Genomic DNA, 54,579 nt, shown 5'->3' with positions numbered 1-54,579 from the left:
ATTCATCACCAAATATTTCAAACCTATTGTATTTTTCATTAATCAAAATCTTATTTTCGAATAGGAATTCACTTCCACGGATATCAAATCGTGCTAAATTGGGATTACATTCATAGCTAATCGATGTCATATTTAAGAGCTTTTCGATTAACTCCCAATTTAGTTTAACTTTACATAACTTTAATTCTTCGTTAAGTTTTCCTGCATTTAATATAATGCTGCCATACGCTTCCGCCATGTGTCGATTCCAAATTTAAAAGTAGCCTATTAATATTAGATTAATCAATTTGTTCTCGCATTTCTTTGGCACGATCTTTTGCAGCCTTAGGAAAACTATCTCCTTCAATTATTTCTTTAAGTCTTAGGCATACACCGAGCTTTTGCTCACTAAGGCTTTTCGGATCTTTGACTAATGAGTACACCAAGTAAGCAATAGCATCAAAATATTCATTTGATGTATAGGCACTCGTGACAAGCTCTCTCCAATCATCAATCATCAACACAAATGGGCTATAGGGATTATCATCCTCTAAATACAAATATAGTCCCATCGACACCCAGCTAAACTTTGCTCTTAACTCTTCGTAATATTTACTTTTCTTTTTAAAATTTTCTTTGTCAACTTTTATTCCTTGAGGAAAAAGAGCTAGATAAAGCAATTGATCAAGACCATTGAAACAGGTAGCACCGCTATGCTCTTTGTCAGTAGAAGGAATATTGCCTAAAAATACATTTTGAGAAGCAGCAAGTTTAATACTTTCATCTTTTAGCTCGTAATTCTTTGTAATATTTTGAAAGCTATCCACATCAGGAAATTCCGAAAGCCACATCTCTAAAAGAGGGCCTACATTCCAACTTTGAATATATTCGCGAGACATATCGGAGTTATCATCAAAAAATGCCCTTAATTTATCAAAGTCCATATCATCGAGATTATCAATCCTTTTAATATTATCTAAAAACTCACTCCACTCTCTTTTCTGAGAATACTCTACCTTTATTCCATTCTTATTTAGACTCATTGTCATCAGCCCTAGTGATTTATAAGTTCATCTATAACATCATCTTCTAGTCCATCTAAAAGATAATCTTTTGCTTCATCAAGTAACCATGTTTTTATATTACGAAGTTTAAATTTACTTTTTGCCACTGAAAACATAAAGCTGGCAGCATTTTGCCTTGCAGAACTGTAGTCTAAACTCACATAGTCCATATTGTTAGATTGAGCCGTCGGCAATATTCTAATTTTTCTAATAATCTTATCAACATCCGCCTGTTCATAACTCTTATTAGTATTAGATTTTCTATAAAATTGCAACCACCACTCAAAGTCGTCCGACTTAATGCTGGAATTAAAGTTGGATGATGCACTTCCAACTCGATCAAGGTAAAACTGTCTGTGGTAACTATAGACACTTTTACTCATTGTCCACTTGTTCCAATCATTAAGATTAGGCTTCTTTTTTAACGATTTCACTTCAACCCAAACATGCCCGCTGCCAGTAATATCATCACCCGCGCTCCCTTTTAACAATATATCAACTCTTCTTTTTAATGAGGTATATTCTCTAGCCGGCAGCGGAGCTTTTTTCATAACTAAACTGATTTTCTTACTTACCTCAATACCCACAGGTTTTTTCTTCTCGTCTTGAGTTACTTCATACGCTAGCTGCTTTTGTGCCAACATGGCTAAATGAAATAGACCTCCTATATTTCTCCCGGAAACATAATTATCATCTTCCAAAGGATTAGCAAAAGCTTCAGCCATTTGAGTATTCAATTTGTTTCTTATCGCCTCAGGAAATGGCTTACATTCTGCATAAACCTCTGCACAATTATCATACATATGCGTTTCGAGGTAAGCGGTAACCGCAATAATTGATAGCGGAGACATCCTGAAGTTTCTTGAAAATTGCATGAACTTCTGAAACGCCTTTCTTTTTACACCATTTGCAGCCACTAGGATATACGGGCTATGCGTCAATTTTCTTAAACTAGGGAGATCTGTATTTTTCATTGCCTTACTGACACTTTTTACGTTTTGAGTCAGCTTTTTGGCAGCAGCGCTATTTACAATATTCATACGCTTTACTGCTTGATTAATAGTATTAGTTAAAATGGACGCATCAACTCTGCGTCCCAAACGAGATCTACTTGTTGCTATGGCATGAGGAGCAACCAGGTTAGAAATATAGCTATTGTCGATACTAGCAGTATCCAATTCAACCTGTGGTACTGTATCGCCATCCCAACCATCAGTCGGGAATCCAATGTATTCAACCCAAGTAAAAAAGTCATCAGCACTGACTATCGAATCTAATATCGCAGTCAAAGCCTCCCTGGACTCTTCATTAGCTGCCATCTCACCTAAAATCAACAGGAACGGTAGTGTATTTAGTACTCGATCAAACTTCCCTCTCATCAAATCATCACCAAATTTCCCCATTACCTCACCAAAAGCTTTGAGAAATGGCCTACCCCTCACACTCGCAAATATTTTTCTAATCGGCCCAAGCAAAGGTTTCAAAGGTTTAGCAACCGGGAAAAACGTCAATATCCCAACAGTACTAATCGCCAACTCAAACGGGTCAAAATCATCATCCCCCGAAAGCAAATACCACATTTGCTTAACAAAGCTAGCCGCTTCTTCATAGGGAATAATGAAACCAATAATATCAACAACTAGATCCCAAGCATCTTCCAGGAACCAATCAATAATTCCAGCGTGGGCCCGAGGTGCAAGGCCGTTTAATATTAGGAAACTATTTGGTGTAAATCCATCTTGGTATGCAAAGTCAATCGGCAGCGCACTAATCGATTGTGTCGTCGCAATATACCCCGCCATTTCTTTAAAATATTCTTTTGAGATAACACCAATGTATTGCCGCTCACTACCCTGCCTGATGGCCACTCGCATCGATTGCAGTGCAGAACCAGCTGCAACCTGATTTAAGTTACCAGAACTTTGAACGGTATAACTAACACTTCCAGCACCAACAAAATTTTCCGTTTTCGACGTCGAGCCGTCATCGAAAGTTAGCAGCGGTGCTGAAGCCCAATCATACAAACGGAAACTATTCATTCCACCGCTATAACCATCGCCAATTTTTAAGCCGCGACCACTTGAATATTCCAACGCGCCTGTCACAGCAACTGGTGCTGAGGACTGTCCATTCACTTCAATTTCCAGTTGGCCGTTATAAACTCGCCCCGCTATCGTTGACCATTGATCTTCAGGAATAGGCTGTGACTGAATTTGAAAACTGCCGTCAGTGGTTTTCACCGAAAAAACCAACCGGTTGCCACTAAAAGCTAGCGATTGCGATCCACTTTCGAGATTAAAAATTTCTCCCGACTGACTATCGGGTTTAATGTCAACTCTAAAACCTAATGCGGTCGGCGGCATCAATGCCGCATGTGGGTCGAGCAATATATGGCCATCGCTCTCAAAGTGATAACTTTTTCCAACACCACTCGGGCTGTCATTCGAAACGATAACATCTCCATCGATGACACCTCGGTGTAACCCTGTTTCTTCTTTCGCTAAAGTAACACCAGTACTTTCACTTTCGATTTCCTTCATGTAGAAAGCGGCGAGCGGTGATAAGTTAGGATCGGCCAGATCACCAAGCTGTAAGGTAATCGAATCGCCGGCAGCACCATTTAAAGAAATATCGGTACTTGTTTTGTAGGTCATCCCCATATTAGCGCCGTCAAAGCGCTCGTATTCCACAGTTCCATCCGTCGACTCATCGCCAACGACTAGCGCCTTGTACGCATCAATTTTACTATCAGCCGGTGGGTTGATATCCACAGAAGGCATCTTGACCGCTTCTAAACCAACTCGCGCAAAAAGTTCACCGTTAGTTGGGCTAAAACCAGTATGGAAATTTTTTGTGGCAACACCATTACCGTCAGTGACGACCGGGTTAGAATCGAGTTTACCCATGGTGGAAAAGAAAGTGACATCAGCGCCTGAAATGGCTTCACCATCTGCTGTTACCCTAACTGAGATAGGAACCAATTGCTCACTTTCAAAACTACTCGGTGTGCTGACAAATTGAATATCAAAGGGTTTAATTTCGAATTGATAAACTTCTTCTAAATCGCCTGCTTTAACCGTTAACTCGTTAACGAGCTGGCCTTTGTTATTACCTTTCAGTTGCGCAGTGACATTACCGTTCAAGGTACCCGGCTCATAATCAGCGATAATCGCATTACCGGAAACCGACAATTCAACAGAAGTATCATCCTCCACCCGATTACCGTGTTGGTCATAGACATCAATATTGACGTCTATTGCACCGTGGCCGAGAATGAAAGCTTCTCCATCGAGTGTTACCTGCATGCTCGCCGGTTTACCAGCCAATACTTCAACGGTTCCAAACTCAGCTTCAGTATCCGAATCTGGTAATTTCACCATGACTTTCGCACGGAAATTTTTCGTTGGCTGCATCTTTAAATCAGCAGTCGCAACTCCGGCATCTGAATTAGTTTCGATATTTTCTAGCGTGCCCTGGCCAGAATCAACTCGCCACTCAAAATTGACTGGTGTCCTATATTCTTCATCACGGCCAGAGTAACCGACTAGATAAGCCAACAACGGAAATTCAGGTTCATCGGCAGAAATGTAATAGGTGGTATCGCCAGTATCTTCATCGACCTCAATATTATCGTAACCTACATAACGCGTATCCAACACTAGATACTCAAATGCATATTCCCACAAAATATTGCCAGGGTCATTGTTGCTATATAAACGCAGACTTAAAAAGTCCTCGACATCAAGGCTAGAAAGGTGTTCCAGGTTTTCAAAACGCATTTGTTTATCGCTACCAAATTCCGCTTTGACTTCTTCTTCACCTAGCGCAAAAACCAGTTCCTGACCTGCGCCAAAAAAATCAAGAGGAGACATTTCCTTTTCAATCAAGTTATAAAGAATTTTGATCAAATCGTCAGAACTGGCAACGACTGGTTGTTCGTTATTGTAAATGGTGACCGAGGTTTCGCTGCCGTTTTCTTCGTCTACCCGGAAGATATTTTTCATCTCCAAGTCATACAAACTAAATTGCATTTCCGGACGATAAAACCATTTATAAATTGGGTCAGGCTTCTCTATCTCCTGACCCGGATTGTCACGTTTGAATTTCTTATACGCAGTATATTGCTCCCAGGTTTGCGTCTCATCAGCAACCGCAACCTTAAAAGGTACATAGTATTTCGGACGATACTGCAGCGGACCTTCCCCCGCACCAATGGTCGAGAAATCAGGGTTCTCACTTTTCTGCTCACCACTCACCTGAACATAAAAATGCTCCGACAAAGTGCCATCGCCGGTGATCTGAATATTCTCAGTGTTACGCCCCGGCTTAATCGAAAACTGTGCAAACTCACCGCCCTGAGCGGTCAACACATTATCACCCGAAACCTTCGCCAATCGTCCGGTATAACCTTCTTCTTCTAATTCCTTCGGTAACGGTGAGCCATCATGGTCAAACCATTCGGTTGTAACCTTCACCCAGGTATCCGAAGTCAGTGCCGCTCCCTCGTAACCGATCAGATATTCTCTTTCTTCATCCTTGGTTAAACCCGCCTCTACCGTGTACATTCTTTCCGCACTAATTTTCAAATTCGGCGGACGCATCACCAATTTGTCGGGATTTAGTGACGAAATAATACCGTTACGAAAGTCCTTACCATATTCCGTTCTTATGGTGGCCATATAACCGGTTTTTCGATTAATCGCTACGACTCGAATTTTTTCAAATGGTCTTAAATGGTCCGCTTCCCGCTCATGTAACGAAGGGTCCATTTCCGCTTCACTTTGCCACGCGCTATACCAATTGGTTCCCGAGCGACTGTAACGGTCTACAAAATCGAACGGTGCTGAGTCCGGCCCTCTTATCATCTGGCTGTAGAAAAACTCACCGGTATCATAATCTTTGCCGCCTTCTTTTCGGGTACTGAAGTCGCTGTCTCTCAGACCTTCAATTTTGGTGATTAACTTGCCATTCGATTCACGAAAAATAAAAATATCCGTTTCCTTAAAATCGTCTTCGCTTAAGGTTTTTAATAATCCCTGGTCTTTTAAGTCCGCCGCTTTATCAGCCAGGCGAACAAAGTCCGGTTGGCGCTTATCAATATCTTCACTTTCGGGATCTTGAGAACCACTACTCAGATAAACCCCTTGTAACTCACCATTCTCATCGGCGACAAAACGCGTCACCGGGTCGCCGTTCTCGTCAGTTTCTTCAACTTGATTTCCCAGAACCGTCGTTTCCGTTTCTTCATCACCGTCAAAGTCATACTTGGTTTCTGCAACTGGATCGGTTTCAGGTGCTTCATATTCATAAACGGTCGCACCATCAGGAATAGGCTCTTCTTCCCCTGTGGCTTCAGCCACCTGCTCATTACTGAAAAATCCGTTGCCGCCAATGACCGCGGTATCCACTTTAAAATTTTGCAGATAAAGCGGTGTGGTCATTGTCGCTTCTATCGACTGAACTGCCAGCTGCGCCATTAAACCACTCAACGATAATCCCGGTGGTGTAGCCCCCAAACCACTACAAAAATCATAACCCGGCTTCATCAGGTAATAGCTGCGAATTTTAGAGCCTCTTGGATTAAACCCTTTGTAGTGCAATGTCAGTGTATTGTTGGTAGTGAAGTCAAAAGTGAATCCCGGGCAAGAAGGTAACATGTAAAGAGCGGTATAAAACCCTTCATCATCGGTGACACCTTTGCCGCCCAAAAACGCACCGCCGCCGACATCAACGGGTGCTAAATGAATTGGTCCATAAATTTTATCGCCGCGCTCAGCCGTGTACTTATCTTCTTCGCCTTCAAAATAACCCACCTTAAAACCAATATTATGAGAGGACATTCTGACCACCTGTCCTTGCTCATTCAGCAGTACCGATTTAATCGCCAGGGGATCTATTTCACGGACATCATTCAGGTCGATAGGCACCTGCAGTAACATGGGTTCATTTTCGGGAATAAGCAGTAAATCATTCGACTTGACGTAGACTGATTTCACTCCGGGAAAAATTTCACCTTTAGCGTCATCTGTGATGGCCTGGCCATCTTTAGTCGTAAACTGTTGGTCGCGGTAGGCTTCTGCACTTAAGATATAAGCCCCGCGTGCCACACCGTCTTCATTATCTTCTTTAAACTTTTTGAAGTATTCGGCAATATTGTGATAGCCATAACCTGACATCACATAGGCCTTTTCCAGTTCGTCTCTGGCCACACCGATATCGCCGACCAAGTTACCGCTTTCATCATACTCCGCAAATATCGGTTTCTCGCTTGCCTCGTCATAAATTAATCCTTGTGACATCACGTAACCGGAACGGAAACGCCATTCCAGTATTCCATTCACTGCCATCGTAGGACTTATCAAAAAACCGGCCGCTAATAGAGCAAGTGTCCGTTTTAGGCCTTTTCCATTAATTAGTTTTTTTAATATTTTCATCATAACTTCAGTCTAAGTTTATAGTTTTTTATCATTTGCTATTACTTTTACAATGCAATAACAAATGACACTTTAAAAATGCTTATCTTTGTTTTTGAGAACATCAACCTCTTTGGGAGATGTCTACCGTCAAGCGGCACCAAGGCCGACTTCGCTCAACATGACAGCCACGTTCGGCTTCTCCCTACTTTTCTCCCACAAAGGGATTTAATTTATCTACTGTTGTAGATAAGCAATCAATGCCTGAATGCTTATCTTGTTATCAGCATAATCTTTTAAATGATCTTGCAGCGCTTCTGGTACAAACGCATAACCGATATAGTCCAATTTATTTAAGTGAAAATGCCCTTTCGAGTTGAGTTTAATTCCCTGTATTTCTCCAACACCGACTGGAACAAGCGCGTTACTGTTAGCCGCTCGACCTACTAACAACAGGTAGGTTCCATTGTCTGGAATATAGTCATAACTGTTGTAAAGTTTTGGCATGGATATGCTTAATTTCGGGTCACCGCTCACTTGAATTCCAACTGGCTGCACGGCATAAACCCAGCTTGGAATTGCTCCTTGAGTGACAGTCGCATCAATATCTGAAAGTTCAAGGAAAGAAATATGAACCTGGCCACTCGATTTTCCATCGGGATAAATCAGTGAAGCACTGGTGAGATCTAATTTTAACTCTCCACCAACCAGGTTAGCATCTTGACCACTTTGTAATGGCGTGAATGGCGTCTTAATATCAAGGATTGGTGTTTTAACAATTCCGATGTCATTTTTGCGGCCTTTCTCAATATTAATATTTCGCTCAACGACACCAAACTTCGCATTATCGAAAACAGATCCTGACGATACCAAACCATTAACTTCAACATTTGAATTAACAACTAACTTGTGAATACCTGACTGAAGCGCCTCTTGGCCTGAGTCGCCATAACCGAACTGGAAAACACCATCTTCGTTAGTAAAGGTGTCACGACCTTGTAAAGACACTTTAATGCCTTCCACCGGTTGCTCCAATTGATCATAGAGCGCGCCGCTAACAAATGTTGGTAGTGCTCTCACCTGATAAGCAAAGCGATGAAATTCGTCACCATCATAGCTAACTTTGACAAAGACATTTGCACCATAGGCGATATCTCGCTGAGGATAAAACGCATAAATATTATCGCCTGGTATTTGACTTAATCCGCCCGGTACTAATTCATTGCTACGATTAATGTCTTTGAGTTGATAACCTTTCGCTTCAAGAAAATCGAGTCCCCTTTCATCTTCATTAATATAAGTTTGACCACTAAAGGTTTCTCTAACTTCTATTGTCAGCAGGCTTGGGTCGATCGGCTTAGAAAAATAAAGTGCGATATAACCATTTGGCTCTGCATACCGTTCACCATTGACTGGCTCAGTTCTCGCCATGGCAAGCGGAATATCAGCCGGATTAATCAACTTAAATTCTCTCTGGCTTCCGTTAATTACTTCACCAGTACTCGACAAAACTTCAACAACCAGTTTGTGCTCGCCGCCTGATGCTGGGAACAACAATTCACCGTTGGCCAAGGTATCATTAATGGCTAGCGGCACCTGATGAGTGCCATCAACCGTCGCTCTAACGGTTTCGTTTTGTTGAATTCCTGTGACTCGCGCCAAAATCTGTAAATTGAAATTGGCATCGTTGATTAGAAAATCCTTATTACCTGTTGGTGCAATAATATCGATTTCAGTAACCGCATTGGATACCAATTTATAGTGTTCAACAGTCGTATTGCCTGATTGATCTTGCGCTTTAATTTCAACTTCCGACTCAACACCATTTTCCAATTCTAAATTTGCTGAAAATTCAAATTCATTATTGGTGGCGCCGGGCACGAGCGTCACTTGGTTCTGGTTAATAAATAGCGCTGATAAATTATCATCGGTGACAGTCCCTTCGATGAGGAAAGGATTTCGAGTAACTGCGTTAATTGTCGGCGAAACCTCTAGTGCGGTGGTCAACTGAATAACCGGCTGAGAATTATCCAGAAGATACGTAAAACTTTCCGAAATCACGGTCTCGCCATTCTGCGTACCAACAAACTCAATATTCACCTGCGATGCGGCTTGCGGGAAACTCACCGGTAAATTGAATGACTGACTATCAGGGCCTGTGCTAATTAAATGCACCGAAGCACCATTGGCTGCCAAACTTGATAATGCGCTACCGCTTATTTGACCTTGAATGATGAAGTTACTCTGGCCAACCGATGAACCAGGCAACGGCGAAATAATTTCAAGCTGCGGCGGTGTGATCTCATCCGGCGTTTTCAATATAAGTACCAGGGTCACTTCATCATTACCCGCGTTCGAGCTTGCAACAACCTTTAAACTGTTATCACCTTCACTTAACTGTAAATCATTAAAACTAAAACCATAGCTACCATCGTTATTCACGGTTAACTCGGATGTTATCTGACCCAGCCGAACCTCAATATCTTTCGGCGGTAAATCACTTTGCACTCGACCAATTAAATCAATTGAGTCAGAGGTTAGTTCTTGATTATTCGTGTGACTGGTAATTTCTATCACCGGCTTCAGAAGATCTTCTTTGGTAACTGTTACTGTGGCAGTAGCCTGATTGCCAGCAACATCTTTCGCAGTAAATGTAAGCAGGTTTTCGCCAACAGATAATGGAATCTCTACAGTAAAGTTATTACCATCGAGTAAAGCGTTAAACGATTGATTAGTTAACAAGGAAGAGTCAACCACAACCGACTCAATTTCATTGTCGTCGGAAACAGTTCCTGAGAGATTAATCGTCGCTTCGTTTGATTCTCGCTGTGATGCGCCATCAACAGTGATTTGCGGTTCAATCCCATCAATCATGATACTAATGGTCGCCGTGGCACTTTGTATCACAGCGACACCAGATTCAGAACTGGTATTAACCGTGCTACTAATTGTCCACACGGCTGCGCTAGAAGGAATTTCAACATTTAATCCGTTTGATGTTTCGCGCTCAATCGTGTTAGCGCCATCGGATAAGACAACTTTTAACGGACCTTCAGCATTCAAGTGTTCAAGATTCAAAACGATAACCGGCGCATCGTTTGCACGAAGCAACTCATAATTATCAGGCGACACTTGCTTTGCATTTAACTCACCGGCATTAGCGAGTTTAATTGCGAGCTGTTGCGCGTGATAATAATTTACCAATGGGCTTAACGGCCCATCGAGAGAGAAGGTTCCGTTATTGACTGGATTGGTAAAGTTTTTCCTGTTTTGGATCTGGTATTGATAAGTATTCCCTTCAACCGTGTGCGTATCTGCAAAATAATAGTTGCCATCGAATTGGCTATCGGCAGAAAAATCACTTTCACTAATCACAGCAATCGGGGTTGCACTAGTACCTGTCTGCCCGCGATAAATCACAAATTCATCCGCGTTATTCGAGGTCCAGTTCAATTGCGGTGCATCGTCAGCTAATTGAACCGAGGCGCCAGCAATCTCGTCGTTATTATAAGCAACGAATTGACTAACCAGATTACCCGGTTGACTAAGTTGGTCTGTGGCTGTGTGGGTTACAATCCTGTATTGATACGCGGCTTTGTTCTGAACATCAGTATCGACGTACTCAACCACATCAGACACGACGCTGACCATCCGCACGAAGTCGCCCCCCCAAGTGGCTTTTTCAATGTGATAACCGGCAATGTTCGTTCCCGAAGTGATGTTACTCCAGCTTAACTTGATAGTTTCATCGACTAATTGCACCGATAAATCATTCACCTGTTCTAGCAACCAACGAGTGCCATCTTCTGGATAAATATCCTGATCGTTATTAACACCATCGCCGTCTCTGTCCAGATCAGCGTTATCACCGATACCATCACCATCAAGGTCGCTAGATTCATTTGGATCTAATGGAAACGCGTCGTCACTATCAAGAACACCATCATTATCATCATCGGTATCAGCGTTGTTGCCGATTCCATCGCCATCGGTATCGATTGACTCAGTGGCATCTAGTGGAAACGCGTCGTCGCCATCAAGCACACCATCGTTGTCATCATCGGGATCGGCATTATTGCCTACTCCGTCTGCATCGGTGTCAACTGATTCATTCGGATCAAATGGAAACGCGTCATCGCCGTCGAGGACACCATCATTATCGTCGTCAGGATCAGCGTTGTTACCGATGCCATCGCTATCAGAATCAAACCATTCGTTTGGATCTAATGGGAACGCATCTTCACCGTCATTAACGTCATCATTGTCATCGTCAGGATCAGCGTTGTTACCGATACCATCATTATCAGTATCAACTGATTCATTCGGGTCTAGAGGAAAAGCATCCTGAGCATCACTGACACCATCGTTATCGTCATCGGTGTCCGCGTTATTACCAATACCATCGCTATCGGAATCTTCCCATTCGGTAGGATCATTGGGAAAAGCATCTTCGCTATTGATGACGCCATCACCATCATCATCTAATCCACCACCAGATGCGCCAGTCACTGTCACGGTAACTACATCGCTAAAAGAACCGCATTGAGTTTTGTTTTGATCAGTACAGGCCGATAGCAAATAACGGTATTCACCGTCAGTAGTTTTACCCAGTGATTTGGTTAAGTTAGTGCCCTGTGTTGGAACAAAAACCCAGTCTCCATTATTCACACTTTCCATAATATGGTAGGCATTGGCTCCCACCACCTGATCCCAACTTAAGGTGTAGCTACCGTTATTGTTAGCATTATCAACCGTAAAATTAGTTGGTTTATGCAAAGTATTGGCGTCGGTGAAATAAACAGGGAAAACCAAGCTATGACGATTAGTGTAACCGGTTTCAATTCCTTGACAACGCACGTGTTTAATATGAGTGTGATCACCATATAGCGTCATACGAGTTTTATGGATCCGCTTATCGTCAGAGTCAAGATCGCGCGACCAGTAGCGAAAGGTTCCATTGTCTTTCACTTTGTGTCGACAAAGCGCATCGATATTCGTTGAAATTATCAGGTCTATTTCGCGGGTTCCATCAGGGTGTGGACCACTGCCTGAAACATAGGTCATCACCGGAGGAAAATGTAATGGGTTAGCGCCAACAGACACAATTGCTTCCCAGCTAAATTCACTACAGTGATTTCTTTCAACATCGGTACAAGCACTAATTTTATACTGATAGCGTCCTTCAATTGGACGACTCAAAGAGACACTCAGCTCACCATCAACCAGTGGAATTGGCGTCCAGACTTCATCGTCCCTTTGTTCCATCATATGATAATAAATCGCACCGTCAACCGAATCCCAGGTCAGGGTAAAGTTGCCGTCAAGATTCATTGGAATATCGGCCACCAAGTTTTCCGGCTTTGACAGAATGGCTGAGTTGCCAAATTCAATCGGGAAAACAAAGCTGGTTTTGTTGTAATACTTGGTCGCGATTGCCTCGCAACGAACATAGACTTGTGTATTATGCGGGCCGTAAACTTTGACTTTGTTGTAATGTTCACGATTGTCGGTGGTTGTGAAATCGTGTCCCCAATAGGGATAGATACCAGAATTACTTCCGCTGTATCGGCACTTTGCATCGAGATTGGTTGAGATAGTTATCGCCATCTCGCGCGCTTCATCAGGATAAGGCCCCTTCCCTAAAACATAACTAATCACCGGCGGAAAATGAGCGGGATCAGCGCCGACAGAAACAACGGCTTCTTCGCTAAATTCACTACAGCTGTTAGCAGCCTCTGAAGTGCACGCGCTAATTTTATATTGATAACGTCCTAACGCTGGTCTGTTCAATGACAAGCTCATTTGTCCGCTTTGAAGTTCGAGCTTATTCCAATAGTTCACTTCATTTTGTGGATCTTCGTACAATTCCACCAAATGATAACGAGCAGCGCCGTCAACAGCATCCCAACTTAAAGTAAAATTACCACCCAAATTCATCGGGAGATCGGCAACAAGGTTTTGCGGTTTCGTTAAAATATCCGCTTGCCCAAAATAAATTGGAAACTTAAAACCGACTTCGTTGGCATAACGTGTGCCAGCGGTCTGGCAACGAATATAAATCTGAGTATTATTATCACCAGTAAGTTTCAGGCGTCCAGTATGAGTCCGATTATCCGCAGTTGATAACTCTTTTGACCAATATTCAAATATACCAGTGTCGTTGTTACTTGCACGACAGGTAGCGTCGATATTAGTGGCGACAACATATTCTATTTCTCTGGTACCATCAGGGTAAGGACCACTACCTGCCAGGTAACTAATTTCCGGCGGAAAGTGCATTGGATTAGCCCCAACCGATACGACCGCAGCGTTGCTAAACTCGCCGCAATTAGCCAAAGTGTTGTCGCTACACGCGGCGACTTTATATTGGTAGCGACCATTGTCAGCTCGATTCAAAGAAATATTTGTTACGGTAATCGGTTGAGCAGTCGATGCCTGAGCGGAAACCCAAGTGCCATCTTCAAATTGTTCCATCACCTGATAGCTCGCTGCTCCGCTGACCGCGCTCCAGTTAAGCGTAAAATTACCGTCAGTATTCATTGGCGTGTCAGCAGTTAAGTTTTCAGGTTTTGCAAAAATACTGCTATTACCAAAGTAGATCGGAAAAACAAAACTGGTATCGTTAATTCCTTGCGTATCAACCGCTTTACAGCGCAGATATTTTTGCGTGTTAGTCTCGCTGCCGAGACTAACAGTAATTTGATGGGTACGTTTGTCCGTTGAAGAAAGCTTTTTCGACCAACTGTTAAATTCACCACTATCTTGCGCACTGGCACGACATTCAGCATCAACGTCCGTCGAGATGACCATCAATGTTTTATTAGTCCCTGAAGGCAATGGGCCGCTACCTGAAACATAACTGATAACCGGAGGCTCACCAGAAGACGAGTCGCCGGTGTATGCTTGAGCCTGGTCGATTACCAAAAACGCGCACAACATGAACAATGCGTTGGTAGTGACTTGTTTTATGGTGTTCCCCAAAATCCTTATCATTTTTTTCTCTAGCTGCTAATTCGTTTTGTTCAAATTGTTATTCGTTATTAACTATTAAAATCGTTTTAATCCGACCATTGTTGGGTTTCATTCTTCTACCCAACCTACAAACCCCGATTTATTGGGTTTCCGCTGGCTCAATATATTCAATATTTGCCTGCTTAAGCAGCTCGTCTGAAATCTGACGAACTGCTTTTTTTAATTGTAATGGTGCCAATGCCTTGCGAATTTCTGTACGTACTTGAGACAAAGGTTTCGGCTCGACTGTTCTACTCTCAACGACTTTAAAAATCATCGGCATGCCATCCAGATAATGCACACTGGATACTTCGTTTAACTCCAACCCTGCCAAAATAATATCGATCTGTTTGTTCAGCGATTTATCGGTATGCGCTGCGCGCGCATAGGTAATTTGATACCCTTGCCGCTTTAACTTTTCAACTTCGCCTTGCCAATTTTTGCTAGCACCAACTCGGTTAATTTCCGCCAGCAACTTCTTACGCACATCGCCCTCTAACTTGGTTAGTCCCTTAATTACTTCATAGGTTTTAATGGTTTTCCCACCGAATTTCTCGGGATGTTTTTCGTAATAGTTTTTCACCATTTCATTGGTTACCGGCAATGATGAAATATTTTCTTTTAAATATTTTTTCGCGAGTAATTCATTTCGGTATGCTTTAACTTGAATTTCAACTTGCTGCTTTTCTTCAACTGATAAGGCATCCATTTGTTTTTGCGCCATAATGGTACTAAGAACAATACTTTCCAAAACCTTAGAGCGCCCTTCCTGATCGAGTTGAAACGCTCCCAGTTCACCAACAGTGCGAAGAATTGCCGCATCAAGATCATCCTGAGTAATAATTTGATCGCCCACTTTGACAATCGCATTTTCATTTTGATTTAAATGACTCGCCACCACCGAATTATCACTATTTTTCTGAGCTTTATTCTCCGGCTGCTCCTCGTTTTGTCCACATGACAATAAAGCCAGGCTTAACACGAGGGTAGCCCCTGCTTTGCTCAACAGCGAAAAATTCATACCGCGCCTACTTGAAAAATTCATTAATCAATCCGTTCTACTGTTTCTTTTCGAGCATAGTTAATGAAGTTGTCTCCATTAGGCGCTCGGTTTCGGCTTGTCTGACTTTTTGTCGTAATTGATAACGAATATCACCTTTCACAGATTCCAGCGGCTTTTTCACCACAGCGGGCTCTTCCAGCAACTTGACGATGTGGTAACCAAATGATGTTTGAAATGGTTCGCTGACTTGATCTTTTTTCATTTCTTCAAATACTTTTTTAGAAAACAAAGGATCAATTGCCCCTTGGTTTATCCAACCAATTACGCCACCCTTTTTAACCGACACGGAATCTTCCGAATATTGCTTGGCTATTTCTGCAAAGTCTTTACCAGAAGTTAACTGACTGTAAGCTTCTGCAGCCCTGGTGTAACGCGCAGTCCTTTCGGTTTCGCTCATTTTCTGTTCGGTGCGAATCAAGATGTGGGCAACCTTCGCTTTTTTGGATTCGTAGTTTCCACTATTGCTCGCGTAATAACTTCGAATAGCGTCATCAGAAACCTTGTCGCGTAAATGCTTTTCAAAGTAACGGCTAATTAGCATCTCTTTTTTAAACTCTTCTAATTCCGCCTGCATTAGTGCGTCATCGAGTGCTTTACTTTTTTCGATTGCGGCCGTCAATTTTTCTCTTTCGAGGTAGAGCTTCAGGTGAGCTTCCCTTTGCTTTTCGTCTTTGCTATTGACCCGTTTAAACTGTAGATAAGCTTCAAATTGCTTTTTTGTGATTGCTTTATCACCAACCTTAGCAATAATTTCTTCAGAACTGCCACAGGCAAATAATAAGCTGGCGACAAATAGCGTTAACGCGGTGCGAATTAATTTTTCCATTTTATTTCTCATTTCAATGCTCGTTTTCTTGATGCTAATCTTAATAATTTCGGTCTTAAAAATTTCAATCTTCATGTTTTCAATCTTCTTAAATTCAATCCTGAAAAACTCAGTCTTTATTACGACTGTTACGTTTTGAAGCCACTGGTAAAAACGCCACAAATGCTTTTATCTACCAGTACAAAAATCAACCTGTTTACGGCTCATCAATTCTTTGCTGTCCATCTCCGAAGTCTACGCTAGCCCCGTTGGAAATCGTCAAAGTTTTAAAACGATGGACACCAACCAGAGATTGTCCTTCAACACCGCTTAGCGTATCCAACGACTCAATCACGATACTGTTAAGGTCGCGCGATACTACCTGATAAAGCGCGGCATTGGTATCATCGGCATTCAAACTAACTAAACCACCTTCAACCAATGGAGACAAGACTTCATTATCACTCGAAATATTGACGGTATAAGTTCCTGCTCGTGCATTATTGTTACCGCTGACCGCTTCACTTGTCGAAAAGCTATAAACACCGACAGCTAACACATAATCTCCGGCTTCCAGTGTTCTGGTGATTTTCGACAGTGTTCCGGCTCCTCCATCATCATTTGTGACGATAAAATCATCGGCAGTTAAATTACCGTCATCACGAAACAGGTGAATCACGCTATCGAAGGAGCCCGCCGTTATTTCGAAAACCAGGCTCATTGACTCTGTAATGGTGACATAGTGATAACCCACAGAGCCATTACCACTTGCGGTCACGCTAGCATTTTCGTTGATAGCACTAAATGAATTAGCTTCAGCCAGGTTTAATTGCCATTGGCCGTTGCCGAGATCTTCAGTGGACAAAATCTCACGCCGCGCATCGGAATAAATTGGCGTGCTGTCATTAGCAGCTGTTAATCCATTGTTATCGGCAATCAGATCGCCGGTTTCGGCGCCGGCCGCTTGAATATATACCGTTCCTGAGCCGGCGACATTGGTGCCACTGCTATTGGTGGAATAAGTACCACCACTCGCCGACATTTCACCGGTAAAGTTGTCGACATTATCACTGATAACTGAAATTCTGCCGCCACCACCAGCATAGAAAGAGCTCGACACGTTGAGTTTGGAACCACCGTTAGCACGGATATTACCTGTGCCCTGTAAACTGCTCGTCACCAGGTGAATACTGCCACCAGCACCACCAGAGACTCCAGCGAAACCATTCGCTAAAATCGATCCATCGACAATCATCGAACCGGCGTTTAACTGAATAATTCCGCCACCGTTACCGTTACTACTATCGTTGTATCTTGCGCCTGCAGTCCCAGCATATTGGGCATGCTTATAATCACCATAGCTACAACTGGGCGTTGAGCCACTTCGATTACCACCATGACAACCGTTACGCCCCGAATAATTCACATCGGTCTTATTTGAACTAATACTGAAGTAGCCCTTACCTGAAACATCGATACTCGACGTGGCATCAATGTAGACACTGTTTGGCGTATCCATTCGCAATGCCTTCAACGGAACCGATGAATCGGTTGATTGTGAAATGGTAATCTGCGAACCGTCAGTTAAACTGATTGCGCCGCTAACCGATATAGTACCCTCTACAGCGAAATCCAATACAGTATCTTTATCCAGTGCGAGCGGCCCATTTACTTGCACATTTTTCGCCGAGAACCTGTGAGTTTCGCCATCATCGAAGATCAGTGAGCTAACGCTTAGATCACCGGTAAACTCAACCTCAGCCCCGCTAGCGATCATTTTGTCAGCGAGCGCAGCCCCCACTTTTCCGATTTTAATTTGACTGCTTGAATCAAATTCACTGTTATCTGCATCGGTAACAATCACTCTGTCGGTTCCAAAATCAACTGACGCACCGTTAGTCACAGATAGTGAATTAAGCAGATGAACACCTTCGAATTGTTTTCCGACATAGCTACCGAGCGAGTCACTGGTACGCACTCTAAAACTTGCAAAGGTATTTGACTCAACCTGATAGAAAGTATCCTGCCCGTCATCTTTATCAAGGTCAATATAACGTCCGACGATACCTTCACCAGTTTGAGTCGACGCCTGCCAGCTTGGTCCTTGAATTTCGTTGCCTACTTTTATTTCATAGGCAACCCGATCTGTAAAACATGACATCGCATTATAATCATGAGTAACGACGAGTGAATAACTCCCCGCTTCCAAATCAGCAACCAAAACTGAATCTCCGTCAGGCCCACACTCTCCATTCCGACTAATGTTATTGAAAAGTGCGTTTTCCAGATCACCTTCTTGTCCTCTACGAACAATATACATAAGTGGCCTCATATCGATACCGAGAGATTCAAATCGGAGTTCTTGTTGTTCATTAAGGTCAATTGGGTAACTATCAGCCGACACTGAACCTTGTTCATGCTCAAGCGTAATTGTTCCTGCGAAAAGACCGGAATAGCCGCTACAGCTACCAACTAATCCCAACTCCCAGAGTCCCGACTCGACTTCGGTGACACAACCAATTTCAGCAGTTCCAACGGACGCAACTGGTGTCCCCCACTGAACGCTGTTCGCCCCCTGATTGTCAAAAATCAGATTGCCGTTTTGCCCCGCAGCGCTGGCGATGAAAATAGAACCGGCACCAGAACTATTCTCCGCAGTAGAGCCTTCTGCGCCAGTAGCGAGTTTACCGGCGAAAGTATTGATTGGTGTGTAGAGGCTTATTCTTCCGCCGCCCGCACGATTATAACTGGCACTTCGAGTGTTTCCACCGCCGACAGCAGAAATAACGCCCGTTGCAGCACCGGTTAAAGCATCGGTTTCTATATGGACACTTCCACCGGCACCGCCGTAGTAGAAGCTTGAAGATGTATTGAAAGTTGAGCCATCTGCCGAAATTGTACCGGCCACATTGACCTGGCTTGCCTTCAATCTAAGAACACCACCTCCAGCTGTTGAGGAGGTATAGTTGCTACCACTACCGGGGTTTACTGCACGGAGATAATTTCCATACGTACACTCAGACGGTTCTGAATTACCTCGGCTTGAATATCCGGCATGACAACCAGTCCCTGATGATGGATTGGTATGACTCGTTCTTCCTGCATATCCCTGACCATCTACACTGATGCTAGAACTCGCCTCGACAAATATGGCACCAAGCACCTCAATATCTAGCGTCAATGGTTTTGCCGCAGTTGAGGTAAGTAGTGACGACCCCAGAACTGACAGGTTTCCTTGAATCAGGATTTTTTCAGTCACATTAAGGTTGAGTATCGCTTCAACATCCAAGGTGACGTCGCCAGTTACCGTCAAGGTTCCAGCAGTCACCGTTTTAGATTCTGAGTTAATCGTTATTTCCGGTAGCGTTAAGAACTTCGCGATAATTTGTGCGTTATTCTGCTCGGCCCAATTGAGTAGTTCTGATGAAGCGGTGCCAACTCGAATAACCACGTTTCCACCGCTAGTCGATTGGGCAAGATCTTCTACTTTTAATCGATCATCGCCAAATTCAATCTCAGCAAAATTATTCAAATGGATTTGGTCGAACACGTGAACACCGACCAGGTTAGTACCACCTGACGACAAACCAGATAAATCATCATCAGATTCAATAGTCAATGTATCAGCGGTGTTACTCACAATTCGGTAAATCGTTTCATCGCTATCATCTGCAGTCAGGTCGACGTAGACCCCAGCAAATCCATTACCCGTTTCATCGGATGGAAGCCAGTTCGCGCCATTGACCTGAACTAACCATTGATTTCCACCTTGTGCGCTAATCGATTGAATCAAATGTTTGCCAACCGCTTGAACAACAATCGGGCTAGTGATGCCATTCGCACCTTCGAATTCGCCGCCTTCACCACCTTCTCCGCCTTCGCCACCACCTTCGGTGTTAATTCCACCTAGAATCAAGTTGCCCGCATGAGACTGTCCGTTACGAACAAAAGTTGTCCCGTTGGTTGATAAGAGTGGTCCGTCAGCAAATAGCACAATTCCAGTATTTAATTCGCCAGTGAAAACATTATTGGTTTCAACGTTGATACTGATGCGCCCGCCCGAACCAAGAACATTCGGATAATTCTCGCTGTTACCCTTGGCCTGTATGCTTCCCGCACCAGACAGTTCAGACGCTTCGATATTGATTCCACCACCAGCTGCGCCGAGGAAATAATCACCGGTTTCAATACGATTCGCATTCGCTAAAATTTGTCCATCCAACTGAATGTTATTAGCGACTATTTCAACAAAACCACCGCCGCTGAAATATTTTAAGTCTCGTGGTCGAGCGTCGCATTCGCTACAGCCATCGCGGTATTGTCCACCACTACCAGCAAACTGTGCACGACGATAATTACCATAACTGGTTTGGTCATTTTCAGAGACAGACTCATTTGTCGCAGCAGAGACATCCACTGCAAAATGAGGTCCACCACCACCTCCGTTCGAGTAACCTTGCCCAAGTGGTTGTGCTGCATGAACACCAATATTGGTATAGGCTGTAAACGAATCACCGCCATAAATTTCTGGGTAACCTTTACCAGTGACGTCAATGCCAGAGGTTTGATCAATCACAACATTACCCTGAACCTGAAGTTTCAGTGGGAAGATCAACTGTCGATTCGGATCAGCTTCCGGCGCAGTTAAGACCGAGTTATTGGTTAAGTTAACATCACCGGTAACGAGGATCGGTTGGCTTGCACTGAGCGCCAACCAGCCGTTAGTTAGCGATAAGTCGCCATTGATGGTTATTTCCGGCGCAACAATGGTTGGAATTCCACCGGCACTAACTTCGATCAATGCATTCGGCAAGAGTTGACGTGGTAGCTCCAAACCGCCGTCACCGTCACCTTCTCCGCCACGATTATTTTCTAGTGTAATTCCAGCAATGGTTAACGGTCTCGATAATTCCAATCGATAGCCATTCGACATTACCCAATCAACAACGGCTGAGTTGACATTTCCAGCTCTTAATCCGATAGCAAACAGTTCCTGCTCAAGGTCGAAACGTCGTAGTGCCGAGTTTTCCAGGTCGGTAACAATCACCAGGTCATCACCAAAATCAACACTGGTATCAAAAATTTCAATTGTGTTGAAGTGATGCACACCTTGCAAACTATCGGTCGCAATAAGTGTTAAATCTTGTGCAGAGTTAACTGTCAAAGAATTCGAATCCTGAGCAATAACTTGATAAGTTGCTGCACTTTCGTCATTTAAATCAAACCGAATAAACTGGCCAACCAACGAATTTGCATTCGCGATTGTATTACCAATCCATGGATCATTAGCGACTTCAACTCGATAGTTATCCGATGCCAAACCTGTGACATTCACTATCGAATGAACCCCAACAGATACAACCCGAGTGGTTTCATTTGAATAGTTATAGCTGTCAGGTTGATTTGACACGAGCAAGCGATTTGAAACTGTGTTCTGATCATTATTGTTGTGAGCAATAAATATCGTTCCACTGGCAGATTTTTGTGTGAGTCTTCCACTGTCGGTATCTACTCTGGCATCACCGCCTTGGGCATAAAGTATCGAGTCAATCGGTGGTTCACCTGGCAAAGATGTTGTGTACTCGTCGTAATAAACTGCAATTCGCCCTGCAGAACCGGCCATTGCTCCCCCGCTGAATTCTGATTCTCCACCGTCAGCCATAATGCGGCCATTGCCAAGTACAGAAATCTGCTGAACATCAATCAGCACACTACCACCTGCACCTGTGTCGCGACCGCTCGCGTCAATGTTTCCGTTATTAAGTTCTAGTGATTGGGCATTAATCGAAACGACACCACCACCTGCGCTACAGAAACCTCGTTCGCAGAAGCTCACGTTAACCCCACCGCTTCCCGGCGTTACCGGCAATCGATAATCGCCATAGGTACATTGATCATTTTGTCCTAATGAACCAGAACCACTGTGACATCCGAGGTTATGACGAGGGACAAAATTTAAACCGTAGCCATCAGGATAACCTTTACCGGCCAATACAATATTTGCGTTTTCAACAGTCACTTTGCCTGTAACATTCAAATTCAACTCGTAAACAGTTTGACTATCAACATCGGCCGAAGGAACTGTCAATTCGGCATCGCGGATAATTAACTCTCCACCGATATAAACACCTTCCGTTGCCCCCACTGCCAACTGAGCGAACTCTCCGCCGCTGATAGTCAGATTACCGTTAACAATTAATTTTTTGACCTTGAAGAAGTTGTCTACACCATCAACCAACATATCTCCTTCAACAGTGAAAACGCCTCCGGCAATGACTGTGACATTGTCGTGAAGAATCAGGGATTCGGCGATAACATTCGCTGAGAATTCTTGAGTTTCATTGTTCCATTCCGCATGGCCAACCGATGCAGCACCTTCAACAGTCAAATTCGCAGTCGCCTGATGAGAAGCAAATTCAACAGATAGAACCGCAGTACCTTGCGCAAGTGCCTGCCATCCGCTTGAGCTCGGTTGAGCAATAGCCAAATCAGAACTATCGAACAGCAAATCATAAAAATCAGGATTGCTGACATCAACTGTTCGCGCAGTTCCTTGATAGTCGAGAGTCGCGGTTACAGTCACCTGAATTTCTTCAGTGTTAGTATTGATGTTGTAAAGAATTTCCGTTGGCGAAACGCTAATACCGGTCACCAATGACTCGTCAATATTGCGACTGTTAGCGTTATTCGGATCGGAGTTAAATGCCAACTCTAAATCATCATCAATTCCGTCCCCATCAGTATCTCTTTGATTAGGATTGGTGCCATGGGTATTCACTTCATCACCGTCGGAAATTCCATCGCCATCAGAATCAATATTATTTGGATTGGTTCCCAGAATAATCTCATCAGCATTATTGATGCCATCACCATCGGCATCTTCAAGACCATCACTGGTACCGTTACCATCTGAATCAGAGTTAGTTGCATCCAGACCTAGTTCGTATTCAACTGAGTTAGTCACCCCGTCACCGTCGAAGTCACCGGCAGCTTGTAGCACTCTGATTGATACAGTGTTGGCGACTCTCAGTGCAGCTTCTTCAGCTAATAGATCTCCACTCAATTTCACGGTGACTTCCGTGGCATCAGCTAATGGTTGACCATCACTGTTCAACAGACCGGTGTGAGTCGGTGCTGAAAACTCCAGATTAGTGAAATTGAAGTTTTGAGTCACATCATCCAACAGCGGCACAACCATCAACAAACTTCCATTGCTAATCGCTTGAGGATCGATGCCATTGCCAAAGTTCACAGACAATGTGTTTTGAGTACCTTCCAGCACAAACTGAGTTGCTTGCTGTGGAATATTAATGTGCGAACTACAAGCTTCTACGCTTCGTGCCAACACTTTATCGCCGGCATCAACGCCAACTAATTTAGAAGTCAGAGTATCGTATTGATAGCAACGATTCAGTTCAAACGGCGCGTCAGGATAGAAGATAATCTGAGTATCAGATTCCAGCACTACATCACCAGAAACATCGGTGCCATCTAGAGAAACATTAATAACGTCATTACCAACACCAGAATCGCTAACCGCTTCGTTGACTACCAGAGAAAGCGGTACATTCGTATCATTATGTTGTTCAACAAACTCAGCACTAATAATCGCCGGCGGCAATTTATTAAACTGAATGCTCGTTTCTTCACCAGTCAATAACTCGAGTGTAGACGCCTGGTTTTCTAGTCGAATAAGGGTTTCTTCCACCACGTCGTCAGTGACCACAAATTCGACAACACCCTTCACCATCGGCAAGCTCACATTGCTCGGCGTTGCATCGATTGTCGCGCTGCCGGAGATACTCAAATCAACATTGAAGTCAGCGTCAACAACACTATCGTTTAAGGTGATTTTCGAAGCTGGGTTGTCATAGTAATCAACCAGATTCAGTCGCAGTGTTACCTGCTCGCCGACTTCAATCACATCAGGCGTTCCATGAGGATTATTAGTCTGACTGACTTGCTCAAATCTAAACCCGTAAGCTTCTCCCGCAACAACAGTTAATGGAATCTCCGACTGTACAACCGGCGCAGATTCTGGATTAACCGCGTAACGATTTTCTAATTCAGTCGCTCCCTGAGGATAGCTTAACTGCATGTTGTAGTTACCAGCTTCAGTTGAAGCAGAAACTTCAATCGATGCTCTACCGCTCTGGAATGTCAGCGTCGCTTTTTCGCCAATGGCATTACTGTCCTGGTCGTAAAGCGGTTCAATTGTCGCGTTACTCGCAAATCCAAAATGGAACTTTGGATCGGCAATTGATACTACGATAGGCTGATTGTTTTCCGTGTGAACCAGGTTACCCGCTTCATCAACCACCTTAAGGTTCAGATTAAACACTTCATCAGGAAGTAACGCCTCAATATGAGAAACTTCAACCGCGAAAGACTGACCCGGTAATACTTCAACACGAAGGTTCGCGCCTGGAACACTCGGATATTGAGGAATAAACGCGCTCAATGTGTAGTGTCCGGTAATTAATGCAGCGTCCCAACTCAAGCTAGCAACACCCAACGAATCAGTTGTCACGTGTGTAATGATCGTCTGCTGACGTTCCGCGTCGATTAAAGCAAATCGAATATTTTGCGCAGGAACCGGACGATTACTTGCGTCCACAACTTGAATCGCGTAGTCACCGCCAATACCGGATTGCACCGCCGACGGATTCAATGTGCTGTCGCCGTTATTAAAGTACTGAATTTCATTTGGACGCTGCGTCAGTTCAATTTCAAACACATCGCTGATATCTGATTGGCCTAGCTTGTCAGTCACTTTCAATTGATAGCGAACCTTGTCGCCCGGCAATTCGACTTTTGGTAATCGAGTAACAAAGTTATTATTTGAGCGGCAATAACTTCTCACTCCGCCACAAACAGCTTCTACTCTGGTATCACTGTCTGTCACATTGAGTAATTCGATTGTCAGATCTTTCAATAGTCCATCATCGGCTTTATCAACGTCACTTAAGCGAATAGGCGCATTATCACCATAGATACCAAAGGTTGGCGCATCGATAGTTAATAAATCAATTGACGGCACTTGATCAGGTTTAACTGTAATTGGCACAACTTGCGATACGGTTTGACCAGAATCGTCAATCACATTGACTTGTAAGTTGTTAACAATTTCCGTGGTAAGTCTTTCACTTCTGACATCGTTAATTGAACGACGGTAGTTACCCGTCTTAGCATTAACATTTTCAGAGTCAACCACGCCCGGCCATTCAATTTGAATTTGACTAATTCGAATATCATCTGTCGCAGAGACTTCAATATTAAATTGGCTTTGTTCAAGAATCTCTGCCGGTGCAACCACTTCAGTAATTTGCGGCCTAGTATCCTCAACTATGCTGACCTGAATATTGGCGTCACTTGGGTTACCAGCATTGTCCACAGCCTCAAGCGTATATTGGTAGACGTCGCCTAACTGAGGTTGCAGCTCTTCATAAACTAATGTTTGCTCGCCGAAAGAAGCAGAGACTAAAGTATCACCGCGTTTTAACAGCGCATAATCAATACCACTGCCGCTATCTTCAAGTTCAACGATGATCTGGTATGGACGACCACTTGGCATGGTGTTTTCTGCAATGGCGTCACCAACAATTTGCATATCAATGCTCGGTGCAAAGAAATCCTGCAATCGGGTAATTTGTACCGGCGCACTTTCGACAAAATTACCATAAACGTCAATTGCTCTTGCTTTAACGTATTGGCCGCTATCGGCTTGGGAGAAGTTGCGAGTCACTTCATAAATTGGACCATAGTGTTTTCTAATCAGTTCATAAGGGCCGTCAGACTGTGGCGCAACATAAAACTCAACCTGATGAATCGGCTGGTCACTGTTAAGAATTTTGGCGCTGATGGTCAAAGGTTTTGGAACATAACTCACCGCATCTAACTCAAGTTCTACCGTAAATCCATTCGCCGGTAGATCTTCACTTTGCAGCAATACCGTTCTGGTAGAAGAGCTGACCTGATTGCCCCAAATATCGGCAATTTGAGCAGTGATTTCAAAGTTTTTACCATTACGCAATTCTGCAGGAACGAGTAAGTCTGCGTTAAATGGTGCCCGTTGACGGCTGGACACTTTTTTACCATTGATAAAGTAGTCTACCGCAACAACGCCATCAATATTATCCAGAGACAGTGCGATAGTTTCACCCTGATTATACACAGTACCCTTCAGCGGACTTGCTAAAATAGCGTCAGCCAATATTGCATCAGCCGCTGTCTCTAACAGACGAGTTCCCGCGCTGCCGTGAGAAAGTAACAACTGCTGATAATCAGCGTCGATTGCAGTAATCACTCTGTCAGCTTCCAGAATCAATTCAGAAGCAGTCCAATCGGTTACACTTGAATCAGACAACCGGATCGAACGCAATTGATTGCCCGACGCAAACCAAACTTGATTTTGCTTAACGGTAATGGCGGTTACTTCTTGCGCAAGATTAATCACACTATCCGCTCTGGTGGCAATTTCGAAGCGGTGTAACTCATTATCGATTGAATAAACCAGGTAATCACCGGCATTGACCAAGTGATCAATTCGATTGCCCACAGCGAACAGCGTATCAATTTCAACTTCGAATTCATCAATCGGCAAGCTGCCAACATGAACCGCAAAAACACTACCGCCGCTAGTAGAAACCACTAACTCTTCGCCAAACGCAGTTACCTCAAGAATATCATCGCCGGTAGAAACGATAAGTTCGTCAGTGATTTGATTGTCCAAATCGCGAATAAATAACTTGTCACCAAAGGCCGCGAAAACTCGCGACTGTGTAACAGCAAAATCAGTATAAGCATATCCTTGCAGGATAATTTGCGGTGTTGGCTGAGTGCTTGCGCCGTCTATCGAAACAAAATCGTACCGGTTGTATTTTTCAATACGTTTGAAGTCAGCATTAGCGACATAGAAACTATCCTGATGAACAGCAACCTGATTAACTGTCGCCGTGTAAGCAGGTTGAGGAATGACTGTTTCCGTCATCTCAGCTTCAACATTTTGCGCGAGTAAAACTGCACCATAGTGTTGCGCTGCTGAAACCGTTAATCCACGCTTAGACGCAATATCAACGTGATTACCTTTTGGTTTTCTCGAAGTATAAATTTCGCTGACCGGCGAATCGGTCGCTTCAAGCAAGCGATCATTTCCAGCCGCTAACCAGAGAACGCCATTCGTTATTTTACTTAAGGAAAGTTTTGCGCCGTTAGCCTGGCTGATCCGTGCGACTAACTCAACATTGAACAGGTCACGATTATCAACCACGTAAGTCGTTTCGCTTCCTAATAAAATAAGTTTACCGGGTAAAACATGGATTGCTTCGGCAAAAATATCGCCGGCAACTTGATGTTGACGACCATTTTCGATCACCGTCAGTTGACCGGTTTCGTTGCTCACATACCAGTGTCCATTTTCATAGGCAAATCGAGTTAAACCAGAACCATTAAACACCCTCTGCGATTGAGTCAAACTCCAATCCCAAAGATTTAAACTGGCTTGTGTTAAGGTGACAAAACCATCTTCGACATAACCAATTTGAAGTGTAGACTGATCGTCAGTATTGGAAATTAACTCCAGAGAGTTACCGATGACATTAAACAAATAAGTATCGTTATCGCCGGTCAAAGCAAGCAACTTGCCTTTAACAAATAGCATATCAACAACGGTTTGGTTCAAATCATATTGACCAAGTTTTTGATAGTCATTTTCCGGGTCAACAAAGAACAAGCCCACGTTATCAAAGGCAACTAACAATCGATCATGAATGTATGTCATCGACGTAATATTGCCATCAAAAGTTTTAAGCAGGTTATTGTCCTGGTCGAATAATTTGTTTGCCTTGGCAAAGTAACCACCGTTCACATTCGCTAACGCTGCGTCAAAATCGATTTGCGTGTTGTGAGCAACCAACGTAAACGGATTAATCACTCGCGCCTCTAAGGTTTTACTTGCCTGGTTACCCAAGCCGTCTTTAACGGTTGCAGTAACTTTCAGTTTGTCCACATCAGGAACAGTAAACTCGACCTTTTCATTTCCGCTCACAATTGCATTGTTATTTTGATCCGTGACATCGATTGTGACGGTGCCAGTCAATGGCAAGTCATCAACCTTCGCGGTCAAACTTAACGTGCTATTTAAGAATACTTTTGACGCCAGACCTTCAAGCTCAACATCAAGACCACGGTTTTTCGGCACAACTCGAATGCCCACCGATTTTTCGTTGTAGCGATAACTGTCACCATAGTAGCCTCTGACCCGGATGGTATAGTTATCTTGCTCGTTGAGTCCCGCAAGTCGAATTGAAACTTCACCTGCAGTTGTATCTACCAGGTGTCGAGTGATGACATTCTGATTGAAATCCAACAAGGTGACTTCGGCATATTGGAAATTATCGCCGCTATCGTCAACGATAGTGTAATCGATATTAAGTAAATCACCTTCGGTGAACTGCTGGTTATTAATTGGTGCAATCAAACTCACCTGCCCCAGCTCGAAATTATTATCGATTAGCGTGATATCACTTGACTCAACTGCAGCCTGATTCACATTCAGGGCAACAGTTTGACTGTCGCTATCTCCACTCAATTGCAACCAACCGTTCGCATTCTGTGCAAACTGCGTTAACGGTATTTGAGTTGCGTTACTGGTCACCGATTGCTCAGAAACTCTTGCATCAACACCATAATTAACGGCAACAGGGACCAGCGCATTTTTAGTGTAAGTCTGGTTATTTGCCGGCGCGAAAGAATCCACGCTGGTTGAATTGGCCAGGCTCAAGGTAAAGTTACCGGTGTGGGTTACGCCATTCGGCTCTGTAACAACGTAATTTAAACTTGGGTCAGAAACACTGTCTCGTGCAATAAATAGTGTGTTTTTATCAGCGTCTAAATAAGCGTAACCGATTATTCTCGCCTGACTATCACTAAAGCTGATGGTTTCTCTACCCAAAGTATTAATTGAATTAACACCGGAAATTTCCCAACCATGTGCTTTCTCACTCACTGACAATGCCAGCGTCTGCCCGCTTGCTTCGGAGACAATATTGCGAGTGACAATCCTATCTTGCGATAAGAAATGATAGCTTTGGTTGCCAACAACTAATCGAGAATTACCAATATTCAGGTAACCGGCGATTGCTTGCTCATTCAAGGCCAGCCAGTAAATGCCGAGCTGTCTATCATCGATCTGCAACCAGCTAATTTCTTCATCAGAAACCGCGTCAAGCACAACACCAGGGTTAGCAATTTTTCCTAACTCAACTAGTTCATTGGTTGGTAGCTCTTCGTAGAAATAAATCGACTCTGCGTCCCATACAGTGATTCGATTACCATTGACCAGAATTCCTCGGCTATCCACACCACCGGTTATTTCTGCTAGTGCGTAGAAATTTTGATGTTCTAGTTGATTACTCTGTGCATTTATCTGCAACGAGTGAATACCCGATTGACTCAACACCGTAATTTTATTACCAGACATTCTCACGGAAAGAATAGACTCTTCAAACAAATGCCCGACCGAGTCAATCAGTTGGTCGCCATTTACAAAATAGGCACTTAACAAGTTGCCGAAAGAAACCAGCAAGTAGTTACCATTGGCGTCTTGCAACTCACCATACAAAGTATGTTTCTGCGGTGCAGACCATGCGCCATCAATTAATCGAACAATCAATAAATTGTCTTTTCCGTCTAAGCGTTCAACAGCAACCAACGCAGTGCCGGTGAAAGTCAACTGACGAATTTCTGCGCCCGCTTGCGAAACAAGTACTTGAGCGTTCTGGCTAATTTCATAGCCGCTCGCTGTCTGAGTCGCCACAACTAATTCTGTTTGGCCTGGCACCGCAACGGCGAACTTCAACAACTGTGAAGCGTCAGCAACCTGGTAAGATTGTGTTTCCGCATCCGCCAGATAGTTTTGCTTAGCGACACGTTGCTCCGCTATTTTTTCATGCTTGGACAAATCTTTCAGTCTGGCATTAACCAGCACCTGACCCGCTTGATTATTCAGCGACACAATCTGATCAGTTGACGCCATCGGCAAGTTAATCGAGCTTCCGGTTAGTTCTGGATCGATAATTTCAATTGAAGATTCCTCATTGAAATCTGGCATCTCTTCAGGAATCTGGCCAACCACTCTGATCCCTGTTCCACCTAACACGTTAGCCTCAGGTAACAGGGTCACTTGTGCACTTTGTTCAATTCCACTGTCTCGGATGACATTAACAAAACGGCGAGATTTAAGGCCGCCTGCTTCTAGTCGCAAAATCACCACAACATTTTCATCGGTTAATGGAACACTTGTGGAAACTTCAACCCGCTCAGGATCATCTTCGCCACGAGAAACGGCAATCACTTGAGGATTTCTCGGGTCACTTTCGTTACCTCCAACATCAAAATGGAGATTAGCATCAGTCACATTGCTCAATAACAACTCAAGGGTTATATCCTGCCCTTCTCTTAATTCCGCGCCATTGACTGGACTGGTAATTTCAATTCTCGGTTCACCTAAAGTCGCATCAAATGGTTGCAATGTAATCACTTGTGAATGACCCACATTACCATTTGGATCAGTGGCTCTTGCCTGGATAGTTATCGGATCAGTTGATACTGGTGTTAATGGGTAACGATTAATCACTGGTAATGAAGTCCAGGCGCCGCCATTCTGAGAAACTTCAACGGTTTCGATACCGAACTTATCAAACGCTTGAATTAATACATCAGTCACTTCGTTCAATGGTACACGGTCACCATCGAGCGGCGACACAATCGAAATGGTCGGATCCGTCGCGTCCAAATTCAGCAAGTAAGAATCGTCAATTTCAAGATAACCGGTATAACCGAAACGAACTTTCAGTTTCACACCAATGCGATCCAGTGGTGCAATATCCGAAAGTTTTGGATTCAAGTATGACAACAACGCTGTGCCGGAAATCGCACCAGAACCAGGCAAGTCCGGATTGTGAGGGTCAAGACTGTAACTAGCATGATAGCCTCTTCCTTGAACAATCATATCAACGTCAGTGACTAAATCAGCGTCACCGCCAATATCAAACAAGATATCGGCGCGTGAATTTTCTTCGACTTTGTCAGGAGATGTGTAAACCGGCGAAACATTGATTTCAGGATCGACCACCGAAATGTTAAAGGTACCATTGACAAAATTGCCGGCTGCATCACGGGCGGTTAGTTTAAACGCCAAGTTTTGATAATGTTCCGCGACGTCGACAGAGAATTGATTATTGGAGCCAAGTTTTTGGACCGGTCCAAAAGTCACGCCACCGTCAATTGATAATCGCAATTCATAACTAATTTTCGCAGCATAGTTGTCTTGTGAACGTGCTTCAAATTGATAACTTCGGCCTCGTGTTAGTTGAAGTCCCGGGTTAACACTCGCTCCATCAGCAAGACGAATCAAATCTAATTCTCGTGGCGCTAATCTATCGCTCGCAACAAATGTTCCAGAATAGGAGCCAGCTGAAATACCGAAACTTGAATCATCTTGCACCTGGTTGTCTGCGGAATCTGCGATTCCATTTACCTGAACAAGGTAGCTGGCGTTCGGTTCAAGTTGTTGACCCGGCAGCAATGCTAAGCTCACAGTTTTCTCAAAACTGGTCAACGCAAAACGGTTAGAAATATCAATATCGCCATTTGCAGAATAATCTTTGAATTGCTTGGTCACAGTGAAGCTTGTCGCCTTCGCCGTTTCATTCAATAGGATTTCTAGCGGCGCAACGTAACCTAATGGCTCAACATCAATGGCTAATGGGCGCGTATCATCAACTGATGTTAATTTTTGTTGCGCTTCAATGATTTCAGCCGTCGCTTCTCTAACAAGAATAACCCGATACTGTTTGCCCGGTTTGCTGTTTGGCGAAACAAAAGTGATTTGACCGTTACTGATATTTTCTATGTCTACCAGGTTACTAGCATCTGATTCAAATCCGTCAGAATTTTCCACCAGATGTAATTGCAATTTACCTTCAAATCCAGCGCCTTCAATAGTGACATTATTACCGCTCACATCACTGATAAATTGCGTGTTTTGAGCATCAGTCGCATTTAATGGATTGTCCGTGGTTACCTTATCAATTTGCAATGCTTGCGCCACCAACAACGCCGAAGCCAGAATTCTTTCATCGTTTTGTTGGCTGGCAACAAGATTATAAATTCCAGGTTGAGCAATAGTGATTGTAAATGTCAGCTGAGTCGCATTTTCATTGACAGTGAAATCGGTTCGACTAAGCTCCAAGCCTGCAATTTTTAACGTATCAATCAAGTCTAAATGTTGACCCGACAACGTATACTCTGTCGACCGATCTGAAATCGTATTAGCCGGACTTAAACTATCCACCGAATAAGGTTGAATACCAAACAGACTATAGGTGTCGATGGTCCAAGGTAAATCCAGGTTAATTTCTCCGCCCTGGATCAATTGTCTCGGCTGATTGAATAATTCAACTGAGTAGGTTTCGCCCAGTTGATAGTTATCACCGCTTATTTGGAACTTCAGTTGGTCACCGATGTATTGGGTGTAACCTGGTTGAACCAATCCTGACGAGGTCGCCCGCACATCGATATTAACGGAACCCCAAACATCCTCTGCGAACGAATCACCTGAAACAGCTAAACTCAGCAGTTCAGTTTCATTACCGATAGCAATTGGATTTAACCCGCGAATATTGACGAGTGGAATTTCACTATTGAAATAAGTTTTGTCAGATAGCCACTCAATCAGTTGACCATCAAAGTTCAACTGAATAATTGTCGACGCTGTTAACTGTTCATCATTTAACTTGGCGACAACATTGAGTTCAATACCATCGACAGGACTATTTTCAGAACTATCAACATCATAAATCGTTACACCTTGACTGTTGGTAGCAACGGCCAATTCGCCATTTAAACTAATTGCGTCAAACGAGGAAATCGTATCAATTCCCATGTCTGTTATTTGATTGCCAGCACGTACTCTTGCAAGATTAAATAGCTGAACTTGCGACTGGCTCCAGGTTAAGAGTCTTTGTCCAGAAATTTGCATTCCTTTAACGCCGCTTAACAACACATTAGCGCTTGCTACAATATTATCTGGCGCAAACAAGGAGCGAACTTCAACGCGATCGCTATACAACAGGTAGATTAAGTTATCATCGATTAACGCACCGATAGTATCGGTTTCAACAACTTGTAAATCAGCACTGTTGACGTTTCCAATAAAGACTCTTGTTTCATCTGTTAGCAAAATGTTATTGCCGAAAACGGACAGGCTTTCGTATTTTCGATCGGCGCTGTTAAACAATCGATTAACAATATTCAATTGATAAGGATTACGATAATCGATAAAAGTCACTCGGTTTTGAGTGTCGAGCACAACGATAAAACCTTCATGAATTGCCAGTGTTTTAACGCTTTGCGTAAATGGCACAAAAGAGAGACTTGACGGAATACTGCTACCGTTAGTCGCCATCAGTTCAATCCGTTGTTTATGATTAACAACAATGAAATCTTGATAGCGAGCGTAATGATTAATGTTTTGTAATTGAGCAGTAACATCGAACTCGACAGACATTGCATTGTTAGTCGTTTTATCGATTTCAGATTGCTCATTGAACACTTCAACCAGTAACTCACCGATGGTGTTTTCCGGTACAGGCATCGCTAACATACGATCATTAATCTGTTCAACACCGCGTGCTTGCTGTCCATTAATTAGAATGTTGGTAAAGACGTTTAATCCGGCACCTTCAATGGCAAAATAATCGCCGCTGTTAAACAGGAATTTCTGTTTGTCAGGATTAAAACTTTCACTATTCGGATCGTAATATCCAATGGCGTCAATTCTTGGATCAGCAACGTAAGTGTAACTGGCCGCCATGAAATCCTGTTGGCGCCCGTTGAAGACTTTCAGCCCCACTAGCTTGTTTTCTGCGGGAGAATTCGACAAGGCAGGCACAGTGACTTCTAATTGAGTATCGCTAACCACTTGAACTTCTGACTGCTCTATTAGCACTCCGCCCAACTCAACTTCAGTTTCACCTGAGAATCCCTTACCGGTAATTGTGAGTTGGTTTCCACCTCTCCATGAGCCGGAATCGGGTATTAACTGGCCGATAGTTGGAGACTCATTTTCAGAAACCACAAAGCGGAATGAATAATCGTCAGCCAGAGATTCACCGTTAATGCTTCTTAAGGCACCGGACAATTTGACTCGATATCGTTTGCCAACCTGGAGTGACGAAGCCGGTCTAAAGAATAATCTCGAACCTTCAATATTGGTTTCGCGAGAAACAAATCCTGCCACTTTAGCACCGTCAAGGGTAACCTCTAATAACTGCTCCGCTAGCTCTGCGAACTGAACATTATCAACAATTTGGTTCAGTTGTAGTTCGATCGACTGAGTTTTCGCTAATACGCCATCTGAAGTTGGGATCTGTTCTGTCACTAATAACAAATCATTGACAATGGTATTTAATCCACCACCAAGATGGTTAATTTTTTCGCCGACAGCGACCGGGCTTTCAATCGCTTCACCTTGTGAATCATAAGCAAACGAGGTGCCGACATAAACAGCATCACTTGCAAAGGCCATAGTGTTAGCTGCGCCCATGACTGAGAAGTAATGTTGTAATTGAATTTGAGATCGATAGCGGTTGTCGAACCAGGGCGAAATATCAAACAGCTGTAAATCACCATGACCTGAGGCAACATAAAGCGTTTGTCCATGGATCATGATTTGACCGGCATTTAAATTGCCGTTACGCAACAGGTAAGACAAATTCAGTGAGGCTAAATGATCAATTGAAGTCTCAGAGTCAAGGCTGAATAGCTCGACTGTCGCCTGCTCTCCAGTGGACGCAAACAGTAAGTTATTGCGCACAAGAATGTCGGAGGCAACAATGCGGTGTCCAGCATCATTTCTCAGCGAAGCATTTCTGATTATTTCATAATCACCGCTAGCTAACTCAATGGCAATCACTTTTCGGCGTGATGGGACTATCGCCCATAACACGTCATCTTTGATCACAAGCTTGCTCGCAGTTCCACCGATGACGCTTCGTTCAATCGTATCCAGCTGCTTAAGGCCTTGAGCGGTTCGTTGCAAAATTCTGATACCGGAATCTTGGCTTAAATAAACCAGGTTATCATCAACCGCTAGCGCATGATTATTTTCAGTGTTTGAAAAGTCTTCCAACAAGAAAGGATCGCTGGCAAGCGTGATATCGAAGTGTAATAACTTCTGACCGCCAATGGCAAAGAGGTTGTTTCTCTCTATCGCAATATCGTTAAATCCACTTGGTGCAATCGCCTGCTTGTAGTGATACGGATATAACTGGTTAGAAAATTCTTTTTCTATCACATTCGGGTTAACAGGATCAGAAATATCCACAACAACTAACTGCGCACTCGTCGTTTGCGGATTCGCGGTCACCGTTCCATTCACATCATAGACTTCATAACCACCACCGGTGACGGCATAAAGTAGTTGCCCATTTCGCGCAATTGCAGTAACCGGACTTTGTTCTTTGTCAGAAAGATTAACTGACCCGGTTTCTTGCCCAGTGTAGAAATATTCGCTCGCTAAAACATTCACTTCGCCAGGGAATTGTGGGTTGCTCGCAGAAACTTCAGCAAACCCAAACTCGCCCGCTGGTGCTTTCAATCGAATATGATGACCGGAAATTAATTGTTGTTCATTCGCCAGGTTGCCGTTGAAACTGATCCTGGTATCAGGCGTAAACCCAGCACCATAAACATCAATGATATTGCCGCCTTGCGGTGGACCAGTTAGCGGGTTGATGTCTTCCAGAATAACCTCGGGTAACACAACCACTGCGCCGAATAAGGTGTCTGAAATACCAGCACGAGTCACAGTGACCGGTAAAGCAGCGGTATCGATTCCAATAAATAATTGTGGGAAATTAAACACAATTTGGTTCGACGACACTGAGACAATATCGGATTCACTTAAGGATAATTCCCCGATGCTGATCGAAATGTCCGTTCCATTATTACCTGAATCATTACCTGAATTATCAGCGAAGTTTTCACCGCTAATAATCGCAACTTCTTCACCATTGGCGTGGAAGTAGTGATTACTATTTTCAATACTCTGCCCTGCTTGTTGTCTGACAACGCCAGACACCAGCGGACGTACACCAGCTTGTAATTGGTAATTGAGTTCTATCGGAGATATTAAATGCGCCGCCCCGTTCAATGCCCTGATCGCATCGCTGACGGTAATGCGAATATTACCTGATGGAATCGTCGCGTTCTGATTAAAGTTTATGTCAAGAATTGCGCCTGAAATCGTGTTTTCCGCAACTAACGAATAATTCGCAGGATCAATAACGTTATTGTCATTATCAAAAATTTCTACCGCAGTGGATATCACTGCCTCGTCAGTATTAATCAGTTTATTAAAGTAAACCGAAATCGTTTCATCTAGCGTAATCAAACTACCATTAGCTGGAGTCACACCGCTGACCGCTAAGCTGGTCGAAGGTATATTGGTTAATCCGGTAGAACCGCTGATAAATATTCCGCCTTCACTGGAGAAAATTCCTGAGGATTGCGACTCTAATGCCTGCCAATAAACAGTTTCATAATGGCCTGTATCGGTTTGTTCCAGCGATAGATATTCTGCACCGGTGGTAATTGATATCACGCCGTGTTGAACTAACAGATCGGCATCCGTTAACGAACCTTCGAGTTGTCCTCGATCAATTTTTTGAACCGTATAGTTCAGCTGCGTGCCAAAGCGATCAAATATCGCCAGGTAAAGCTGTCCATCGCGGTTAAATAGAACGTAAAGTTTATTGTCCCACCACTGCAACTTGATTGGTTGACCAAGTAAATCGCCTTCATTAAATACGATGGTCGAGTAGCCAACAGGTTGCGCTAATTCATCGTCAAACAAGTTGAAGAACCGAACGAAACCGTCGCCAAGATCCGAACTGGCTGCTACGGCTAAAATACCTTGGTGGATTTGAGAATCAACATCGTTTGCCTGATAACCCGAAACGGCAATCTGGTTAACAATGTAAGGCGTATTTCGATTTTTGACATCAACAACAGCAATGCCGTCTTTCCCGTTGGCCATATATAAAATGTCATCGACCAAACTTAATCCGGTCACTGGCTCTTCGGTTCTTAATTGCGATTGACGAACCGCGTATTCCCAGATGGTTGTATCATAAATTTCTAAACCGCTTTCCATTAAGAAACGGTTGGTCGCAGTTGGTTTTGCGCCAGCTTTAACGCCCACAAATAAAGTAGAGTCAGCACGGCTAACCGTATCGCCAATAACCATTGGTGGATAATTCGGTAAATCTGAACGTCGGCCTTGCGCTAACGTATAAGAGTATTGTCCTGCTAAAATTTCTTCGCCATTAATAATCAGATATACATCATACAAGCCAGGTTCAATGACGCCTGGAATTCTAAAGTTAAACTTATCCAGTGTTTGAACATCATCAAATAAATTGGTGATGAACTCGCCTTCCTCAGTTTTCTCAGTCATTATTTCGTCATTAGTTTGCGAACGTAACAACACTTTTGTGCCCGGCAGAATGACTTTTTTATTAGACTGAATATTAACTCGCGCTCCGCCTTTAACCGGACCCGACTCTTTACTCAAGGTAAAGGTCGCATCAGCAAGTTCATCGCCTTTTACGAAAGCACCGAGGAATTCTGCTTGAAGATCGCCTTGACGAATCATCAAATGATGTTGGCCCGCCGCAAGGGGTAGTAAATCTAAGGTCGAAGAATCAACCTCGATGGTATTGGCATCAACCCAGGTTATCGGCAACGGATATTGATCAACAAAAGCGACCGCTTCTGCAGCAAAATTTTGACCGAGTACTCGAATTGTTTTCGATTGGCTCTGATGATACGCCCCGCTCTCTACCGAAGTAATCTTCGGCTGGTCGAAATTAGAACTTGATGTGGTGAAATGTCTAGCGAATTTTGTCCATAATCCAGCGCCTTTCAAGTTTCTTGCATCAACCACTTCAACACGATATTGGGTTCCGCCAGATTTAGCAAAATCAATGGTAAATTCTTGCGCCGCGCCTTCGCTTGGATCGATTGCCGTTACGGTATGGGCAACAACAGCGCCGGTCGATTCATTGTAAACTTGAATGCCATTTAGTTCTGTTAGTGCTGCAACGTCGACAAATTCGTTAAATCGAATGGACACAGGTTTGGAGACGGCAACAACTGCATTTTCTTCAACTGAACTGTCAACAACAAACGCTGCAGGCAATTGCAACACTGCTAGCCCGCTACTTCCTCCAGCAACAATTAATCGATCTTTATAGTAATCCAGTGCTTCGACGTTTTCGGTGTTACCCGCCGAAACTAATTTTGGTGACAGGGGTTCGGATATGTCGAACACTTGTAATCCACCACTGTCTCCAGCGATAAACAAAGTACTTCCCATAACTTTTAATCTAACTGAACGGGAGCGCACACTCTGAACTTTTTCGTCGACAACGATTGAGGCTTTTTCTAGTGGGTTATCACGATGGAAAATATTCACACCAGACTTGGCCAGCGCCACGATAACGTAATCGCCGTAAGATTTGATATCTAAGACATTGTTGTCAAAGTTGTAATAGCGCTCCAACTCTGGATCAAATAAATGAGTTGCGGTGACTGTGGTGAACTCTGGATCTTCTTCCAACTCCATATCACGACCACGGTCAGCTGTCAGTGGTTCAAACAACAAACACAAACCGTCCGGTTGCCATGCATGGTTGGTGTATCGACCACCACTAAATAACCACTGATTTGAGTAATGTAAAGAATAAGCGCCTTCAATACCCTTAACTGGCATTTCTACCGGATCCGATGGCACGGCATAGTTACCTGCGCGCAATACACCGCTTTCTGCTGCCACAGGTGCATGGGAACAGGCATCACCTAGCTTGGTCGAGTTGCCCTGGGCAATATTGGCAAATACGCTATTACCCGCGCTAAACATATTCAGTGTTTGGCCTTGTCCAGTAAATAAACTGTTTAAGTGATTCAGGCCATTTTGTTCATCCAGATTCAAACGAGCGACACCGCCGTTACCACTGGCCACCAATAGTCTTTTATGGGTGCCGTTTGCATCAGTTTCTTCTTTGCTCTGTAAACGAATAGAGTCTAAACTGAGTGGTACTTCGAGCCCTGACAAACTTTCAAGTAGCTCTTCTTCTTCCGCTGTTAACGGTGGACCTTCGCCGATAATATTGGTTTCTTTCTTAGCACTTAAGTTGAGTAACAACACCAGATCGCCAAGACTGTCTTCTGCTTTCTCACCGCTCGGCAATGCAGACTCTCCGCCAACCAACAATAAATTGTATGGGTCTTGGACGTCGAAACTGGCGGCGCGAGTTGAGTCAGGGAAAGGCATATTCTGATAAACCTGAAGCGAATAGCCGTCTTTAAAATAACCACCGGTGGTAATAGCAACCCCCGTTTCTTGATCAACTTCTATATCGGTTGGGAATACCAGCGAAGGCTTATTAGTGGTCAATAATTTTAATCCATAACCAACGCCATTCTGCTTCGATAAATTGGCTTTATCGCCATGACGGTTAGTCACTTCTACCGCATGCAGTCCTGAGCTTCCTGCAGGAACTGTGACTCGCATTTTGGTCGAAGACAGTACCTCGACATTCTGGACCGGCATTGAGCCTACTCGAACTTTGATTCCATCAATAACCGTATTGCCCGGCTCAAATCCTTCGCCGGTAACTTCAACGGTAAACCCACCTGTAACAGGGCCCCACTGAGGCTCCAGCTTGGTGACTTTCACTGCAGCATCAACAAGAAGTGCGCCGCGTAATGTTGCTGATTCCCACACACCGTCAACATTTCTGGACAGGTGTAAATCATATTGACCAGGCACTGCAATTCCCGGAACCGTCGCTTCAATAATACCAACACTAGAATTACTATCGCTAAAGTTAATTTTGTCGATAGCAAGTTCAACACTACCTACAAATAGTTTCGTATTTTCAAGCGCAGTTGGGATCCCAAATGCAGATACCGTTATCGGGTGTGCCTGATTGACTCTGAGTCGTCTGGGCACAACATCAATAACAGAGAATTTATCGTAGTTGCTGCCGCGATAAATAAACTCAACAGACTGATCTTTAGCCAGTTTGTATAACACGATTTGCGTGTTGTCGGTGAGTGGTTTTACTGAAGCAATACCGGCTTCTGCGATAACTTCAAATCGATCACCGGTTGTCAGTAGTCCATCATCTATGACTGAGTCAGCCAGGGTAACTATCACATCATTACCAACTATCTGCAGCTCAAATGGCAAGTCGATGCCCTGCGAATTTTTCACCTGAACACGATTAAGATTATCCTGCCATATGTCAATTGCTTTATTGAAATGCAAGCTGAGTTTCAGCGCATCGTTAGCATCTCTGTCCAACACTTTATTGGCAGGATTAACACTATGTAATTTAAGTACCACATCGGGGAATAACTGAATAACGTGACGTGGTTCGCCTTCATAAATCGTGTCAAAACCGCCGCCGATTGCAGCGTAGTTAGAGGCGACCACAACTTCAAACTGCACACCGTCGTTCGCTATCATTCCCGCGGTTGCCACCGGCTTACTGAAGTCAGTGACATCGACAGTGTAAAGTCCCTGCTTGCCTCGCGCGAGATACAAGGTATTACCTATCACGTCGATATCATAAACATGACCCACGTTGCGGACTCGACTAATTATTTGTGGTGATTGGCTATCGGTAATATCAACCAAAATGGCGCCATTATCGCCCGAAGCAGCAAACAAGCGATTCTCTCTAACTTGTAACCTGCTGGTAGGTACGTCAATTTTACTGACAATGTTCAAACCATTGACCGGGCTATTTTCTACAATGTAAATAGCGCCGCTACTATCTTCTTTTTCGTTAACCATCTGGTTATCGGCAAAACTAAACTCGCCCGCCGCAACCGCATAGCGATTACTTTCACCCGCTTTTGATGGAATAACTGCAACGTCCAATGCACTATGTCCATTCGGCAATTGTAATTGCTGGGAAATATACATTTTGGTGTGTAGGAAAGTATCTACGATACCCAGACCGGCATCACCCATTGCGACAATCGCTCGATTATTTTCAACGTCCAGTCGCCCAACAAAACTACCTGGCAAATCAAGTTCGTTGACCAAGGTTGTATTGCTAATATCTGCACTATCGAATGAGATAATTCTGATGCTACCGGAGCCTTCAATTGGCTCACCGTTTTCGTCTAACTGCAGTAAAGAAACGAAGACTCGGTCATTAAATCGCTCAAAATATCCATCAATACCAACAGCAATATGTCCATCTGGAACAGGGACTTTAGCCAACAATCTGTCGTCGATGCCATCACCGTTCTTATCGATAATTTTCAGTAATAAATCATCGGCGTTTAATGGATCATCACTATCGCCGGTGTAGCGCGAACCATCCATGTCGTAAACATTGATAAACTGACCGGCCGCAGCAAATAAGTAAGTTAAGGTAGGGTCTAATGTCGCATCAAAAATTCGGCCCTGGGCTTGAATGGTCGATTGACTGGCCTGTAAATATTCAAAGCCATCATTCAAAATCGCAGTACGACCACCGCCAAAATCAATTTTTACGTCGACAAAGCCGATCTGCCCTGCCGGTGTAAGTACTTCAATATTATTCGGATCAACCAGTTTGACGTCGCCGCTGGGCACTAACACATCGCCGAAGTAAACATTAATACCAGCCCCAGTATTTTGGAAACCAGCGTCGTGGAAACCGGTTCCGGAAATTTTTACATTAGTTTTGCCATTAATATTACCTTGCGCAGGTACAACTTTATTAACGCTCAGCGGTTCAACAAAAATAACTGCGCCGAGTTTTTCTGCGACAAATCCATTTTGATCGGTCACTGTCAGAGCAGCAGGACCAGCCAGGTTTTTACCAACTTGCAACTGATACTCAACTTTATTGCCAGCGATCACTTCCGAACCAGTAATTTGTGTCGCCGCACCGGCAATTTCTATCGACGGATTGGTAGCGTTATCTAGAACAACCGATAATTGTCCGCCAAGTACAGAAACAGTTCGTGGTGAAACTTGTCCGATAACAATTGGATCACCGGCAGTCTTTGCAGTTTTAAAGCGAATTGTTTTTTCAAGTAAACCGACAGTGCGTCGACTTTCTCTTTCGTTAGTTAAACGAATTTGATAATTAGATTCGGCAGCAAGATTTGCCGATGGGATCACATTAATAATTGTCGAGTCGTTGACGTCAATCGAAGCCGAATGCGCAACGGCGACCATTTGCGGTGTTCCATCATCCAATAGCAGTGAAAGATATTTAGACAAAAACGCACTCTCGGTTTCACCGGCAGGAATATCAATGGAGCGGTTAAACTTGAGGCTGATTTGAATGTCCGTCGCTACACCCACTTCTTGATCATGAGGTGTACTACTGACCAGATCTAAAGTCAGAAAATCAATGAACGTTACTTCACTGATTGAAGCGTTATTAGTTCCTTTGCTACTGTAATGAATCGTGTTTATTGCGATACCATCATCAGTAACAATGGTTTTAATATGACGATTATCGGTCAGTAAATCTTGCGGCTTACCTTTTTCAATTGCGCCGGCACCAGGAATACTCTGGTCAGGGCAGTCTTCATATTTAAGCACGTCAATTAAACCGATCTGATCGGCTCGACTGAGGTCATAAAAAGGAATAAAGTTTTTACATTCAGATTTCGTCGAAATCGAATGGTGACCCACCCCAACAGTGGCTGAGCTGGCAAAATCGACTGCCGAAATTCTCTGGCCATTTTCGCTGGTCGCCACCGCAAATCCGTTATCAACATATTCACCGAGTTTTCTCGGGTAATTCGCGTTGGCATTCTCTACCAACTTAACTGATTCGGCGCCCGCTTCAACGATACTCTGAGCATCACGAACGCTCAGTCTGGCCTCACTGTCATGAGCCGCAAGTTGCGGCAGGCCAGATTGACTTAAGTCGAACTCAACCCGAGCGTAAGATCGCCTTTTAGCTTTAGGTGGCGTGACATCAGTCACTACAATTAGTTTGTTGTCCTGAATCGCTAAATCAACAATTTCTAGTTCACTTTCTACGCCATTAACAATTGCATTTTTAATCACTCGAATGACCGATGTGCTTTCGTTGTTAACAACATCAACAATTGCAATCCCTTCTAATCGGTTGGCTAACACTAACAGGTTGTCTTTGCCATTCATAAACTTAACCGGTTGAACAAATGGTAACGGTAAAGTCTGGATAAATTGTCGATCAACCGAATCAGTTGTATCGTCGGGTACTCGATCTTCTTTGTCATAAATCAATAACAAAGATTGATCTTCATACGGGGTATTAATAAACGGGAAGTGATGCCCTTTTACTGCAACGTAAAGCTGCTGTTCGCCCAGATACATTTTCTGCGGCACCATGTCATAAGGTAAATTGAAATAACCTAAACCATGCTTCGGCGCAGCAGTAGTACTTAACTGTTCTCGATCATAATGGATCAGAGATATCCAGCCCGGTGGAACCAAATCTTCGGCTTTATCTTCATCAACCAAATTGTCAGGTTTGTTAAAGTTACCGATAACACCTTTACCTAACACGTAGACAAGTTGGTTCTCGCTATCAGAAGCAATATCAACAACGGCACCCGGCGGTAACTTAGATGGGTCAGGAATGTAAGTCTCTTTACCGCTATTAAAATCATTAATTTGTTTTTCACTGAGCGGCGCTTCAGTCTGAATAATACGATCAGTTTTTAGTAGCCCGTAAAATAACGCTCGTGGCAATATGGCTTTTCGTCCACGGTCATCAGAAATTTCTAAATCAACAAAGCCCCTGAAACTCGGACCAAAAGTCGGCACGGTCCAGCTTAATCGTTCGCTACTATACAAGGTCAACTCAGTGTCCGATGTCACTATTGTTTTAGCCGTTTCTGGTTGTCCGCTGATGTATGCAGTTAACTCAATTGAATGGTTAAAACCATAGCCGATGACATCGACCACATCACCAACGCCATCTTGATTGACGCTAACAATAGCCGGCGTTACAAAAGATAAACGGAGTTCATCGATATAGGTAAACACACCCAGCTCTGTATCGGTTAAACCAGCATCATTGGTAATTTTTACTGCGGCCGGCCCAGCATAATTAGGTACTGTTGTCGCAAAAATTTTCTCATAAGGATCTTCTGCTGAAGCGGCTTCGACTTTACTGACTAACAGTTTTTGGTTACCCAATTCAATTGCCGGTTTAGTGCCGAAGTTGGTGCCGCGGATCACAATTTCAGTGCCACCGTTAATGTCTCCTTGACTTGGCGTTACCGAGAAGAACTCCGGTGCTAGCGCGTTATCAGCAACTGATGTTGTGAACTTAAAAGTATAGTCTTGAGCTAACGCGTAACCAGTTAATGGGTTTAGACCTTGCTTAATCGTAACGTAATAGTCTTCCGCTTTTTCGAAAGTAAATTCTGCGTTGCGTTTAATTTCAATCACTCGATAGTGAGGCTCTTCACCATTTTCAGTGTTTCTTGTGGCAAAATCGATGGTAAAGTTATCGGTAATATTTTCACCAATCAGTGGGTCCGACTTATTGACGGTCACATAATTTTCAATCGGTAAAGTTGACGGCAATACCGCTGAAAGCTCAACCACGATTTTTTCGATATCGGTACTGATATCTCTTTCATCACGGAATGGCGTGTGGTCTAAAATGGTTAACGCCGGTAGCTCAACAGAATTGATTCCACTATTCACGCCAGCTAACTGAACCTTTCCTCTCGCCACAATGACGCCACGACTGCCAAGACTATTTTCGCTTGTATTTGTGTGAGTCACTACTGGTACAGTCGCGTCAATGTTTGCATTGTTCGCTTTGTCCAGATCAATAATCTCCAGCATTGCCGTCGCTGGTTTATCCTCTTGATCGGAATGATAGGTCGTTACCAGTGCAAGATTACCAACCACTTCAAGGTCGTAAGCACCATCAGAAACTAAATCTTCACGATCGGCTTTGAGCTCGATTGAACGGATTAGGTAAGGGTTATAAGGATCGGCAACATTGATCACATCGAGCTGAGAAATTTCAGTATCACCCGACATATTGGTCAGGTACACATTATCGCCGACAACTTTAATTCGATTCGCTACCCCAGAAGTATCAAGTTTCGCAATGATTGGCAGGCTTGGCTCTCTTAAATCCGCGATCACCAGGCCTTCATAGGATGCCGCGATAAAGGCAAAATCACCGCTAATTTTTACGTCTCGAGTAAAGCCATTCGGTTTAATATAACCAACATGATAAGGCGCGCTAATATTACTAATATCGATAGCTTGAACACCACCATAACCATTAGCGACTAACGCCAGATTATCTTGACGATCCAAACCATAAGTATCTTTGTAAGGTAAATCGACTCGACCTTTATATAGATAAGGCAGACCAAAATTCTCGTCACCATTTCGAGTGTTAAAGAGTATCAATTCACCTTGGGTATTGTTCGGGTAAATCTTTCCAGTTTCGCTAAATTTCGCGATTTCGTTTTCGACCGACTTAACGAATCCTTCGCGGCCACCACAACTTTTCAGACAACCAATTTCGCCACTTTTTGAGGCTAGCACAAATGCTTCATCCGCATGTAGCTCGGTAATTGTGCCTCTAAATACTTCCGCTGCACCGTTTAATAGTTCAGAGAAAATTAATCGCTCACCTTCGACGGTGCTTTCTTTTTCATTAACCGCATCGGCAAGAAAGATACCGGTCCATGCCGCATTTTTATCGCCGAGGCTGGAGTAGCTCGCAAGACCACTGGTGCCAAATTCACTGGTAAACGGTGACACCGTTGACCAGGCAGCAACCATCGCACCATCTTTCTGTTGACTTTGGCCCAGCTGACTTTGGTATTGTTCTATCGCAGTGTAATAAACTGATTTCGATGATTCTAATACACGTTGTGCAATGAGAGGCTCTAAACCTTCCAGGTTCTCTGGCAATAAGAACCGAGTCTCGGCTATCGGTAAACCCACTTCATAAGTTGTCACTTCTTCGGCCAGGTGATTTGGCGTTTCAACTTGAGTGACCACTCGAAGTCTTTCGTTATTTCCATCACCCCGACGTAATAAATTGCCGTCGGATAATTCAGCCAGATAAATATAATAATGGTTGTCAGGATCGCTAACAGGCGTCTCATCACCAACTACTCGTGCATCGTCGCGGAATAATTCAATTTCCCGTTGCGCCAAGGTCAACCAATTGCCTGCTAAATCCTGATACTCGCGGGTCCAGATCTGTTTAATTTTACGATCGGCTTCCGAACCGATATCTTCAACACTCACCACACTCTTAAGCGTTTGTCCTGTGGTAACAACGCTCTTATCGAAAGGCGTAAGTACCGACAATTTAGGCTTGACTGTGTCCTCTACTCGGCCAACCTTCACCACCTGTGTTTGCGTACTATGGCCTAGCACATCGAATGCTGTGGCTTGAAGTGCAAAACCATCAACACCTTCCGGCGGAACGACAACCGCTCGATAAATATGTTCCTGAGCAAAACTACCAGTCACGCCTCCGTAAGATTGGTAGACGGTTTGTACCGGATTGTCATTGACATAAAATACAACTCGGTCGATTCCATCGGCACCCAGATCATCTTTGGCTTCAACAAAAATTTCAATTGACTGGCCGTCAATAATCACCGACTCATCATTTGTCGGTTTTACAATTCGCGCTTCGGGTGGCAGGTCAGCCGTCACTTTAAGCTCTACCGCAGCCGACAGATTAGACTCATTACCATCGAGATCTGTCGCAATGGCTTTGAAGCTAATGATATCCCCTACTTTCCTGGTGGCTTCAGTATGGAATTCAAAAGGCGCAGCGGCATCATCGTCAAGTTTTACATAATCGTCATCAGAAGTTGGATTGATTGCACGGTAAAGTTCAACGGAATCCACACCTACTTCGGGGTCACTGGCGATAACATTGACGACAAATTCTCTACCTTCAGTAATCTCTGTGATGTTACCTAAAAGTTCACCTTGCTTATTTAAGATCTGAATTAGATTAACTTCAGGTTTCGCATTGCGATGAAGTGTAACAGGGACACTTACCTGACTAACATTACCAACGCCATCTGATGCTTCAATCTTAAATAGCATTGCGAGCTGACTAACATTAGTGGAATCACCGTTGACATATTCTTCGATGGTTCCAACAGATATCGCTCCCGCAAAAGGCGGTGACAGCATATTGACGGTACTGACAATATCTTGCGCTGTGAAAGTACATTCCTGAGTACTAGAAGGATCACAATTCAGGTTTTTATCTGCATAAAGCTGTGCGGTCACCCTCGAAACAGAAACATTATCTGTCACAGTGGTCAGGAATGGTAATGTTCCCTTTTCAACCACAACACTGCCTGTTGACTCAGGTTTATCGAGAACAATTTCTGGTGCAGCTTTATCTTCAAGTATTAATAATCTTGTTGGCTGTATCGTGCTCACTTCTCGCGCGTCGCCAGCAAGTCTCGATTCGGTAACCACCGCTGATAAAAGAATGTCTCTTCCAGCCTGACCATAAGGAACATCGAGTAAAAATTCGTAAGGTGCGCGGTTGTCTGTATACGAACGTTCGCCGGAAACTAAACCGCTGGCGCTTAATACAACATGCTCTATGCCGACATCGTCTGTCGCATTGACTTGCACCAGAACTTTTGCCCCCTCGATGTGTTCTGAATTATCGAGCGGCAATCCAATAACCACCACCGGCGCTTCATCTTCTCCAATGGTTAAACTGATTGACTCGGTTGCGGTGTGTTTATCTAATTCACCAATAGTTGCACCAAAAGTATCAATTGCCTCAACAGAAAGATGAAGTACATTATTGGCAGGATCAACTGTGTCAAATGCCGGAACATTGACAACAAAATTATAAGGTGGCGCTTGCAATAAACGATTGGTAACTTCTGTACCTTGAGCGCCATGTGTGGCGATCAATCGAACTGACTGAATGCCCACGTCGTCAAAGGCTTGAATATTGATTGGCAACAAAGTTGACTCAACCACTTTCTCACCATTGACCGGACTGACAATATCGATCACCGGTCTTTGGTCAACATTAATTCGGAAGCTGACTGGTGACTCTTTGGAATTACCAGAAGCGTCTCGCGCAACTAATTTAATCCAGATATCGAACTGCTCTTCACCGGTTAAAGTGACATTTGGAAACAGGCTGGGAATATCAACGTATTTCGGCACATTAATAATTTGCTGATATAAAGGCGTATCGATATTAACGGTACTCACGGCTTCAAAATCACGCGCCGGAATATTGGTGATGCTACGAACCGGAGTTCCATAGTCTGTCTGATGATATTGGTTGGAAGTTTCTTTTAATCCATATCCAACGTAAAGCTCTAACTGTTCAACTTTCACATTATCAAATGCACGGAACTCTGCAGTGAAATCACTACCTTCAACTGCGCCAAAACCGATTAATGGACTAATCAATGCGACTTCAGGCTTGATATTATCCTGTACACCAATCACATTAATTTCATCGGTGCCTACTGCATTATCAACATCAGTAAGTCTTACCGTCAATGTGATTTGTTCATCCGCTTTGATCAGTGTGCTCGGAAGCTGAATTATCCAGCTTAATTTTTTGACATATGGGCTATTGGGTTGGGCGTAATCATTAGCAATGTCGACGCCATAGTTGGTTTCGAACTCATCATAAATTCGCTCTAGTGCGGCATTATCTTGAGCATCACCGCCGGTGTCTGCGCCAGGGTTTCGAGTTGCTTGAACTTCAAAACCATTAATAAAGAACTGGACATTGTCATAATCAAAACTAGCGTCATCCGCGGCCATCGCTGCCGCTTGAATATTAAATGTGCCTGCAACAATTTGGTGATCGTGAGCCGGAACAGAAATTCGAATGCCAGGTCGAACATTATCAACAGGATGAACTAAAATTTCTCTGACCGTTACCTGATCGGTATTATCAATCAGTTCCATCTGGTAACGCGTTGGCTCTACCTGGTTAAAAACAAAACTGGCAATTTCTTTTTCTTTAACAATCGGTTCCGACGGGCAAGTCGTGTTGTAAAGTTTCGCAAATTCTGAAATGCGCTCACCTGCCGGTGTCATGCGATAGATATTATAAGATTTTAATTCGGCGTCATCAGTCAGCAAAGTTTCGATTTGAATGTTGCTACCGGTTCTCACCCAGAACTCACCATAATTGAGCCGTTCTTGAGAAGTGATGACTCGACGTGATTCAAACCGTTCAAAATTGATCACCGGTTTTTCGTTGTTATCAACCGGTAAGTCAACCAACTGGCTCGAGCTGTTGTTACTTCGATCAGTAACAACAACATTAAACTGAACTCTTCCACCGGCTCGTAAATCTTTTGGCAGATCAAACTTTAACTGATAACTATTCTGGTTATAGACACCACCGATTTCGTTAACAAGATTTCCTTCATAAAACAGCTGGATTTTATCAACCGTGGAAGTGTTATCCGAAATATCTAAATCAAAACTTATCCGCTGACCGGCGACCACATTACTATCGGATCGTGGCGAAATCACCACTAATTCCGGCGGCTCAATATCAGCAATTAAATTTTGACTGGTTAAAGATTGTAGCGCGACAATTTCTCTTTCGTGAGCAAATCGATCCGCGACTAATCCAAAAACATGGAGCTGGTTAATATCATTCTGGCTGACTATCGGTGTAAATCCACCGATTGGGAGTTCTAACGATTTTCCGTCGTTCGCAACCAATTCATTCATCACGCCATTACTGATAAATGCGGTGCGAGATTCGCCGTTAATAGTTTCATTCAACAGATAAGTAATTCTATATTTGAACTGAGCGACATTGAGTGTCTTATTCGCTGAAGTGTACCGATTGATGGCAGATTGATTCGCAGCATCAATTCGAATTTTCGTTAAGAAGGTTGGTAAATTGCCCGCGCCGGAGAAGACTGGTTCAATCTCCAGTACCACAACTTCTGGTCCGAAAAACTCTGATAATGTGATACTTGGTTGAGAGTCAATCAGCGTTTCTGAAATTAACTCTGTACAAATATTATTGCCGTAAGCTTTGACTCGGTAATGAGTAACGACATCTGTACCAAAATCCAATTTTAAACTAGCGTCAATATTCGACAGGTTTGCAGGATAAATCTTGAGCGTATCATTAATGAATTCAAGTTGTTGCTTATCATCGATGAGCACACTACCAACAGCACCGCCCGCCTCTGGATAAGCCCACTCTGCATAAACAAACCGGTCCTCATTGTAAGCATCTTCAGGGCTTATTTTTGATTTAGCATTTCTAATGGCTTTTTGATCGGAAAGATCAAACGATGAGTACAAAGGCATAAAATTAACCGGACTGTTATCAAGTACCAGATCATCAGTAATCTCAAATGTCTGGAATGCCAGACTACCTTTGGTGATTTCATTTTCTGGAACTATGTCGACCAGATTAATGGTGGGAGCTTTGTCTTTTACAATTTTTATATTGTGAGAATAAACTTTGAGGTTACCAGAGCTATCGGTAGCCTCAGCAATCAATGTCACTACCTTGCCCGCATCGGGGATTGGCGAAAACTGATTGAGATCGAGTTTAACTGTTGGATTGAGTTGTTCACTATCAATCGTGATTCTCTCGGCGCCAATATCGAGTTGCTCAATCAGCAAAGTATTCGGCTCACCTTGTAAAAAGATTTTGACGCTGGTCAATTCCAGGTTGTCACTAACATCAACGACAATCGGCACTTCCTGTCGCTCAACTTCTTCCGATAGCGGTGCGCGGAAATTGACCAGAGGTTCTTCTGTGTCACTCAAAACCGTTAGCTTAACGGCATTAGAATCACCAGTATTAACGCCTTTGTCTTTCGCCTGAACATAAAAATCATAGACCTCACCAGCATTGGCGATAAAGCTTTTCGGTAATACGATATTCCCTTGATAATCACTATAAAATCTTTCCGCGACAATAACCTCTCCAATGGTAATTGGATTGGGGATTGTTACCGATTCAACCCGGTCGTCACGCACCAGGGTTTCCCAATTTAGTGGAATAATCTGGCCATCAGAAGTTTTCAATACAGGAATGAATTCATCGATAAAAATATTATCGCTTGACTCACCTTTCACCAGCAAACGCTGACCCGGCAACAAGCTAATTGCTTTTTCCGGGTTAAGCATCACGATTTCTGGTTTTTCGCTATCGTCAAGAATTTCAATTTCTAAAAATCGCGTGGTTTCCAGTCCTGAATCATCAATCGCCGTTGCGCCAATTTTTATTTCTCCGGTCTGGCTTTTTGTCGGAACTCGCAACGCATGTGACAAGTAGGTTCCTTGATCAACGGCTTTCTGAATTTCGGAGACAGAAAAATCGTGACGCTGAAGCTCTCCAATGGCCGTGTCACTAACAAAGAAACTGACTCCTGCTAATCCGGAATCATCGCCAGCCGAAACAATCAAAGTGAAAGATTCACCTTCAATCAGTTTGGTTCCGTTGGCCGGAGCTCTAATATCCAGCTCAGGCGGTTGCTCCTGTGAACTGTCATATTCCCAGCTTGATGAAGAAGCATTTCCGTGAACATCAACTAGCGCGAGATCGAGTTGCAACGAATCAATGCCATCAGGAATCGTGTAATTGAAACTTCCCTGGTAGCTTTTCCCCGATGCCCCAACGTTCAATAATTCGTTATTCTGATTGGTCACTTTTACACTGGCGATACCAGTATTATCACGAGCGGAAACCTTAAACTCATAGGTTCTTCCCCCATACAAACGACTACCGATAACAGGTTCTAATAAGCTACCTACCGGCGCTTCGCTATCTTCTGCAATAGTCGCAGTGCCCTCTTCTTCAGGAGAAGATTGATTTCGATTATCGCTGACCGACACAACCGCTCTTAGCGATTGAGTTGTATTGGTGAGTTGGTGTGCCGATAAATCTAATTCAAATTGCACATTTTGATCTTTGGCAACAATTAAACCGTTGGCGTCTGAACGAATTTCTGTTGCTAGCGGCGTGGCGTTATTGCCCAAGTAATAACGCACTGTTACCGAGGCGACTCCTCGGTCGTCTTTAGCGTGAACGTTTAACTTAACAATATCACTGGTAAAATATTTTTCCTGATCAAAGGATACACTTTCAACCACCGGTGCTTGATCGTCGATCACGCCAATGATTCTTTGTTCCTGACTAAAATTGCCCGCATCATCATAAACGGTAATGGTTATCGGATAGCTGTCATACTCCACGTCAGGCAGGTTAAGGAATTCAGGAACCTTGGCTAGGAGTAGCGCAGAATAAGCATTAATCGCGCCGGGCACTTTTTGTAGAGGAAAGTCGCTTCCCGAGATCACATCTGCAGGATTTCCAGTTAAAATAAAAGTCGGACCGTCTTTTCTGACCCCGGTTAACTCAGCTCTGACCGCGTCAACATTGTCATAACCGGCAGCCTTAATCACTAAGTCATTTAGCTCTACAACCTGGCTAATATTTAAATTACCAGAAACATGGGAAACCTCTGGTGAGACAATATTGAGCACTGGTCGCTCTTCATCGTTACCCAGTGTGATGTTAACGGTTTGGCTTTTTGAACTTTGGCTTTTTCCATCGGTGGCAATCGCGTAAACCGCCAAAGATTGTGCCTGTTCGTTGGTCGCTTCTGTTTCATAAACGACTGAATAAGGTCTACGGTAGTCAGTACCAATCAAGCGATCATTAATATAGAAATCAACTTTTTCAACGGAAATATCGTCACTGGCATCGGCCCTGATTTCAATTGGCAAACCAGCGACCCAACTGGATCCCTCAAGTGGATGGCTAATGCCGACAGTTGGAACCTGATCTTCCTTAATTGGAATTCTGACGGGCTCTGACAAGCTCACCAATCCATGAAAATCCACAACCCTGGTTTTCAGCTCCAGCGTTTCCCCTAAGTGCTCTTGCAATATTGGCAGATTAAAGTGACGTGTAGTGCTGCTAAAGCCAAAACTACCATTAGCAAGCTCTTCAGAATCGCGATAGGTCAATTTCTGAAATGACGAACCATTGACCAACAGCTCAATTTCGGTCCCCGCAGCCAGCGTGTCATCAGCGGCAATCACCGAAACTCTGAGGTCTCTGCCCACTGTTGACGATGAACCGGAAGTCGGCGAACTGATTTTAGTAGTCGGCGGCTGATTTTTCAGGATCTTGATTAATCTGGCCGGCGCATTTTCGCTAGCGCCCGGAACATGCACTATGGCGCTGATGGCAGCAGAGGTTTCATCCAGTGAAATATTGTTGGTGGTGCCATTTAACGGCCAAATTTCATACAGGAATTCCTTTATCGAACCATCAGCCTGAGGGATTTCCCTGACTTCAAATCCTGCAAAAAGGCTGTCGCCAATCTTTTTACCGTCCCAAAAATACTCAACATAAGAGATGCCCGAACCACTTTCCAGCTGCTCCGGTTTCTCCATATCACCGAGATTGTAAGACACCTGGTAGGTAATAGGGCTATTCTCGATAAAGCGCTGGTTATCAACCGGCAATTCAAATTTATAGTCTGGTAAATTCGGATTGGCGCCGGAAACAACGGATACGCTGGCTTCACTACTAAGATTAGTTTGTCCAAGCGTATCGGTAACCTCTGCACTGAACTTAAGGTTACTCCCCAACATGGCTTCAGTAATATTGAGCTGCAATTCATAAGGCTCGCTTTTGACTACGCCTAAGCTAGTTCCGTCGCCAAAAAAGCTCACTTGCTTAATACCCACGTCATCATTAACGATTGCTTTGATCGTCAGTACATCTCCCGCATAGACTCTGGCAGGGACACTAACTTCAACTGATGGAATCGCGTCGATGGCAACAATCGGCAATTCAGTGAAAATCGCCGAGGCACTGGCCAATGCGATTTTTAGTTTTATCGGGGTCGACTCGGGTATCGCAGCGCTCGCAATAATCTTCGCGTTAGACGCTTCCGATGCCAGTGCTAATACGCCCCCGGCGATATCGGGAAGGCTATAACTAACATTGAGTTGAGTGCTTATTTCCGCCTTGGAGCCATCATCAAATACACCAACAACAGACGGTAACGGAAAATATGAATTTAATTCAGAAAGGACAAAAGGCGTGTCAGCGGCTTGATCTTTCACCTCTAGCCCAACAATGCTCTTACTATAATTGACCT

The 54,579-nt window shown here is 43.7% G+C and carries 7 protein-coding genes (1 of these 7 only partly in view); all 7 read right to left on the bottom strand.

Translation table 11 applies throughout. The features are described from left to right. A partial coding sequence (locus FLL46_RS27420; RefSeq protein WP_210418696.1) for a hypothetical protein occupies nucleotides 1–238 on the bottom strand: 238 nt, incomplete at its 3' end. Nucleotides 239–278: 40 nt separating this feature from the next. Next, on the bottom strand, nucleotides 279–1,022 hold the full coding sequence (locus FLL46_RS13455) for a hypothetical protein (RefSeq protein WP_142894174.1): 744 nt from the start codon (nucleotides 1,020–1,022) through the stop codon (nucleotides 279–281). A gap of 11 nt (nucleotides 1,023–1,033) precedes the next feature. After that, entirely contained in the window at nucleotides 1,034–7,480 is a 6,447-nt protein-coding gene (locus tag FLL46_RS13450; protein ID WP_142894172.1) for a hypothetical protein, read from the bottom strand. A 213-nt stretch (nucleotides 7,481–7,693) separates the two neighbouring features. Next, the gene (locus tag FLL46_RS13445) at nucleotides 7,694–14,449 is read right to left on the bottom strand and encodes a hypothetical protein (RefSeq protein WP_142894171.1); all 6,756 of its coding nucleotides are present in this window, start codon (nucleotides 14,447–14,449) and stop codon (nucleotides 7,694–7,696) included. A gap of 118 nt (nucleotides 14,450–14,567) precedes the next feature. Beyond that, on the bottom strand, nucleotides 14,568–15,512 hold the full coding sequence (locus tag FLL46_RS13440; RefSeq protein ID WP_142894170.1) for a peptidylprolyl isomerase: 945 nt from the start codon (nucleotides 15,510–15,512) through the stop codon (nucleotides 14,568–14,570). A gap of 13 nt (nucleotides 15,513–15,525) precedes the next feature. Then, nucleotides 15,526–16,431: a peptidylprolyl isomerase gene (locus FLL46_RS13435; protein WP_210418695.1), complete on the bottom strand. Its 906-nt coding sequence runs from the start codon at nucleotides 16,429–16,431 to the stop codon at nucleotides 15,526–15,528. A gap of 121 nt (nucleotides 16,432–16,552) precedes the next feature. Then, nucleotides 16,553–54,579, bottom strand: the 3' portion of a protein-coding gene (locus tag FLL46_RS13430) for an Ig-like domain-containing protein (RefSeq protein ID WP_142894168.1). It continues 1,030 nt past the right edge of the window; the window shows 38,027 of its 39,057 coding nt (coding positions 1,031–39,057); the start codon falls outside the window, past its right edge; it ends in the stop codon at nucleotides 16,553–16,555.

Origin of the sequence: Aliikangiella coralliicola (genome assembly GCF_007004725.1) — a bacterium.
Lineage (GTDB): Bacteria > Pseudomonadota > Gammaproteobacteria > Enterobacterales > Kangiellaceae > Aliikangiella > Aliikangiella coralliicola.
Note: the sequence above shows the minus strand (reverse complement) of the source record. Positions and strands in the feature narration are given on the sequence as shown.

Excerpts from the sequence above, each read along its gene's own strand:
- FLL46_RS13455 (WP_142894174.1), bottom strand. The coding sequence starts at position 1,022 with ATGAGTCTAAATAAGAATGGAATAAAGGTAGAGTATTCTCAGAAAAGA.
- FLL46_RS13450 (WP_142894172.1), bottom strand. The coding sequence starts at position 7,480 with ATGATGAAAATATTAAAAAAACTAATTAATGGAAAAGGCCTAAAACGG.
- FLL46_RS13445 (WP_142894171.1), bottom strand. The coding sequence starts at position 14,449 with ATGATAAGGATTTTGGGGAACACCATAAAACAAGTCACTACCAACGCA.
- FLL46_RS13440 (WP_142894170.1), bottom strand. The coding sequence starts at position 15,512 with ATGAATTTTTCAAGTAGGCGCGGTATGAATTTTTCGCTGTTGAGCAAA.
- FLL46_RS13435 (WP_210418695.1), bottom strand. The coding sequence starts at position 16,431 with ATGAAGATTGAAATTTTTAAGACCGAAATTATTAAGATTAGCATCAAG.